At 70.2% G+C, this 50,837-nt stretch carries 66 protein-coding genes (1 of these 66 running past the window's edge); 44 read left to right on the forward strand and 22 right to left on the reverse strand.

Annotated features, from left to right (window positions below; all coding sequences use genetic code 11):
• Window positions 1-6 precede the first annotated feature (6 nt).
• The 10 genes from J2S42_RS42095 (at window position 7) to J2S42_RS41405 (ending at window position 10,814) form a co-directional block, all read left to right on the forward strand.
• On the forward strand, window positions 7-105 hold the full coding sequence (locus tag J2S42_RS42095) for a DUF6221 family protein (protein ID WP_370879473.1): 99 nt from the start codon (window positions 7-9) through the stop codon (window positions 103-105).
• Window positions 102-326: a hypothetical protein gene (locus J2S42_RS41365; protein ID WP_307248541.1), complete on the forward strand. Its 225-nt coding sequence runs from the start codon at window positions 102-104 to the stop codon at window positions 324-326. The genes J2S42_RS42095 and J2S42_RS41365 overlap by 4 nt, the downstream gene beginning before the upstream one ends.
• Window positions 327-442: 116 nt before the next feature.
• The gene (gene terL / locus J2S42_RS41370; protein WP_307248544.1) at window positions 443-1,993 is read left to right on the forward strand and encodes a phage terminase large subunit; all 1,551 of its coding nucleotides are present in this window, start codon (window positions 443-445) and stop codon (window positions 1,991-1,993) included.
• 8 nt (window positions 1,994-2,001) lie between these two features.
• Window positions 2,002-2,424 carry a hypothetical protein gene (locus J2S42_RS41375; protein WP_307248546.1) on the forward strand — a complete coding sequence of 141 codons (423 nt, stop codon included), beginning with the start codon at window positions 2,002-2,004 and terminating at the stop codon, window positions 2,422-2,424.
• Window positions 2,425-2,500: 76 nt separating this feature from the next.
• A complete protein-coding gene (locus tag J2S42_RS41380; protein ID WP_442320100.1) occupies window positions 2,501-4,654 on the forward strand; it encodes a phage portal protein family protein in 2,154 nt (717 codons plus the stop codon).
• A gap of 52 nt (window positions 4,655-4,706) precedes the next feature.
• On the forward strand, window positions 4,707-7,811 hold the full coding sequence (locus J2S42_RS41385) for a phage protease (RefSeq protein ID WP_307248552.1): 3,105 nt from the start codon (window positions 4,707-4,709) through the stop codon (window positions 7,809-7,811).
• Between the two features lie 2 nt (window positions 7,812-7,813).
• On the forward strand, window positions 7,814-8,185 hold the full coding sequence (locus tag J2S42_RS41390) for a capsid cement protein (protein ID WP_307248554.1): 372 nt from the start codon (window positions 7,814-7,816) through the stop codon (window positions 8,183-8,185).
• Window positions 8,186-8,283: 98 nt separating this feature from the next.
• A complete protein-coding gene (locus tag J2S42_RS41395; RefSeq protein ID WP_307248556.1) occupies window positions 8,284-9,219 on the forward strand; it encodes a phage major capsid protein in 936 nt (311 codons plus the stop codon).
• Window positions 9,219-9,713, forward strand: a complete 495-nt coding sequence (locus J2S42_RS41400) for a hypothetical protein (RefSeq protein WP_307248558.1) — start codon at window positions 9,219-9,221, stop codon at window positions 9,711-9,713. The genes J2S42_RS41395 and J2S42_RS41400 overlap by 1 nt, the downstream gene beginning before the upstream one ends.
• Before the next feature lie 63 nt (window positions 9,714-9,776).
• A complete protein-coding gene (locus tag J2S42_RS41405) occupies window positions 9,777-10,814 on the forward strand; it encodes a hypothetical protein (protein WP_307248559.1) in 1,038 nt (345 codons plus the stop codon).
• Here J2S42_RS41405 and J2S42_RS42215 read toward each other — a convergent pair.
• The gene (locus J2S42_RS42215; protein WP_488193139.1) at window positions 10,811-11,383 is read right to left on the reverse strand and encodes an HNH endonuclease; all 573 of its coding nucleotides are present in this window, start codon (window positions 11,381-11,383) and stop codon (window positions 10,811-10,813) included. The genes J2S42_RS41405 and J2S42_RS42215 overlap by 4 nt on opposite strands.
• A gap of 134 nt (window positions 11,384-11,517) precedes the next feature.
• On the opposite strand from J2S42_RS42215, the gene J2S42_RS41410 reads away from it, so the two are divergent.
• From J2S42_RS41410 to J2S42_RS41495, 18 genes are all read left to right on the forward strand, one after another.
• Window positions 11,518-11,697 carry a hypothetical protein gene (locus tag J2S42_RS41410; RefSeq protein WP_307248561.1) on the forward strand — a complete coding sequence of 60 codons (180 nt, stop codon included), beginning with the start codon at window positions 11,518-11,520 and terminating at the stop codon, window positions 11,695-11,697.
• A 3-nt stretch (window positions 11,698-11,700) separates the two neighbouring features.
• Entirely contained in the window at window positions 11,701-12,087 is a 387-nt protein-coding gene (locus J2S42_RS41415) for a phage tail fiber protein (RefSeq protein ID WP_307248563.1), read from the forward strand.
• A 25-nt stretch (window positions 12,088-12,112) separates the two neighbouring features.
• Complete coding sequence (locus J2S42_RS41420; RefSeq protein WP_307249366.1) at window positions 12,113-15,205, forward strand: hypothetical protein; 3,093 nt, start codon at window positions 12,113-12,115, stop codon at window positions 15,203-15,205.
• Window positions 15,202-15,930, forward strand: coding sequence for a hypothetical protein (locus tag J2S42_RS41425; protein ID WP_307249368.1), 729 nt, complete (start codon window positions 15,202-15,204; stop codon window positions 15,928-15,930). The genes J2S42_RS41420 and J2S42_RS41425 overlap by 4 nt, the downstream gene beginning before the upstream one ends.
• A gap of 13 nt (window positions 15,931-15,943) precedes the next feature.
• The gene (locus tag J2S42_RS41430; RefSeq protein ID WP_307249370.1) at window positions 15,944-16,327 is read left to right on the forward strand and encodes a hypothetical protein; all 384 of its coding nucleotides are present in this window, start codon (window positions 15,944-15,946) and stop codon (window positions 16,325-16,327) included.
• On the forward strand, window positions 16,324-16,731 hold the full coding sequence (locus J2S42_RS41435; protein WP_307249372.1) for a hypothetical protein: 408 nt from the start codon (window positions 16,324-16,326) through the stop codon (window positions 16,729-16,731). The genes J2S42_RS41430 and J2S42_RS41435 overlap by 4 nt, the downstream gene beginning before the upstream one ends.
• A gap of 65 nt (window positions 16,732-16,796) precedes the next feature.
• Entirely contained in the window at window positions 16,797-17,126 is a 330-nt protein-coding gene (locus tag J2S42_RS41440) for a hypothetical protein (protein ID WP_307249374.1), read from the forward strand.
• Window positions 17,127-17,192: 66 nt separating this feature from the next.
• Complete coding sequence (locus J2S42_RS41445; protein WP_307249376.1) at window positions 17,193-17,750, forward strand: phage tail tube protein; 558 nt, start codon at window positions 17,193-17,195, stop codon at window positions 17,748-17,750.
• An 86-nt stretch (window positions 17,751-17,836) separates the two neighbouring features.
• Window positions 17,837-18,241 (forward strand): hypothetical protein, encoded by a 405-nt coding sequence (locus J2S42_RS41450; RefSeq protein ID WP_307249378.1) that lies wholly within the window; start codon window positions 17,837-17,839, stop codon window positions 18,239-18,241.
• The gene (locus J2S42_RS41455; RefSeq protein ID WP_307249380.1) at window positions 18,234-18,674 is read left to right on the forward strand and encodes a hypothetical protein; all 441 of its coding nucleotides are present in this window, start codon (window positions 18,234-18,236) and stop codon (window positions 18,672-18,674) included. Before J2S42_RS41450 ends, J2S42_RS41455 begins: the two co-directional genes overlap by 8 nt.
• A 272-nt stretch (window positions 18,675-18,946) precedes the next feature.
• Window positions 18,947-22,186 carry a phage tail protein gene (locus J2S42_RS41460; RefSeq protein WP_307249382.1) on the forward strand — a complete coding sequence of 1,080 codons (3,240 nt, stop codon included), beginning with the start codon at window positions 18,947-18,949 and terminating at the stop codon, window positions 22,184-22,186.
• Between the two features lie 3 nt (window positions 22,187-22,189).
• Window positions 22,190-24,121 carry a hypothetical protein gene (locus J2S42_RS41465; protein ID WP_307249384.1) on the forward strand — a complete coding sequence of 644 codons (1,932 nt, stop codon included), beginning with the start codon at window positions 22,190-22,192 and terminating at the stop codon, window positions 24,119-24,121.
• Between the two features lie 13 nt (window positions 24,122-24,134).
• Window positions 24,135-27,014 carry a hypothetical protein gene (locus J2S42_RS41470; RefSeq protein ID WP_307249386.1) on the forward strand — a complete coding sequence of 960 codons (2,880 nt, stop codon included), beginning with the start codon at window positions 24,135-24,137 and terminating at the stop codon, window positions 27,012-27,014.
• A gap of 57 nt (window positions 27,015-27,071) precedes the next feature.
• Window positions 27,072-27,590 (forward strand): hypothetical protein, encoded by a 519-nt coding sequence (locus tag J2S42_RS41475; protein ID WP_307249388.1) that lies wholly within the window; start codon window positions 27,072-27,074, stop codon window positions 27,588-27,590.
• Window positions 27,587-27,856: a hypothetical protein gene (locus J2S42_RS41480; protein WP_307249389.1), complete on the forward strand. Its 270-nt coding sequence runs from the start codon at window positions 27,587-27,589 to the stop codon at window positions 27,854-27,856. The genes J2S42_RS41475 and J2S42_RS41480 overlap by 4 nt, the downstream gene beginning before the upstream one ends.
• The gene (locus tag J2S42_RS41485) at window positions 27,856-28,902 is read left to right on the forward strand and encodes a hypothetical protein (protein ID WP_307249391.1); all 1,047 of its coding nucleotides are present in this window, start codon (window positions 27,856-27,858) and stop codon (window positions 28,900-28,902) included. The genes J2S42_RS41480 and J2S42_RS41485 overlap by 1 nt, the downstream gene beginning before the upstream one ends.
• Window positions 28,899-29,357, forward strand: a complete 459-nt coding sequence (locus J2S42_RS41490; RefSeq protein ID WP_307249393.1) for a hypothetical protein — start codon at window positions 28,899-28,901, stop codon at window positions 29,355-29,357. Before J2S42_RS41485 ends, J2S42_RS41490 begins: the two co-directional genes overlap by 4 nt.
• Window positions 29,354-29,743 (forward strand): hypothetical protein, encoded by a 390-nt coding sequence (locus tag J2S42_RS41495; RefSeq protein ID WP_307249395.1) that lies wholly within the window; start codon window positions 29,354-29,356, stop codon window positions 29,741-29,743. The genes J2S42_RS41490 and J2S42_RS41495 overlap by 4 nt, the downstream gene beginning before the upstream one ends.
• A gap of 296 nt (window positions 29,744-30,039) precedes the next feature.
• On the opposite strand, the gene J2S42_RS41500 is transcribed toward J2S42_RS41495, so the two are convergent.
• From J2S42_RS41500 to J2S42_RS41510, 3 genes are all read right to left on the reverse strand, one after another.
• Window positions 30,040-30,954 (reverse strand): IS3 family transposase, encoded by a 915-nt coding sequence (locus tag J2S42_RS41500; RefSeq protein ID WP_307237321.1) that lies wholly within the window; start codon window positions 30,952-30,954, stop codon window positions 30,040-30,042.
• Window positions 30,951-31,253, reverse strand: coding sequence for a transposase (locus J2S42_RS41505; protein WP_307237324.1), 303 nt, complete (start codon window positions 31,251-31,253; stop codon window positions 30,951-30,953). The genes J2S42_RS41500 and J2S42_RS41505 overlap by 4 nt, the downstream gene beginning before the upstream one ends.
• A 251-nt stretch (window positions 31,254-31,504) precedes the next feature.
• A complete protein-coding gene (locus tag J2S42_RS41510; RefSeq protein WP_307249397.1) occupies window positions 31,505-31,870 on the reverse strand; it encodes a hypothetical protein in 366 nt (121 codons plus the stop codon).
• A 29-nt stretch (window positions 31,871-31,899) separates the two neighbouring features.
• Here J2S42_RS41510 and J2S42_RS41515 point away from each other — a divergent pair, with 29 nt between their 5' ends.
• Window positions 31,900-32,256 (forward strand): hypothetical protein, encoded by a 357-nt coding sequence (locus tag J2S42_RS41515; protein ID WP_307249399.1) that lies wholly within the window; start codon window positions 31,900-31,902, stop codon window positions 32,254-32,256.
• A 155-nt stretch (window positions 32,257-32,411) separates the two neighbouring features.
• Here J2S42_RS41515 and J2S42_RS41520 read toward each other — a convergent pair whose 3' ends face one another.
• From J2S42_RS41520 to J2S42_RS41560, 9 genes are all read right to left on the reverse strand, one after another.
• Complete coding sequence (locus tag J2S42_RS41520; protein ID WP_307249401.1) at window positions 32,412-32,558, reverse strand: hypothetical protein; 147 nt, start codon at window positions 32,556-32,558, stop codon at window positions 32,412-32,414.
• 404 nt (window positions 32,559-32,962) lie between these two features.
• Entirely contained in the window at window positions 32,963-33,205 is a 243-nt protein-coding gene (locus J2S42_RS41525; protein ID WP_307249403.1) for a hypothetical protein, read from the reverse strand.
• A gap of 67 nt (window positions 33,206-33,272) precedes the next feature.
• Window positions 33,273-33,911: a hypothetical protein gene (locus tag J2S42_RS41530; protein WP_307249405.1), complete on the reverse strand. Its 639-nt coding sequence runs from the start codon at window positions 33,909-33,911 to the stop codon at window positions 33,273-33,275.
• Window positions 33,908-35,956, reverse strand: a complete 2,049-nt coding sequence (locus J2S42_RS41535; RefSeq protein ID WP_307249406.1) for an ATP-binding protein — start codon at window positions 35,954-35,956, stop codon at window positions 33,908-33,910. Before J2S42_RS41535 ends, J2S42_RS41530 begins: the two co-directional genes overlap by 4 nt.
• 59 nt (window positions 35,957-36,015) lie before the next feature.
• A complete protein-coding gene (locus J2S42_RS41540; RefSeq protein ID WP_307249408.1) occupies window positions 36,016-37,314 on the reverse strand; it encodes a hypothetical protein in 1,299 nt (432 codons plus the stop codon).
• Window positions 37,311-37,829, reverse strand: coding sequence for a hypothetical protein (locus J2S42_RS41545; protein ID WP_307249410.1), 519 nt, complete (start codon window positions 37,827-37,829; stop codon window positions 37,311-37,313). Before J2S42_RS41545 ends, J2S42_RS41540 begins: the two co-directional genes overlap by 4 nt.
• Before the next feature lie 18 nt (window positions 37,830-37,847).
• Complete coding sequence (locus tag J2S42_RS41550; protein ID WP_307249412.1) at window positions 37,848-38,444, reverse strand: hypothetical protein; 597 nt, start codon at window positions 38,442-38,444, stop codon at window positions 37,848-37,850.
• A 43-nt stretch (window positions 38,445-38,487) separates the two neighbouring features.
• Window positions 38,488-38,838: a hypothetical protein gene (locus J2S42_RS41555; protein WP_307249414.1), complete on the reverse strand. Its 351-nt coding sequence runs from the start codon at window positions 38,836-38,838 to the stop codon at window positions 38,488-38,490.
• 91 nt (window positions 38,839-38,929) lie between these two features.
• Complete coding sequence (locus J2S42_RS41560; RefSeq protein ID WP_307249416.1) at window positions 38,930-40,366, reverse strand: hypothetical protein; 1,437 nt, start codon at window positions 40,364-40,366, stop codon at window positions 38,930-38,932.
• 154 nt (window positions 40,367-40,520) lie between these two features.
• Here J2S42_RS41560 and J2S42_RS41565 point away from each other — a divergent pair, with 154 nt between their 5' ends.
• Complete coding sequence (locus J2S42_RS41565; RefSeq protein ID WP_307249429.1) at window positions 40,521-41,249, forward strand: GntR family transcriptional regulator; 729 nt, start codon at window positions 40,521-40,523, stop codon at window positions 41,247-41,249.
• Window positions 41,250-41,311: 62 nt separating this feature from the next.
• Here J2S42_RS41565 and J2S42_RS41570 read toward each other — a convergent pair whose 3' ends face one another.
• From J2S42_RS41570 to J2S42_RS41610, 9 genes are all read right to left on the reverse strand, one after another.
• A complete protein-coding gene (locus tag J2S42_RS41570) occupies window positions 41,312-41,644 on the reverse strand; it encodes a hypothetical protein (RefSeq protein WP_307249418.1) in 333 nt (110 codons plus the stop codon).
• A complete protein-coding gene (locus tag J2S42_RS41575) occupies window positions 41,634-42,113 on the reverse strand; it encodes a Panacea domain-containing protein (protein WP_307249420.1) in 480 nt (159 codons plus the stop codon). Before J2S42_RS41575 ends, J2S42_RS41570 begins: the two co-directional genes overlap by 11 nt.
• Window positions 42,114-42,315: 202 nt before the next feature.
• Window positions 42,316-42,615 (reverse strand): type II toxin-antitoxin system PemK/MazF family toxin, encoded by a 300-nt coding sequence (locus J2S42_RS41580; RefSeq protein WP_307249422.1) that lies wholly within the window; start codon window positions 42,613-42,615, stop codon window positions 42,316-42,318.
• Window positions 42,612-42,890: a hypothetical protein gene (locus J2S42_RS41585; RefSeq protein ID WP_307249424.1), complete on the reverse strand. Its 279-nt coding sequence runs from the start codon at window positions 42,888-42,890 to the stop codon at window positions 42,612-42,614. The genes J2S42_RS41580 and J2S42_RS41585 overlap by 4 nt, the downstream gene beginning before the upstream one ends.
• A 99-nt stretch (window positions 42,891-42,989) precedes the next feature.
• Window positions 42,990-43,520 (reverse strand): DUF4352 domain-containing protein, encoded by a 531-nt coding sequence (locus tag J2S42_RS41590; RefSeq protein ID WP_307249426.1) that lies wholly within the window; start codon window positions 43,518-43,520, stop codon window positions 42,990-42,992.
• Between the two features lie 146 nt (window positions 43,521-43,666).
• Window positions 43,667-44,257, reverse strand: coding sequence for an HD domain-containing protein (locus J2S42_RS41595; protein WP_307233876.1), 591 nt, complete (start codon window positions 44,255-44,257; stop codon window positions 43,667-43,669).
• Complete coding sequence (locus J2S42_RS41600; RefSeq protein WP_307233878.1) at window positions 44,254-45,459, reverse strand: hypothetical protein; 1,206 nt, start codon at window positions 45,457-45,459, stop codon at window positions 44,254-44,256. The genes J2S42_RS41595 and J2S42_RS41600 overlap by 4 nt, the downstream gene beginning before the upstream one ends.
• 204 nt (window positions 45,460-45,663) lie before the next feature.
• Window positions 45,664-46,452: a GntR family transcriptional regulator gene (locus J2S42_RS41605; RefSeq protein ID WP_307233879.1), complete on the reverse strand. Its 789-nt coding sequence runs from the start codon at window positions 46,450-46,452 to the stop codon at window positions 45,664-45,666.
• A gap of 4 nt (window positions 46,453-46,456) precedes the next feature.
• Window positions 46,457-46,987 carry a GntR family transcriptional regulator gene (locus J2S42_RS41610; protein ID WP_307233881.1) on the reverse strand — a complete coding sequence of 177 codons (531 nt, stop codon included), beginning with the start codon at window positions 46,985-46,987 and terminating at the stop codon, window positions 46,457-46,459.
• 287 nt (window positions 46,988-47,274) lie between these two features.
• Here J2S42_RS41610 and J2S42_RS41615 point away from each other — a divergent pair, with 287 nt between their 5' ends.
• From J2S42_RS41615 to J2S42_RS41680, 14 genes are all read left to right on the forward strand, one after another.
• Entirely contained in the window at window positions 47,275-47,589 is a 315-nt protein-coding gene (locus J2S42_RS41615; protein ID WP_307233883.1) for a hypothetical protein, read from the forward strand.
• Window positions 47,590-47,659: 70 nt separating this feature from the next.
• Window positions 47,660-48,031 (forward strand): TroA family protein, encoded by a 372-nt coding sequence (locus tag J2S42_RS41620; RefSeq protein WP_307233885.1) that lies wholly within the window; start codon window positions 47,660-47,662, stop codon window positions 48,029-48,031.
• Window positions 48,028-48,279: a hypothetical protein gene (locus J2S42_RS41625; protein ID WP_307233887.1), complete on the forward strand. Its 252-nt coding sequence runs from the start codon at window positions 48,028-48,030 to the stop codon at window positions 48,277-48,279. Before J2S42_RS41620 ends, J2S42_RS41625 begins: the two co-directional genes overlap by 4 nt.
• Window positions 48,276-48,464, forward strand: coding sequence for a hypothetical protein (locus tag J2S42_RS41630; protein WP_307233889.1), 189 nt, complete (start codon window positions 48,276-48,278; stop codon window positions 48,462-48,464). The genes J2S42_RS41625 and J2S42_RS41630 overlap by 4 nt, the downstream gene beginning before the upstream one ends.
• Entirely contained in the window at window positions 48,461-48,730 is a 270-nt protein-coding gene (locus tag J2S42_RS41635; protein ID WP_307233891.1) for a hypothetical protein, read from the forward strand. The genes J2S42_RS41630 and J2S42_RS41635 overlap by 4 nt, the downstream gene beginning before the upstream one ends.
• Window positions 48,727-48,984 (forward strand): hypothetical protein, encoded by a 258-nt coding sequence (locus J2S42_RS41640; RefSeq protein WP_307233893.1) that lies wholly within the window; start codon window positions 48,727-48,729, stop codon window positions 48,982-48,984. Before J2S42_RS41635 ends, J2S42_RS41640 begins: the two co-directional genes overlap by 4 nt.
• Window positions 48,981-49,217, forward strand: coding sequence for a hypothetical protein (locus J2S42_RS41645; protein ID WP_307233895.1), 237 nt, complete (start codon window positions 48,981-48,983; stop codon window positions 49,215-49,217). The genes J2S42_RS41640 and J2S42_RS41645 overlap by 4 nt, the downstream gene beginning before the upstream one ends.
• A gap of 231 nt (window positions 49,218-49,448) precedes the next feature.
• On the forward strand, window positions 49,449-49,661 hold the full coding sequence (locus J2S42_RS41650) for a hypothetical protein (protein ID WP_307233897.1): 213 nt from the start codon (window positions 49,449-49,451) through the stop codon (window positions 49,659-49,661).
• A gap of 5 nt (window positions 49,662-49,666) precedes the next feature.
• Entirely contained in the window at window positions 49,667-49,972 is a 306-nt protein-coding gene (locus J2S42_RS41655; protein ID WP_307233899.1) for a hypothetical protein, read from the forward strand.
• Window positions 49,969-50,097 carry a hypothetical protein gene (locus J2S42_RS41660; protein ID WP_307233901.1) on the forward strand — a complete coding sequence of 43 codons (129 nt, stop codon included), beginning with the start codon at window positions 49,969-49,971 and terminating at the stop codon, window positions 50,095-50,097. Before J2S42_RS41655 ends, J2S42_RS41660 begins: the two co-directional genes overlap by 4 nt.
• On the forward strand, window positions 50,094-50,327 hold the full coding sequence (locus J2S42_RS41665) for a hypothetical protein (protein ID WP_307233903.1): 234 nt from the start codon (window positions 50,094-50,096) through the stop codon (window positions 50,325-50,327). The genes J2S42_RS41660 and J2S42_RS41665 overlap by 4 nt, the downstream gene beginning before the upstream one ends.
• A complete protein-coding gene (locus tag J2S42_RS41670) occupies window positions 50,324-50,557 on the forward strand; it encodes a hypothetical protein (protein WP_307233905.1) in 234 nt (77 codons plus the stop codon). Before J2S42_RS41665 ends, J2S42_RS41670 begins: the two co-directional genes overlap by 4 nt.
• On the forward strand, window positions 50,554-50,706 hold the full coding sequence (locus J2S42_RS41675) for a hypothetical protein (RefSeq protein WP_307233907.1): 153 nt from the start codon (window positions 50,554-50,556) through the stop codon (window positions 50,704-50,706). The genes J2S42_RS41670 and J2S42_RS41675 overlap by 4 nt, the downstream gene beginning before the upstream one ends.
• Window positions 50,703-50,837: the 5' portion of a Pycsar system effector family protein gene (locus tag J2S42_RS41680; protein WP_307233909.1), read on the forward strand. Its footprint extends 309 nt past the window's final position; the window shows 135 of its 444 coding nt (coding positions 1-135); it begins with the start codon at window positions 50,703-50,705; the stop codon falls past the right edge of the window. Before J2S42_RS41675 ends, J2S42_RS41680 begins: the two co-directional genes overlap by 4 nt.

A 50,837-nucleotide genomic window follows, 5' to 3' on the forward strand; every position in this document is an offset into this window, starting at 1 on the left:
CTGCACGTGGCCGCAACCGGCCGTGTCGACCCGTACGCCGCGCAGCTGCTCGCACTCCCGTACGCAGATCGTGACGGATACCGGGACGAGTGGCGGCCCGCGTGACCGCACAGTGGCTCGTTACCCTCGACCTGGCCGCGACGTACCTGGCCCAGTCGTTCGGGCAGGACGTCACCGAGGAGCGCATCCGCCAGTGGATCAGCCGCAGCAAGACGCCCGCGAACCCGGAGGGCGTCCCACGGCGAGGCTCCGAAGGCCGGCGCGCGCTCTACGACCTCCGAGACCTCATCACGCTCGCGGAGACACGACTTACCGGTACGGGATAACACAGCTTGACACCAGCCAGGACCAGGTGTCACAGTTCATTTCGATGTTGGCGGTTCATGCCCAAAGCGGCGTGGCCGCCATTTCTCGTATCTGACCCAGCACGGCGAGGTGAGCCGTGACCGCCGGGCTCCTCGACATGCGCGCCGCCTGGGCCGAAGCCCGCCAGCGCATGGTGCCCCGGCAGCGGCGGTGGGCGTCACCGCTCGACATGGCCGTCAGTCTCGACCCGGCCCGCATCAGCGACACCGGCGAACGCGTCGGCACGGTCCGGACGCCGGCACTGAACGTCGTCAACGACGCCCTGGTCCGGCTCGCAAACAAGCCCGGCCAAGGGCGGCTCGCAGTATTCCTCTCGCCGCAGGAGGGTAAGTCCACGACCTGCTCGTACTGGAACCCGCTGTGGTTGCTCGTCAACAACCCTGACCTGCGCATCATCGCCGTCTCGTACAACGCGGAAAAGTCCCGCGAGTGGGGCGCCGAGGTCAAGAACGCCATCGAGAACTTCAGCGGCGATGACGGCATGGAAGACCTCGGGCTGCGGCTGCGCACCGACACGCGCGCCGCCGGCCGGTGGAAGGTCGAGGGGCACCGCGGCGGGCTCTACTGTGCGGGGATCGAGTCCGGCATTACGGGCCGGCCGGGCGACTACATCATTGTCGACGACCCCACGAAAAATCTTCAGGAAGCGCAGTCGGCAACGAAACGCGGCAAGGTCACCTCGACCTACCGAGGCGCGATCATCCCCCGCATGGGCCCCACCACCAAACTGGTGTGGATCCAAACCCTCTGGCATGAGTCCGAGACCATCCAGGAGATCCTCGCCAACGAAGGCGACTCGTGGGAGATCGTCCGCATCCCCGCGCTCTGCGACTCCGAGGACGACCCGCTCGGCCGGGCCATCGGCGAACCCATGGAGTCCGCCCGCGGCAAGCGCGACTGGGCCAAGGTTCGTCGCGACGTAGGCGAGTACGTCTTCTCCGCGCTCTACCAGCAGCGGCCGTCGCCAGCCGAGGGCGGTCTGTTCAAGCGCATCCACTGGCGCTGGTTCACTCTCTACGGCGACCGCGTGCACCTTGGCGGCCGCGAATTCGATCTTCGGGATTCGTGGATTTTCATCACCGCCGATCTTGCCGCGTCGACCAAGACCAGCGCCGACTACACCGTCTTCGCCGCCTGGGCCCGCACCATCTCCGGCGACCTCATCCTCCTCGACCTCCTCCGGGCGAAGATCGGCGAACACGACCACTTCGCCCACGTCCACGCCATGTGCCAGCGGTGGAACGTCGACACCGTCTTCGTCGAGGCCAGCCAGTTCGGCACCACGCTCGTCCGCGAAGCCACCCAGCAGCAGATCCCGATCACCCCGCTCAAAGCAGAGCAGGACAAGTTCTCGCGGGCACTGCCAGCGAGCGCCTGGTCCAGTGGCGGACGCATCTGGCTCCGATCGGGAGCGGCATGGGCCGACGCCTTTGTAACTGAGACCGCGGCGTTCCCCAACGGGAAGAACGACGACCAGGTGGACTGCCTCGCCTACGCCGTCCGCGTCGCCGTCACCCAGGCCGCACCGATGCCGTCGAGCCGAACCATGCACCGCACGCCCGAACGCGTCGAGTTCCCCGAGCTCGGCGGTGGCGCACCGCTCGACCTGGCGACCGTACCGCTGTAGGAGGCCCCGTGCGCGCCTGGCTCCGCGACCTGCTCGGCACCGCCGAGATCCTCTCCGCTATCCAGCAGCACCGCCAACGACAGGAGATCACCATGGCATCGGTCATCGACGCACTCAGGGCGCTCGCCGAGCAGACCAACGACGTGTCCGCCGCGCAGGCCACCTCGTTCACCAACCTGCAGAACGCGGTCGCCCGCCTGGAGCAGGCCGTCCGCGACGGCGAGGTCAGCCCGGAGATCCAGGCCGCCGTCGACGAGCTGTCCGCGAGCCTGACCCGTCTCGGCGACGACGCCCGCCGCGCCGACGACGGCTTCGAGCCGCAGCCCGAGACGCCGGCCGACCCGGAGCAGCCGGCCGAGCCGCTCCCGGCCGACGGCGAGACCCCGGCCGACGTGACCGAGCCGACCGTTCCGCAGCGCACCCAGCGCTGACCCGCGAGCCGGGCGCGACTCGACGCAGCCACGGGCTCGGGCCGCGCCCGCAACACCTGACCGATGAGGGGGACGGATGAGCGCCCCCACCCGGCTCCGCGGGCACGTCTCCGACGCGCTCAGCGGGTACGCCGACATCCTCGACGACATCACGACCGAGTACATCCCTGACCTGACCTGGCCGCTCAGCGTCCAGACGTACGCGCAGATGCGCCACGAGAGCCGTCTGTCGTCCGTCCTCGACGGCTGGACGCTTCAGCTCCGGCGCGCGCAGTGGCAGGTCGACGGCCGCGGCTGCCGACCCGAAGTCGTCAAGCTCGTCGCGGACGGTCTGGGCCTACTCGTCGCCGGACAAGACCCCGCCGGCGCCGCTCGGCTGCAGGGTGTGTCGTGGAACGACTATCTGCGGACCTCGCTGCGAACCTCGGCGGCGTTCGGTCACGTCGGGCACGAGCTTCAGGCGGAGGTAGTCGACGGGACCGCCCACCTGGTCGCTCTCGCAGATCGGATGCCTTGGACCATCTCCCGGATCCACGTCGATCCGAAGCGCGGGACGCTGCTCGGCGTCACCCAGGACGGCGTTCACCGCGATGACCGGCCGCAGATCCCCGCCTCCCAGCTCGCCTGGCATGCGCGCGAGCGGGAGGGCATCGCCTGGCAAGGCCGTTCGCTGCTGCGGGCGAGCTACCCGGCGTGGCTGCTCAAGCGCGAGATGCTGCGCACGAACTCGATCGCTCACCGCCGCTGGGCCGCTGGCATCCCGGTCGCGCAGGCCCGGCCCGGCTCGAACCCGAGCCCCGGTCAGATGGCCGAGGCGCAGCGTATGGCGTCCGCCGCGCGTGCCGGTGACGTGGCCGGCGTGGCGATGCCGCAGGACTTTGAGCTGGTCATTCAGGGGATCGCTGGTCAACTGCCTGACACGCTCGGCTTCATCCGGTTTCTGAACCAGGAGATTGCCGGCGCGGCCCTGATGCCGCATCTCGACCTAGGCACCAGCCAGTCCGGGTCGCGCGCGCTCGGAGAGTCGTTTATCGATAGCTGGACGCTCGCGCTGGAGGCTTGGGCGACGGAAACCGCGGACGTGGCGACTCGCCAGATCGCGGCTCGGATCGTCGAGTGGAATTTCGGGTCAGACGAGCCGGTGCCTTCCGTCGTGGTGTCCGGGATCGGCTCCCGCCGCGAGGTCACCTCCGAGTCCCTTAACTCGCTGCTGTCGTCCGGCGCACTCTCGGCCGACCCGGCGCTCGAGGCGTGGATCCGCCGCGAATGGCGGCTCCCTGAGCGGGACCCGGACGCGCCGAAGCCGCTGAACGCGACCGGCGTGGACCTGGCCAAGCCAGACTCGACGGCAGACGGCGAGCAGGGTGACGACTGGGGGCTGCTCGACGACGAGGCCGCCGTGCCGGTTAAGGCTGCACAGCGGTCCCGCCGCCGCAGCAACCCCGACCAGATGAGCCTGTTCGGTGACGGCCACCCGGTGCAGGCCGCGGCCCGTCCGGAGACGCCTGAGCAGATCCAGGCCCAGTGGGAGGCGGCACGCGCTGAGCTGCTGGCCGCCTGGCCGAAGACCGCGGCACCGCTCGTGACGGAACTTGCCGCGCAGGCCGAGACGGCGGTCGCCGACGGTGACCTGCCCCGACTCGGGCAGCTCGCCGCGTCCGCCGGTGTCATCGCAGCTCAGGCCGCGATGCTCGGCAAGGGCGGCACGAAGCTCGCCCGGCAGGCCGCGGCCGGTGTGGTGGCTGAGGCCGCCGCGCATGACGTGATCGTGAGAGCTGGCGACGCGGGTGCGGCGAAGGTAAACGCGACAGCTGAGGCGGTCGCGCACATCATCGCCGCCGGGTATGCGTCCGGTGCTGGCCGGATCGCGCTGCAGCACGCGGGCGCCGACCCGGAGTCGGTCCGGGATGCCGTCGAGCGGCACCTGGATGCGCTGTCGACGGCGCAGCGCGGCATGGTCGCCGACCAGCTCGGTGCCCTGCTGTCCGCAGCCCAGCATGCTGGCCGCCTGTCGGTGCTCGAGCGAGCCCCGAAGGGGACGACGTTCCGGGCGTCGGAGTGGGCGGACGAGAAGCGCTGCGACGCCTGCGACGCCGTCCACGGCAAGACGTATCGGACGCTACGGGCCGCACTCATCGACTACCCGGCGAGCGGCTACCGCAACTGCGAGGGCGGGCCCGGACGCTGCCGCGGGCACATCGCCGCGGACTGGACCGCCAAGGCGCGTTGAGCACTCACACGCCTGATCTGCGCACCATCTGACCTGACGATCGGGGTGATCCATGACCGCCCCGACTGTCGACCTCGCGCGCCGTGAGGGCGTCGAACTCGTCCGGACCGGCCGGTGGGAAACCATGACCGGCTCGTGGACGCCGACCGCCGAGGACATCGCCGCGGCCGTTGACGCCCAGTCGTGCCCGGCGATCCGCAAGCCGGTCGTGAAACTGGGCCACACCGATGCCCGGTTCGCGGTCGGGGACGGCGAACCGGCGCTCGGCTGGTTCGAGAACCTCCGTGCGACCGACGGCGGCAGCACGCTCGTCGGCGACCAGGTGACGCTGCCGTGGCTGCACTCCGTCCAGGCCGCCGCGTACCCGTCGAGGTCGATCGAGGGCAACTACAACCACCGTTGCGGAGCCGGCCACGTCCACAAGTTCGTGCTGACCGCGGTCGCACTGCTCGGGGTGACGCCGCCGGCAGTGAAGACGATCCGGAACCTGAATGACCTGCCCGGGATGCTCGGCGTGGCCGCGTCCGATCCGGACGTGCCGGAGGGCGCCGAGCGCGTGCAGGTGACCATCATGGCCCGCCGGCGTGCCGAGGACTTCGACGAGGGCAGCACCAAGCGCGACGCTGGCGGCCGGTTCTCCCGCGTCGACACGAACGACGGACCGGAAGGTCGCGGGGCCTCATCCGGGGGCAGTCGGACTGCTGGCGGGTCCGGCAGCAGCGGCTCGTCCAGCGGCAGCGCGGGCGGAAGCTCGCCGAAGCCCGCCGCACCGCTGAAGGACTCACTGAAGATCGGCGACCGGATCCAGCTCCGCGACGGCGAGACCCTCGCCGGTGGTGCGCAGGTTGACGGCACTGAAGGTGTCGTGAAGGTCGCCGTGGTCGACAGTCCGACCGGCCGGCGCCTCCACATCGGCCTCAACCCGCCCGAGGTCGACGACGGCGACGATGACCTCGACAGCGATGCGGCTGAGAGTGACGACGACAGCGACGACGACGAGGTCTCCGAGCCCTGGTCCGGGAATCAGGACGAGTGGACCACCGTGCTCGACGAGACGGGAATCGGCGCGCTCCACGCGGCGCTGCCGCAGATGCTCGACATGGGCCGTCAGGGCGCCGAGCACCAGAAGTCGTTGGAGAAGCGCGGCTCTGACCTGGAGAAACGCGAACGGGCCTTGATCAACTCCCAGTATCCGGGTCTGAACGCGGCAGGTAAGAAAGAGCTCCAGAAGATCGACGTTCGGTCTGCTGACGTGTCGTCGCGCCTGAACCAGGAGCAGGAGCGTGCCCAGCGCCGCATCGAAGAGCTGCGGCCCGAGGACCGTCAGCGGGTCGCGCGGGCAGAACCCGGCGAGGCACGAGGGGCATACCGCGAGGCGTACCTGGCCGCACATCCGGGTGAGGAGAAGACCGCCACCACCTACTCGTTCCTGTACGCGCAAGGCCTGGAAAAGCAGGGGGCGCTGTCGGCGGAACGGCAGGCGCTCGAAGCCCGCCGCAGCGAACTGACGGGTGACCCGCAGCCGCTCACCCCCGAGGCGCAGGCCGAGCTCGCCGAAGTCCGGGATGCGATCCGCCGCAACGACGGCGAGATCGGCGACTTCCTCGACGAGAGCTACCTGACCGACGGGGTCGTGTCCGGTGAGTGGGGTGACCTGGTCTACCAGGCGGTCATGACGGACAGCGGGCCGCGGTATTCGCTGTCACTGCGTCCGCCCGGTGCGCCTGCCGACTGGGAGCCGGACGACGGAAGCGCCGCCGTCGACTTCAACAACACCGCCTTGAAGAAGCTCGGGGCACTGCTGGACAAGGTGGTCGGCTCGTCGAGTGTGCAGGCCGCCGCCGAGGTCCACACCGGCGCGATGGTCGCGCTCATCCCGACGCCTGAGGACGCGGCGCGGCTCGCGGTCGGCGGCGGCGAACCGGCCGAGCAACTGCATGTCACGCTGGCGTATCTCGGTGAGGCCGCGGACCTGGGGGTGGCCGGCCAGCAGGACGTCATCGACGCGGTGTCAGCGGCGGCGAACGGCCTGCCGGTCATCGAGGCCGAGGCGTTCGCTCCCGCCCTGTTCAACCCGGGCGACGCCAGCGACCGTGATCCGTGCGCGGTGTTGCTGCTGTCGGGGGAGTGGCTGGACATCGTCCACTCGCTCGTCGCCGGCGCGCTCTACGACGCGCCGATGCCGGACCAGCACCGGCCGTGGATCCCGCACCTGACCGCCCGGTACGCCGACGGCGTGGACGCGCTCGCCGCGCTGGCCGAGCGCGTCGGCCCGGTCCGGTTCGACCGGCTCCGGATCGCGTTCGCCGGCCAGACGCTCGACATTCCGCTCATCGGTAGCGCCGGCCCGGACGAGCCGCTCGACGAGGCCGAGGCGGTCGCCGCCGCGGCCGGGAGTGGGAAATCGCTGAAGTCGTGGTGGCTGCACGGGCCCGGGCTGAAGAAGTGGAAGTCCTGGACGGATCTCTACAAGCACCTACGGACCAAGGTCGATCCGGCGTTCGCGAAGCGGATCGCGTCGGAGTGGTTCCACGAGCGCTACGGCTACTGGCCTGGCGACAAACGCAACCGCAAGGTCGCCGCAGCGGCCGAGCCCACGATTCTGCCGGCCGCCGAGCCGGACCCATCCACACCCGAGGAGGACATGGTGTCCACCCTGCACGCAGACCTGCGCGCGCGGCTCGGCCTGGCCGACGACGCCGACGAGCAGGCGATGCTCACGGCGCTCGACGCGCTCAAGTCGAAGGCCGACTCGCCGCAGCCGACGCCTGAGATGGTCGCCGCGTCGGCCGCCGCAACCGACAAGGCGGAGAAGGCTGAGGCCGCGAACCAGGTCATGAAGGAGGAGCTCGCGAAGGTCCGCGACGAGCTCAACACCATCAAGGCCTCCGCGGCGCAGACCGTCAAGGCCAGCTTCTTCGACGGGCTGCTCGCAACCGGCCGGCTCAAGCCCGCCGACCGGGCCACATGGGAGGACCGCTACGACCGCGACTCGGAGATGGTCACCGACATCCTCGGCGGTCGTGGTGAGGGCTCCGAGGTGCCGGTCATGGCATCCGGCCACACCGGTCCGGCCGAGCCGGACGCAGACACCCTCGACAGCGAGTACGAGCAGCTCGTGTCCGCTGTCGACGCACCGACCCGGAAGGCGGCCTGAGCATGGGCGCGTACGAGCCGAAGTTCCTCTACCGCGACGTCATCACCGCAACCGCGTCGTCGACGATCACCGTCACGAACGGCGTCGGTGTGGTCCTCGCCGTGTCCGGCAGTGGCACCGTCGCGCCGGCCGGCGCGGACTCGAACGCCGTCGTCGGCACCGCCGCTCACGACGTCGTGAGCGGCGAGCGATTCGCCTACCACCCGCGCGGCAAGGTCCACATCTCGACCGCGGCCGGCGCCATCACCGCGGGCGACCGCATCAACGCCGCCGCTGCCGGCGCGGTGAAGACCGCCACGGCCGGCGTCGGGAACTTCGGCATCGCTCTCACCACGGCCGCCGACACGGCGCTCGTGGAGTGGATGGAGATCTGACCTCCCGCCCGCACTGACCTCTCGTCTTCCAAGCCCGGCACGTCATTCGTGCCGGGCTTTCGTGTGCCCGGCCTCCGGGCGATCCGAAAGGAGCCCCGATGCCGGGCGCTTACCCTCCGGCAGCGGCAACGCTGTCCGGCACCCTCCTGACCATCGACCGCCTGCTGCGGAACCCGACGTTCCTGGCCCGGCGCCTGCGCGGCATCCCGGATCTGCGGTTCGTCGCCGACCAGATCCTCACCCGGAAGATCAAGGCCAACGGCGGTGCCGCGATGGCCGAGACGGGCGAGCCGATCGTGAACTCCCGGCCGATCGAGTCGATCGCGCCCGGCGGCGAGTACCCGCGGGACAGCCCGGCGGACGGCACCGCGATGCTGGTCAAGGTCAGTAAGTGGGGTGAGGCGACCCCGCTGACCGACGAGAAGATCAAGCGGTCCGTGTACGGCGGTGACGAGGTCGACCGGTCGCTGCGCAAGGCCGCGAACACGATCATCACGAAGGTAGACCGGCTCGCCACGTCCGCGATGGGTTCGCTGGTCACCGCGACGAGTGCCGCCGCCGCGACGTGGGACAACGCGTCGGCGCTGCTGTTCCGGGACGTGGAGAAGGCCGCGGCGAAGGTCGTCGACCTCAACCAGGGTTTCCGGCCGAACACGCTGCTGATGTCGACGACGAAGTACGCGATGCTCGTCACCGACCCGGCGATCGCCGCGCTGCGCCGCCGCGAGGCGACCGACAACCCCATCTACGGCGGGGACATCGAGTACATCGGCAAGTACCGGATCATCTCGACGTCGGTCGGGAACCTGCCCCGGGACTCGGTGTGGGTGTTCGACGACAACGAGCTCGGCGGCATGGCCGACGAGACCGAGGTCGACCCGGGCTACGCGACGATGGACAACGGCCTCCAGTTCAAGGTCATCCGCGTGGACTCGCGGGACGCCTGGGACATCCAGGCCCGCCGGATCACCGCCCCGATGGTCACCGAGCCGGGCGCGGCCATCGAGATCACCGGCACGGGGAGCCTGGGCTGATGAGCGACGCCCGATTCCAGGTCATCGCCGAGTGCGCGTACGCGAAGATCGCCGACGCGGCCGGTGTCTCGTGGCGGCTGTTCGAGAAGGGTGCGCTGATCCCGGCGAACACCCCGAACCTCGACCACCTGCTCCGCAACCACTACGTCGCGAAGGTCGGCGAGAAAGCGACCGGCGGCCTCAACGCCGACGGTTTCCCGTCCGGGGCGGAGGACGTCGAGGTGCCCGAGGGGATCACGACGACACCCTCCGGCGGTCAGTCGGTCGGCGCGAACCCGAACGGCCCGGCCAGCGACGCCGAGAAGGCGGCGGCGGAGGTCGCCGAGCGCCGCGCTGCCGCGCGGGCGAAGCTCCCGGCCGACGGCGCCGCTCCGGACGGCCGCGCCGGCAAGGACGTCCACGTCGAGTACCTCGTCGGCAAGGGCTACGACTACGACGAGCTGGTCAAGCAGGACAAGGCCGACCTCGTCGAGATGGGCAAGCAGCAGTCCTGACCGGGGGAAGAAGTGCTGGGCCGTAGCGGGGCGGCCCAGCACCTACCTCACCGGGGGTGAGCCATGCCCCGATACGTTGTCGTTGCCGCCTGCGTTGGTTTGCATCGCTGGACTGGTGGCGGACCACAGCTGTTTTTCGCCTACGCGGGCGATCCGGTGCCGGCCGAGGCGGTGTCAGCGGATGTGGCCAGGCTGGCTGGCCTGGGAATGATCGCCGAGGTCGGCGACGTTCCCGCCGACCCGACACCGCCAGCCGGCGGCATGTCGGCTGAGCTGGCGGCGGTCAAGGCCACCGCCGACTCGGCGTCGTCGTTGGCGACGGCCGCGCAGTCCGAGGTCGCCGGTTTGCAGGTGACGGCGACGTCGTACCAGCAGGCGCTGGCCGCGTCGCTCGCCGACCGGCAGGCGCTGTGGCGGAACGCTGGCCTGCTCGCGGAGGGCCTCGATGCGCTCCGGGCCGAGGTCGCCGCGATCCAGCTCCAGCCGGGGCTGCCGCCGACACCGGAGCAGGTCGACAGCGCGGTTGCCTCGTGGCTGGCCGCGCATCCGCCCGCCGCCGGCCGGAATGCCGAACTGCGCCGGGGAGTATCGGGTATTGAGGGGCGGACCGCGGGGGACGCCTGGACGGTGCTCGCGTCGTGGTCGGAGCTGACCGGCCCGACCCCGACGCCGGATGCGATCGCCACGGCGGTCGCGAATTGGATGTCCGCGCACCAGGCCGTCGAACTCCGGTCGAACGGCACCGCGATTCAGTGGCGGCCCTACGGCGGCACCTGGACCGACCTCGTGCAACTCGCGGCCATCACTGGCCCGGCCGCTACGGCGAGGCTGGCCGCCCCCGAGGAGCCGGCCATGCTGCCGGCGCTCCAGGTCGGCGCGAACGAGGTCTCTCTGAGCTGGAAGACCGCGATGCCGACCGCCAGCTACCAGGTGTTCCCGTCGCTGTCCGGCAGCACCGCGATCCTCGGGAAGCTCGACGTTGTCGTGAAGCCCGGCTCGCAGACGACGACCGGCTGCAAGGTCACCGTCGTGAACACGAGCGTCCTCCCGATCGCCGTCGGCGCAGGCACCGTCAGCGCGCTCGCGTTCTCCCCGAACTAGGCGGCAACGTTCGCCGGACTCACCCTTCGGGCCTTCTTTGCCTTGCAAGCTATGCAGTATCGACGTCCGCCTACCCATAAGGCGTTTTCCTCGGTGTATTCGTGTCCGCTGCGGCAGTGAGTTTGCCGACGCGATCTACCGGCTGCCGTATGCGGGCTCCTTAATTGATTCTCGTGAGGCGTCACTGCCTCAATGTGGTCCGGGTTTACACATGCGCGATGTTTGCACTCTCGGCCTGGGCACGTTGGATCCGTGTTGTGGCAGACGTGATCCAGATGCATCCCTTCCGGAATTGAACCCTTCGCCTGCTCGTAGTAGAAGCGGTGGGCGTTGTTCCCGAAAAGCTGCCCGTATCCATGCGTGTTTAGTGGGCCGGGCCAAGTCCAGCACGCACTGGGGTCGGAGGTGTCCAGCAGGGACATCCAGACCTCGGCGGGCTGGTGGTCTAACTGGTGTCTGCCGAGTCGTCTCGCCCGATGGAGCCGGTTGTAGCAATTCCGGCATATGCCGCGCGCATGGATCGGCTTTTCGTCCCCGCATTCGCCGCAGGTAATCAGTCTTGCAGGCATTTGGAAATTGTATCAATGGAGGCTGGCTGAAGATGGCTACTAACCCTGTGCGGACCTGCCCCATTTGCATGACAAGCGATGATCACCCAAGGCATGTAATTGACCTTGGTGGCGACACGCAAGCCGCTTTTCATATGGATTGTTGCGCCATCGCCCGCAACTGCGAGGTGTGCCTCGCGCAGCTCGACGGGGTCGGTGGCGTCGAGGGCAACCCGCGCGGCGACGCGCTCCGCGAGCACCTGCTGACCACCGGGACTGGCCCGGACCAGGCGGGCTGGACCGCGCCGGCCGACATTGCATCCGTGGAGGGCTGACCTGTGCCGAATAATCTCGTTCTAACCGAAGCGAACCGGTACATCGACGCCGGGTTCGCCACCGCCGCGTATGTGGCGCCGACCTCCCCGATCCGTGTCGCCCTGCTGACCGCGAACGGCACGAACACCGCCGCGGGCACCGAGGTGACGGGTGGCTCGTACGCCCGGCAGACGATCACGATGGGGGCGGCGGCGTCCGGGTCGGCGTCGAACTCGAACACGATCAACTTCACGGGTCTTCCGGCGGCGACGGTCACGGGCATCGACATCTACGACAGCAACGGCACCCCGCGCCGGATCTGGACCGGCCCGCTCACCGCCTCGAAGACCGTGGGGGCAGGGGACACGCTGAGCTTCTCGGCGTCCTCGATCGTCGCGTCGCTCGCGTAGCTGATCTTCCGGTAGGGGGTCGGCGATGGCCACCAGGTTGTATCTGGGAAATGCTGCCGCCAGCTACACCCCGACGACGAAGCGTGGCGCCTGGGACAACTCCGCGGCGACGCTTGCCCGCCGCCTCAGCCCTGTCCCCGAGGGCGCGGCGGCGACCGCGGCGATCGCGGAGACGTCGGCGACGAACGCGTTCGACGTGCTGTGGGGCCGGTGGATCTCGGATCCGGCGATTACGGCCGGGACGCTGTCCGGGACCGTGCAGTGGATCGCGGGCGTCCTCGAGAGCAACACTGCGGCGAACGACTTCTTCCATGTCCACATCTTCGTCACGGCCGGTGATACGGACACGGTCCGCGGCACGCTGCTGACGAACAACATCGGCGCGACCGAGTTCACCACCACGGCGACCGGCCGCGGCGAGGGCGCGAAGACGGTCACGAACGTCGCCGTTCAGGTCGGGGACCGGATCGTCGTCGAGATCGGCTACGTCGCCAACAACACCGTCACGACCAGCTACACCGGCACCCTGCACTACGGCAACACCGGCACCGCCGACCTCGCTCAGGGCGGCACAACGGTTACCACGTCGCCCGGCTGGGTCGAGTTCTCCGGCGCTGACGGGCTGTTCTACCCCCGCACGCAGTCGCTCACCGACGCGTTCTCCGGGCTGATCTATGCGAACCCGCCGTGGGACGGGCCGTACGGCGGCGCCGACCTACTCGCCGGCCAGGCCCGCGTCCCGGTCGCCCACACCGCGGGCACCCCGGCGTACGCGGGTGTCTACTCCACGCCGGCCAACCAGGCGCAGCGCTGGCATTTCGCGGATTCCAGCATCTACTGCGAAGTCCCGGTCGTCCCGGCCGCAGGCGGCAGCACCGGCACCGTCTACGCCCAGCTCGCCGTCACCGCCACCATGTACACGCTCGGCAGCTACGCGGGCGTGTTCTACGACGCGGTCAGTAACGTCATCGTCTTCCAGAACTGTGTCGACTACTCCGACCCGACTGCCGCGTTCATCCCCTACGACCCGGTCGCGCACCGCTGGTGGCGGCTGCGGCACGCCGCGAACGTCCTGTACTGGGACACGTCACCGGACGGCACAACCTGGACCAACCAGCGCAGCCTAAGCCCGGCGCCGTCGTGGACGAACTACAACGGCCTCGGCATCCTCCTCGAAGGCGCCCGCGACTCCGGCACCAACGACTACGTCCACTTCGACAACGTCAACACCCCGGCGGCGGCCTCGCACGCCGGGTCCGCAACCCTGTCGGCCGCCTCCGGCCTGACCGCGGGCGGTGCCACCACCGCGGCCGGCACCGTTGCGCTGAGCGCGACGTCCGGGCTGACGGCGGCGGCAGACCGGGCCGTGCCCGCCACGGCCGGCCTGTCTGCGGCGTCCGGCCTCACGGTGTCGGCAACCCGCGGCACCACCGGCGCTGTATCGCTGTCCGCCGCGAGCGGGCTGACCGCGGGCGCCGTACGGCAGGTGCCGGCCGGCACAGCACTGTCGGCATCGTCCGGGCTCACCGCGGGCGGCGCGGCAACGGCGGCCGGTGCGGCCGCGCTGTCGGCGGCATCGTCACTGGCGGTGGCAGCAGTCCGGGTCACGCCAGGTGTCGCAGCACTGTCCGCAGCGTCAGGTCTTACCGCCGGGGCGACCGCAGCATCCGGCGGCACGGTCATGCTCGGCGCCGCATCGTCCCTCACCTCGGCCGCAGTACGCGCCCAAGCCGGTGCGGCGACTCTGTCCGCCGCCAGCGGCCTGTCCGCGGTGGCGGCAGCCGGTGCGGGCGCGGCGACCACCCTTTCGGCCACCTCGAACCTCACCGCCGCCGCTCTGCGCACCGCAGCCGGGGCCTCGACGCTCTCTGCCGCGTCCAGTCTCGCCGCAGGCGGGCAGCGGACGGCGGTCGCCGCCGTACTGCTCTCCAGCGGATCGTCGCTGACAGCGGCAGGCGACACGACAGCGATCGTCGGCGCCCTACTCTCCGCCGCCTCACACCTGACCGCAGCAGGAACCCGGGTAGCGTCCGGTGCCGTCACGCTGTCCGCGATGTCGGCTCTCACGGCCGGCGGCATGAGTACGGCATCGGCGGCAGCAGCACTGTCCGCGGCATCGACACTCGCCGCGTCTGCTACTCGCGTCACCGCCGCCGGTGCCATGCTCTCCGCCTCGTCAACGCTCACGGTGTCGGGCAGCAGCGGCGCGGACGTTGGCGCCATCCTGTCGGCTGCGAGCAGCCTCACCACCGCAGGTGTCGGTACTACGGTCGGCGCGGCCACGCTCTCCGCCACCTCGGCGCTGTCCGCTGCGGGCGTGCGCGGCACATCGGCCGCTGCGGCACTGGCCGCAGCCAGCAGCCTCGCCGCCGCCGGTATCCCGGCGCGCGCCGCAGCCGCACTCCTATCCGCGGCCAGCACGTTCTCCGCCAGCGGAATCAGCATCCGGCCCGGCGCGGCCCAGCTCTCGGCGGCATCAGCCCTGACCGCGGACACCGCCGGGTCCAGTTCGGCCACCGCGATCCTGTCTGCCACCTCCGTGCTGTCCGCGGCGGCCGGCCGAGCTGCGATCGCCGCAGCGACGCTCTCCGCCAGCAGCGGCCTGGTAGTCGCCGCCGTGGCCACCGGGCAGGGTGCAGTCGTGCTTGCGGCAGCCGCCGGGCTCACCGCCGAAACCGTTCCCGCCCGGTTCGCGAACGTCATGCTCGGCGCGGCCAGCAGCCTCGCCGCGGACGGGACGCGCGGGGCGAACGGCCTGGCCGTCATGTCCGCAGCGACCACGCTCTCTGCAGACGGGCACACCTCCGCCGGCAGCACGGTGCTCCTCACCGCGGCCAGCGCACTCGAAGCGACCGCCGGCCGGGGCCTCGTAGGCGCGATCACCCTCACCGCCGGCTCTCACCTCGGCGCGGGCGGCACCCTCGTCGGCGGGGCGGCAGCCCAGCTCTCCGCCGCGACCCTGCTTTTGGTGACCGCCGTTCCGGACGTGTTCCAGCCCGGCCGGCTCGTCGCCGTCCTCATCCGGCCCGGCCTGACCGCATCTACCGCCCGCGCCCGGCTCGTGGCGGACACCGGCCGGCGGCGCCTGCACGCCTACACCTCCGAGGGGGCCCCGTGACCGACATCGTGGTCGGCGACACCGACGTACCGCGCCTGACCGTGTCGCCGTTCGACGGCGGTACGGCGGCGGCGCTGACCGTGACCCGGCCGGACGGCACCACGCTCGCCGTGCCGGTCGCGGTGGAGCTGGCCGGCACCGATGGCCAGTTGTGGCAGGCAGAGCCGGTCACGTACGACGCGCCTGGTGGCTGGGTGCTGACGTGGACGGTGACCGGCACCGGGCAGGGTGTCGAAGCCCAGCAGGTGTACGTGCTCGCCTCGCCGACCGCGGGTGGGGCGGTCTGGCTGCCGGGCCGGTCCCGGGTCGCGAACTACATCCCGGGCCGGACGCTCAACGTCGACCCGGCCGTGCACTCGGCGGCGGGGGAGACGTACGACCCTGGCTGGGGCCCGAACACGCGCCCGACGGGTCAGCAGGTGGATCGGCTGATCCTCGACCAGGCGTCGCTGGTGTCGGTGCGGGTGCCGAGGCTGACCGAGACGCATCACGAGGCGGCGTCCACGGTCGTGGCGATGCTGGTCGCCGCCGCGATCGAGCGCGGGCAGCCGGACACCGACCCGACTTCGCTGCAGCGCGCCTTGGACCTGGAACGGCAGGCGCTGGCCCGTCTGGACGAGCTGGTCCGCGGCGTGGACGAGGAGACCGGGGAGACCGCGGCCGGGCCGGTCATGCCGGTGTGGTCCATGCCGGCACCGGTCCCGTGGGGCGACTCCTACTTCTGATCTTGGAGGTGTGATGGCCCGCGCCCGCTTCACCGCCAACCGCGCCGGGATCGCCGCCGTCGGCCGCGCCGAGTTCATATTCCGCGAGCTGGAGCACCGCGCCGACCGGATCCGGTTCGGTCTCGAAGCCGAAGCACCCGAGGACACCCGCGAGTACAAGCGGAAGATCGGCCGCGACCGCGTGCCGGCCAAGACGGCGACGGTGCGGGTCACCGCGCGCGCCCGGCACTCCGCCGTCCTGGAATTTGGCTCCCGTCCGCACGTCATCGAGCCCAAAACCAAGAAGGCGCTCGCCTGGCCCGGCGGCCGGCACCCCGTCCAGCGCGTCCGTCACCCCGGCACCCCGGCGCTGCACCTGCTGCGGAACGCGGCGATCAAGTACGGCGGTGGCCGATGACCACCCCGACCCACGCCGACGTGGAGACGCTCCTCGCCGAGTGGTTGGCCGTCCGCTTCGACGGCTGGCTGCGCACCAAAATGTGGACCGACCCGCGCCTGCCGGACAACTGGCAGTTCGCGGCGCCGCTCGTGCACATCCAGCGGACCGGCGACGGCGACACCAGGCTCACCCTCGACGCGGCGATCGTCGACATCGACGTGTACGCGCGCATCGCGGACAACGCCCGGCAGGTCGCCGAACGCGTCCGATCCGAGGTGCGGCTCCACCTGCCGCAGCACGTGGCGGGCGGCGTCGTCGTGCAGGCCACGCAGACGATCACCGCGCCCGCGTGGCGCCCGGACCCGACGGCGTTTCGGCGCGGCGCGACGTACCGGGTGTTCGTGCACGGCATGACCGCCTGACCTTCACCACCTGATCTAGCCGACCCGCCCCGGGTGCGGCCATCTCACCATGCCCGGAGGTAGCCATGGCGCGCGTCGCCGTACCCGTCACCGCCATCACGAAGGCCGGGGTCGCGCCGGCAACCGAGGTCAACGGTGATCCGGTGAACGGGCATTCCATCGCGAACGGTGGATCGACTTTTATCGTCGCGCGGAACAACGGGGCCACCCCTCGCACCGTCACGATCAACCTTCAAGGCTCCGTCGACGGGCAGCCCATCACCGCGCGCACCGTCCCCGTACCCGCGACCGCCTCGCGCTACATCGGCCCGTTCGACACCACCCGCTACGGGTCCTCGATCGAAGTCCAGGTCGACCACGCCGACCTGAAGCTGCTGGCCTTCCGCACCGCCTGACCTCCACACCACCCGTCCACCCGGCGCGACCGCCGGGCCTTCCTGCTGCCCTGAAGAGGAGAGACCATGGCGGTCGACATCGACCTGATCCGCGCCTACGTCAACGGCGCCGTGTACTGCACCGACGCGGGCGTCACCGCCACCGCCCCCACCGACGCATCCACGCCGCTCCACGTGAACTTCAAGGAACTCGGAGCGATCGGCGAGGACGGCATCACCGAAGCCACGTCCCAGGACGTCACCGATGTGTTCATCTGGCAGGGCGCCGCGCTCGCCCGCCGGATCCGCGGCCAATACACCAAGACGTGGCAGTTCGCCGCCGCAGAGACGAACCTTCAGGTAGCCGGCCTGTTCTGGTCAGGCTCGACGATCACGCAGACGGCAGAGGGCCTGTCGATCGCGGAGAAGCCGCCCGTCACCGACGTTCGCCAGTTCGTCCTCCACGGCATCGACGGCAACCGCGCCCAGCGCATCTACGTCCCCCGCGGCGAGGTCACCGAACGCGAGGACAGCACCTGGTCGTCGGGTGAGATCACCCTGTACGGCATGACCCTCAACGCGTACCCGGACGAGTTCGGCAACGTCGCCTACCGCTGGATCTTGGACGACGACCTCGCGCTCTGACCCCACATGCCGGTGCTGGCGGCTTCCGCGCGGGTCGCCGCCAGCACCTTCAACCTCAGGCCCGCGCACCGCAAGGAGACCCGCGCATGGCACGACTGCAGATCCTCATGCTCCCGCCCGCCGAGCCCGGCACCCAGCCGTGGGCGCTGCTCATCGACCAGACCGGACCGGGCTGGACCGGCGACGACACGGCGGAGTTCGCCGAACTGGCCCAACTGGCCGGCGCCGTCCACGTGCTCGCCACCGCGCACGTCATCGAAGTCGGCGGGTACGAGGACATCATTCCGTCTGCCGAGGCACCGCCTCCGGGCGAACTGGCCGAGGCCGTCCGCGAGTCCCTGACTGGGCAGGGCGTGACGACGAAGAAGGAGAAGCCGCAGACGACGTGGGGTGACCCGTCGGTGCCGGACCCCCGAGAGAAGATCCCCGGCTGGACGCCGTCCGGTGTCGTGGCCGACGCCGTCAAGAAGGCGGTGGGCGGCCGTGGCTGACGACGTGTTCGACCTCGACGCGGTCTACGCCGCGGAGCGCGCCACGCCGTTCGAGTTCCGGTGGGCGGGCCGCACCTGGGAACTGCCGCACATGGAGGACGCGGACATCGAAATCGTCCTGGAGATTCAGCAGAAGGACGAGTTCAGCATCGACGACATCCTGGCCTTGTTCCCGCGGATGCTGCCGGAGGGGCAGCGTGAGGCGTGGCAGCGAGTACAGAAGCCGTCCCGGGCACTGACCCGGCTGTTCTCGCAGTGGCTGGACCATTCGGGTGTGAGCGTGGGGGAATCGTCGGGCTCCGGGGACTCCTCCGAGAGCACGGAGCCGAAATCGGCGCAGACCTCCAACGCTTCTACGGAGTCCGGCTCCGCAAAGCCCTCGCATCCCCGCGCAAAAAAGACCGCTGGTCGGCGCGCGAACTCCTCGACCTGATCCGCGGGCTCCCGCATGAATCGGCGCTGCACCGCAAGCTGGCCGGCGAGCGCCATCCGTGGGGGCTCGGGGAGATCCTGCTGCGGAACATCCTGTTCACGCTGCAGGGCGCGAACTGGCAGCGCGGCGGCGGTAAACGCGGCAGCAAGCCGAAGCTGATCCCGATCCCTGACGGCAAGTCACGGAAGTCGCGCATTGATGCGCGCGCGGACCTGGAGCGCCGACTGAGGGCGCTGGGCCACATTAGGTAAGACGCGGGCGGGGGTGTCCCCGTGACGGCTCCGCTCAGCGTCGGGCAAGTCAGTGTCGAGGTCCAAGCGGACGTCTCCAAGCTCGCGAAGGACTTGAAGTCCAAGGTCGAGGCGGCGTTCAAGGATCTCGACTTCGACAAGCTGATTCGGTCCTCGCTTGGCAACAAGCCGCTCAAGGTGAAGGTCACGCCCGACTTCGACACCAGCGGCATCGGTGAGAAGGTTCGCTCGACGCGGGTGCCGAAGGTCCCGGTCGAGGTTGATCCGGTGCTGGAGCAGTTCCGGCGCGAGGTGTCGACGCAGGTCGGGGCGCTGGCCCGGACGGTCAACGCGAAGATCCCTGTCGGTGCGGACACCACGGGTGTCCGGCAGCAGCTCGGCGCGGAACTGGCGCTGATCAAGCAGACGTTGAAGGCGGAGGTCCCGACAGAGCCGGCTGGGCGCAGGGAGTACGAGGCACGCCTGCGGGCGATGGTCGCGGCGGCGTCCCGGAACGTGCAGGCGAAGATCCAGGTGCAGCCGCAGGCCGGCGGCGGTGGTGGCAGCCTGCTGTCAGGCCTGGCGTCTGCGCTGCAGGGGATTGCGTCGGGGGCGGCGAACGCGGCGCAGGGCCTGTCTGATGTGGGACAGCGCGGGCAGCTTGTCGGAGCTGCTGCTACGGCGGCGTCGATCGCTGCAGCGGCGGTGGCGGCGATCGGGTTCGCGGCGTCAGCGGCGGTGCCGCTGGTCTTTTCACTGGCGGGTGCGTTGGCGTCGCTGCCGGGCCTGGTGGCCGGCGCGGCAGCGGGTTTCGCGACGCTGAAGCTCGGGTTCAGCGGTATTGCCGACGCCTTCAAAAAGAAGCCCGGCGGTGGCGGCGGCGGTGGCGGTGGCGGTGGCGAGTCCGAGGCTGCTCGGGCGCGTCGTATCGCCGCGGCGGAGCGCGGTGTGGAGGCGGCTCGGCGGGGGATCGCGGCGGCGTCGCGGGGTTTGCAGGCGGCGCAGCGGGGCCTGGTAGAGGCGCAGGAGTCGTACACCGACGCGCTCGCGGCCGAGAAGCGGGCGCAGGAGGCAGTCGCCCGGGCGCGCAAGATCGCAGCGGAGCGGATCGATGACCTGGGCCGGTCGCTGCGCGGCGCGGTCCTGGACGAGAAGGAAGCGCAGGTTGAGCTGCGTGACGCGGCCCGTGATTTGGCCGCGGCACAGACGACGTTCAACCCGGAACTGATCGCGGACGCGGAGTTGCGGTACGAGCGGGCGAAGCTCGCCGTCGAGGAGGCAGCCGACCAGGTTGCGGACCTCGGCGAGGAGAACGCCGACGCGGCGAAGAAAGGCGTCGAAGGCTCCGACGAGGTCGTGCAGGCACTGCGTGACCAGAAGGACGCGCAGAAAGCTGTCCGGGACGCCGCGAACGGCATCGTTGACGCGCAGGACCGGCTGATCAGCGCAAACGACGCTGTCAAGGCGTCGTATGACTCGCTGGCGTCGGCGCAGGATTCGCTGGCGCAGGCGAAGGAGCGTGCCGCTGCGGCGGGTGGCGGCGGTGGGGGCGGCGTCCTGGACGACACGATCAAGTTGGCGCCTGAGGCGCAGAAGTTCGTCGACGCGATCAAGGCGCTGAAGCCGGCGTTCGAGGCCCTGCGGCTCGACGTGCAGAACAGGCTGTTCGCCGGGCTCGGCACGACGGTCACGCAGCTGGCGAACGCGTGGCTGCCACAGCTACGGACCACGCTCGGCAGCTTCGCGGACACGTTCAACCGGCTGGCGAAGAACCTCGCGAGGACGATCTCAGAGCCCGCATTCATCAAGAACATCGGGATGGCGGCGGAGACCGCCCGCGCGAACCTGGAGAAGATCGGCACGGTCATCACTGGGCCGCTGACCACGGCATTCGGGAACCTCGCCGCGGCCAGCAAGCCGTTCATCGACGCGGTCGGCGGGGCCATCGCATCTGGGCTGCAGCAGTTCGCCGACAAGGTGAATGCGATGGTGGCGGATGGCCGCCTGGATCAGTTCTTCGTGGACGCGGCCGGCTACTTCAACGACCTCAAGGACATTGCCGTAGACGTCGGCAGCATCCTCGGCTCGTTCTTCGCGATCCTGGCAGGCTCCGAGCAGACCGACAAGGACTCGCCGTTCAAGCAGTTCAAGGGCTTTCTCGATGAGTTGGCGACGTCGTTGAGGGACCCGCAGACGCGGTCGACGATCCGTGGATACATCGAGGATTTCAAGAACTTCGCGAACGCGGTCGGGAACGTGGTCAGCTTCGCGTTGAAGCTGTATGGCGCGCTGGCGCCGCTCGGCCCGATCTCTGCGTTGATCTTCGGTCCGATGAAGCCGTTCTACGACCTCATCAAGGGCCTGTTCGCCGTCGACTGGTCGTCGATCGGCGAGTCGGTCAAGTCCGGTGCGAATGAGGTCGGCGGCGCGATCTGGGACGGCCTCAAAGCAGGCTGGGAAGCGGTCGCGGACGTCGGGTCGTGGATCGCTTCGAAGCTGTGGCAAGGCCCGGACAGCCTGGTCGGCAAGGTCAAGTCCGGGCTGGGGATCGCGTCGCCGTCGCGGGTGTTCACGCAGATCGGCCGGGATGTCATCCAGGGCCTGCTCAACGGCCTGACCGCCATGTTCGGGTCGCTGGGTGCGACCGCCCGCACCATCCCGGGCCGGATCCGGGACGCGGTCGGTAACGCCGGAGCGGTGCTGGTGCAGAAGGGCCGGGACTTCGTCACCGGCCTGCGCAACGGCATCTCCGGCATGTCCGGATCGCTGTCGTCGACCGCGGCCGGCCTGCGGTCGAGGGTGACGTCCGGGCTCGGGCAGGTCGGGTCGCTGCTGTACGGCGCCGGTCAGGCGATCGTCTCCGGTCTGATCTCCGGTATCCGGTCGATGATCGGCAGCCTGGGCTCGTATCTGGGCAGCGTCGGCCAGTTCATCAAGGACAACAAGGGCCCGATTGAGAAGGACCGCCGGCTCCTCATCCCCGAGGGCGCGGCGATCATGGAAGGCCTCATCGCGGGTATCGCGTCCCGGCGCGGGCAGCTCGGGACGGAACTCGGGGGCGTCTCCGAGCAGATCTCGTCGTCGATCGTCGCTGACCCGTACGGCATCTACGCCCAGGCGGAGGCCGCGTTCTCGGCCGGGATGACCCTGTCCGCGCCCCCACCTCCGCTGCTGGCGTGGGCAGCCGACGCGACCGGCGACCAGGTGCTCGACGCATTCCGCGGCCTTATCCGGATCCGGTACGGCGGCAACACCCAGGCGGCGCTCGGAAGCGGGAGGTAGCCGGTGGCCCGGACTCTGTACGGCGGTGCCGCCGCGGACGTGGTCGTGACGGCGCAGGTCATCGGCCAGTACACGGTGCCCGTCCTCGCACCCGGCACGTCGCTGACGGCGTGGACGGCCCGGACCGGCGGCAGCCAGATCACCGACCTGCAGACCGTCGCGGGTGGTGCCGTGTCGGTGGTGACCGCGGACGCCGCCGGCCGGGTGCTGATCTTCGGCCCCGACGGCTACACCGCGGACCTGTGGCTGCAGGACCCGGTCACCGGCAGCCGCTACCGGCTGCCGGGCACGTCCGGTGGCGGTGGGGGCAGTGCCGGCATCCCCGAGTCGACGCTGACGACGAAGGGTGACCTGGTCGTCCGGACGTCGTCGGCGATCACCCGGCTTGGCGTCGGCAGCAATGGGCAGGTCCTGACTGCGGACTCGGCGGTCACCGCGGGCGTGAAGTGGGCAACCCCGGCCGCCGGCGGTGGTGGCTCGGCGGTACTACCGAACACGAAGGTCGTGGCCGCGTCCGGGTCCGGGATCACGGGCGACTACAACTGCGACGGGACCGCCGACAACGTCGAAATCCAGGCGGCGATCAACGCGGTCGGCCGTAACGGCCGGGTGCTGCTGACCGCGGGCACGTTCAACCTCGCTGCGACCGTGCTCCTGGAGGGCTCGGATGACGCGGACGTCGAGGGCGAGATTTACCTTCAGGGCGCGGGCCCGTCGAATACCACGCTCGCTGTCGGTGCCGGTGTGACCGCCGGCCTGGACTTGCGGAAGGCAGTCCGCTGCCACATCTCCGACCTGGGGCTGACCGTCACGGGCGCATCCGACGGGATCACCGCCACGCATTCGACGACCCCGGCCGCGGTGTACCGCAGCGCCTGGTTTTCGAGCATCGAGCGGGTGCAGGTGAAGGGCCCGTGGAACGGCACCCACACCGGCTGGGGCTTGGACCTCGATAACGTGTTCCGGTTCCGGTGCGCGAACGTTGAGGTGGGCGGGACCGGTAACGGCATCCGCATGGCAAACCTGACCGCAGAATTCAATGCGGGTGATGCCACGTTCGATCGGTGCTTCGTGGAGATCGTCGGGAACAACGGGACCGCGTACGCGTGCACGTCGACCGCCGGAAACATGAATCAGATTCTGTGGCAGACGTGTCATAGCATCGCCGACCCGGCGAACACCGGCACGGTCGCGTGGCGGTTCGACGGCGCAGGCAACACCTCCCACATGCGGCTCGCCAACTGCAATGTCGAGCAGTTCGCGACGTCACTGCTGGTCGGCCCGTCTGCGTACGACATCGACGTGGACTTCGTGCACGTCACCGTCCGGAACGGGGCGACGCTCGCCGACCTGGACGGCTACGACTGCCGGGTCCGCACCGGCCTCATCTACGTACCCGCGTCGGCGACGATCACCGCCGTTGACGACGACAACGGCTACAGCCGCAAACCGAACATCATCGGCCCGATGAGTATCTACGCCGACACCGGCACGACCGTCAACGCCGACGTCGACTCATTCGCCGTCGTCCGGGACATCGTCTACGACGGGCCCGGCACGGTCGCTGCCGTCCTCAAGGTCGGCCCTGGCGTGACCACCCAGTCGCCGGCCATCGGCCTGACCGACGCCGCCACCGTCGCCACGGACGCGTCGCTGGGATCGGTGTTCTCGGTGGCGCTGACCGCGAACCGCACGATCGGCGCACCGACGAACCCGACACCGGGCCAGGAAGCGACGTGGCGGCTGATCGCGTCCGGTGGGGCGCGCACGCCCACATTCGCGACCGGCGCGGGCGGGTTCGTCATCGCGACCGGCACGCCCGCGGTGACCGTGTCCGCGATCGCGTCCGGGTCAACGGCGGAGGTGGTCGCGGTCTACAACGCCACCGACAACCGGTGGCGGATCAAGAGCTACCAGATGTTCACGGCGACGTAGGGCGGTGAGCTGAATGCCGCTGTTCGTGACCCCGGCAACGTCCCGGTCCGGCACGCCGTTCCCGGATGCGCCGCTTGACGCGCAACTGGAGATGGCGTTCGGCGCGAACCTGACCGCGCAGCCGCACACCTGGACGTTCACCGACCTCACGCCGCGGCTGATGGCCACCCCGATCTCGATCACCCGTGGTGTGTCGCCGGGCGCGTCGGAGGCCGCGGCGCAGTCCGGGCAGGTCGAGCTGACCAACGCCGACGGCTGGCTGACGCCGCGGAATCCCGGCTCACCGTGGACGATCACCCGGGCCGTCCCGGCACGGCTCCGCGTCTACCCGCACACCGCCGATGTGGTCGACGACTTCGACCGGCCGGCCGCGGGCGCGTCCGCGTGGGGCACGGTCGAGCAGCCGTGGGCGTGGGTCGCGACCGTCCCCTACGACCTGGCCACGGATTTCGCGCTGACCGGCGCGCAGGGTGTGCACCGCGTCCAGGCCGCGAACCACTACCGGATCTCGTACCGGCAGATGGACGCCGACGACGTAGACCTGTACGGCACGGTGACCCTCGACGGGATGCCGACGGACGGCGCCTGCAACGTCGGGTTTGCCGCCAGGATCGCCGACGCCAACTCGTACCTGCAGTTACGCGCCCGCGTCATCGCCGCGTCCGGTGCCGTGTGGGTCGATCTGCTGCGCCGGGTCACCGGCGTGGAGACGACCCTTGCGTCGGTCGACTCCGGGCTGACGTACACGCCCGGCATGCCGTTGCACCTGCACGGCCGCGTCGACGGACCCGACCTGCACATCAAGGTGTGGGCCGGGGCCGGCGCGGAGCCGGCGGTGTGGACTGCGTCGGCGACGGACACCGTGTTCACGCAGGCTGGCCTGGGGCACGGCATCCGCTCCGGCATCACGAACACCGCCACCGCGCTGCCCGGCATGTTCTGGGACGACGTCGCTTTCGTGCCGTTCAGCACGCGGCTGGCCGGGTACGCCGACGACTGGCAGCCCACCATCCTGCCCGCCGCGGGCGGCACCACCTGGTCCCAGGTCCGCGTCCGGATTTCCGGTGTCTCCCGGCGCCTGCAGCGCGGCCAGCCGCCCGCACGGTCCCCGATCCGGGCCGCGGCCGAACAGTACCGCGCCGCCGGCAAACCGTTGGTCGGGTATTGGCCGCTCGAGGACGCCTCCGACTCAACCCGGGGTGCGTCCGCGCTCGACGACGCGCAGGCGATGACACCCGGGTCCCTGCCGGTCGGCTGGGCCGGGTACGACCCGCCGCCGCCCGTGCCGTCGACGCGCCGGTGGGGGACGGCGCCGATCGCGGATCTGTCGCAGGGCGGCCGGTTGACCGGCACCGCCCGGCGCGGCACGTCGTCGCCGGTGGAGTGGGCGGTCCGGATGCTGGCCGCGGTGTGGGCGCCGGGGTTCGGCGCGGACATTCCGATGATGGAGCTGCGGTTCACGCACGGCACCTGGACAAAATGGGTGCTGGTCAGCCTGAACTCCGGTTTTTCGGAGCTGCGGTTCTACACCGGCGAGGACGTGCTGGCCGGGGCGTTCCAGGGGTTCATCTCGACCACGCTCGCCCAATACCAGATCGACGCGATCCAGTCCGGCGGGAACGTGGACATCCGGCTGTGGCAGGGCGACTCGGCGACGTCCGGGTTCGTGTCGCAGACGATCGCGGGGACGCTGGGCCGCATCGACCGGGTCATCATCAACCCGAGCAGCGTGGTGAACAACGCCGCGTCCAACGACTTGGGCAAGCAGTGGGCGGCCGGGCATGTGCAGGTGTGGGACGGGCGCAACATCCCTATCACCGCCGACAGCTACCTCGACCCGGACACCGGGCAGCGTGCGCACGTGTGGCAGGCGTGGGCCGGTGAAGCAGCACACCGCCGGGTCGCGCGGCTGTGCGCCGAGGCGGGGGTGCCGGTCGTCGTCACGCCGGTGCTGGACGCGGGAACGGGCACGCCGATGGGCGCGCAAGCGGACGCGACGCTGCTGGAGCTGCTCGCGGACTGCGCGGCAACGGACGGCGGGATCCGCTACGAGAAGGGTTTCGCGCTCGCATACCTGCCGCGCGGCGCCCGCTACAACCTGACCCCGTCCATGGTCATCGACTTGGCGCAGTACCGGGTCGCGTCCGGCGGGCAGGCCGACGTCCTGAAACCGGTCTGGGACGACCAGGGGCTCGTCAACGACGCGACGGTGACCCGGGTCGGCGGGTCCGAGGGCCGTTACGAGGACGAGGCGCACATCGCCGCGAACGGCCGGTACGCCGACAGCCGGCAGTCCAACCTCGTCTACGACACCGACGCCGCCCTGCACGCCTCCTGGGACGTGCGGCTCGGCACCGTCGATGACGTTCGCTACCCGGAACTCCCGATCGACCTGGTCGCCAACCCAGGCCTGATCACGGCATGGCTGGGCCTGGACATCGGCGCCCGCATCGACCGCACCAACCCGCCGGCGTCCGTCACCGGAGCGGGCGTCATCTCGCAGATTTTGGACGGGTACACGGAGACGCTCGCGCCCACGACCTGGTCGGTGCGGGCCACGTGCTCGCCGTACGGGCCGTGGGATGTCGCCGAGCTGGACGGGGATCTGCGGCCCGCGACCGACGGGTGCGTGGTCGCCGGCGGCGGCCTGACCGTCGTGGGCCTGTCCATGGTGGTGACGAACGCGGGCGTGCCGTGGACGCAGGACCCGGCCGACTACCCGCTGACGCTGCAGGTCGGCGCCGAACAGGTCGTCGCGTCCGGCGCCAGCACCCCGGCCGGGGCCAGCCAAACGATCACCCTGACGGCGCGCGGCGCGAACGGCACGACCGCGTCCGCGCACCCGGCCGGCACGCCGGTGGACGTGGCCGAGCCCGCCTACCTGCCTCTCTGACCGCCTCTTCTTTCCCTGCCGCGCGGGGTTCCTTTCGCATCGTGAGGAGGTCCCGCCGTGCCCACGTTCCTTGCCGGCCAGAAACTCACACCGGCCCGCCTGAACCTGATCGCGGACAAGCCAGTCACGCGCCTCATTCTCGGCGCGAACCAGGTGCACAACGTGCCGTCCGGCACGGTCGTGGTGTCGTTCGGCGGCGCCACCCTCGAGGTGTTCGACACCCACAACTTTCACAGCAACACCGTCAACCCGTCCCGGATCACACCGTCCGTTCCGGGCGTGTACCTGGTGACGGCGAACCTGTGGTGGGGTGGGGTTGCCGGCGGTGACCGGCGGGTGCTGATCGCCCGGAACGGCACCGACCTGGCGGCATCGTCACGGATCGCGAACCTGTCCGCGATCTCGATCAGCCAGTCGGTGTCGCGGCTGGTGGAGTGCAACGGCTCCTTGGACTACATCGAAATGCGCGCCTACCAGTCGACGACGGGGAACGTCGACATCCTCGGCACCGGATCGGAGACGTCGACGTTCACGACGACGCTCGAGGTGTCCTGGTATCGGAGCCTGACGTCGTGACCGGCCGGGTGTTCGAGGCGATATGCGAGGGCGGGCCGCTGCACGGCCGCGTGCAGCTGTCCCGGTTCCCGGGCGGGTTCGTCCTCGGTGACAAACCCCGCCACATGGTGTGGATCTACCGGTGGGACGGACACGCCAGGGTGTGGCGGGTCGACCCGGGCGGGCACGCCGGCGACAACCGGTGGCTGTCCGAGGCGGCCGCGATCGCGGCGGCGGAGAGCGACCTGTTTGACGTGATCTGCCTGCCTGAGGCGGGCGAGGTCTGATGGCGGTCCCGAATCCGAACCGGCAGCGGATCACCGACCAGGTCTGGGAGATCTGGGTCCGGTTCGATGCGCTTGAGCCGACCGCTCTCCTGGGCGGGATCTACGCGGCGAAGCCCGGCTACCACAACTACCGGCTGGCCCTACCCGGCGGCGACTACTCCGTCGGGGATGTTGCGGCCGATCGGCAGGGGCCGCAGGACAAGGCTGCGGCGATCGACCTGACGATGTCCGCGGCGGCGATGCGCCTGTACACCGGCCGGCTGGATGTGGCGGCGCGGGCGAGGGATGAGCGGCTGTACATCGACGGGCATCCGATCATCCGGGAGTTCATCGGTACGAAGGACAACCGGTCGGTGTACTGCTACGTCCTGGTCGGTGGCCGCCCGCTCGGCGTGGGGGCGGACGCCGGACCGGACCCGGGCCGCGACGCGACGCACCTCTGGCATCTCCATATCTCGTTCATCCGCCGTTTCCTGGCTCATCCGCAGCTTGCGCCCCGCGTCATGTCGGTGCTGTCCGGCGAGTCTCTGGCGGCGTGGCGGGCCCGCACCACAACCACCAGCACAACCTCCGGGGGAGACATGCAGCAGACCGATCGGCTGGCCAACAGGACCGGCAACCCGAACCGGACGGTCGGGAACGTCCTCGCGGACGTGTCGAACCTCCGCGACTGGCTGATCAGCCGCGCCGGCACGGCGGGCATGGTGACACCGCCCGCGGCCGGGTCGCCGCTGCAGCTGCTGCTCGCGATGGCGCAGGACTGGGCGGCGGAGTCGAACCGGCAGCGCCTGCGGGACGAGGCGATCCTGGCCGCGGTGAAGGGCCTGACCCCGCAGGAGATCCTGGCCCGGGTCGACCTGCGCGCCGCGCAGCAGATCGAGGCGCTCCACGCGATGCGCACCCAGATCGCGCAGGAGCTGGCGCCGCTGCTCGTCACCGCGGTCGGCCAGCACCTCGCCGGTCAGGTCGCCCCGGAGATGCTCGCCGACGCGCAGGAGATGGCGATCCGCAGGGTCCTGGGTTCGCTCGACGGGCCGGCCGCGTGACGGGCCGCCCGGTGCAGGTCACCTCCGGCCGGCACCCGTTCGAGGCGGCGATCCTGGTCGCGACGGTGTTCGTCGGGGTGGTGCTGGCCGTGACGCGGGAGGTACCGCGGTCGGCGTCGCAGACGATGCCGCACGGCCTGATCACGGTGTGGATGGTGATGCTGGCCGCCGCAGGCCTGGTTGCCCTGCTGGGGGCGTGGTGGCGCGGGAGCGTGGAGACCGGGCTGCGGGTGGAGATGGCGGGGATACTGCTCCTCGCGGGCGGGGTGACCATGTACGTGATCGCGGTGTTCACTGTGTCCGGGATGGCGGCGCTGGTCGCCGGGGGTTTCACGGCGGCGATCGCGTGCGGGGCGTGGGCGCGCGCCGGGCAGATCGGTCTGGATCTGCGCAGGATCGACCGGGCCGGGCGGGTGGAGGCGGTGCCGCTGCTGGTCGAGGACGGTGACCGGTGACGGGCCCGACGGGGTGGGTGCTGATCCTGGTCGCGGCGATCGGCGGCCTGGGCGGTTTGGGGGCGCTGCTGAACGCAATGTTCTCCCGCCGGAAGTCGAAAGCGGACGCGGCGCAGGTGATCACCGGCACGGCGATGGAGTGGATCGCGAAGTTCGAGAAGGCTGCCGAGTCGGCGCAGGAACAGGCTGAGGCGGCGCAGGCGCAGGCGCGTGCCGCCCGCGAGCAGATGCAGGCGGCGCAGGTCCAGATCGAGCGGGTGACGGCGGAGGCGCGGGCGCTCGCGGCGGAGCTGCAGGCACTGCGGACGGCGATCCTGCGCCCGGACGCGTCCCTGGAGACCCTGCGTGGGCTGGTGCAACGGCAGTCCGCGAACGGGCGCGGCTGAACGCAGCCGTTTTCGCAGTCTTTGGCAGAGCTACGTGCCACATTGTCAGAGACTGTGGCACTTACGGACTCTTCTGGCCCTCGATCGGCGTCGGGGTCGACACCTGCGCCGATCGCATGCCGGGCGCCCGCCGGACCATAGTCAGGCATGGACGTGCCGGACGGGTTCTGGGCCACTGTTATCGACCTGACGTGCTGCTCTATGCCGGTCATTCTTGTCGTGCTGCTTATCGTGCTATTCGCCACAGTCAGGCAGGGGCAGCGCGATGAGTTCCCCCCGTTTCGACGGAGCGGTGGTTACCTGCTTCCGGTCGGGGCAGGGGTGAGGTTATCTGGCTCGGTGTGGGCGTGCCAGGCGGACTCGTATTCGTCCGGGCTGAGGTAGCCGAGTTCCTTCTGGATGCGGCGGGTGTTGTACCAGGTGTCGATATACTCGAAGATCGCGTTCTCGGCCTCATCGCGGGTCCGCCACGACGTTCGGTAGACCAGTTCGATCTTCAGCGTCGACCAGAAGTTCTCCATCAGCGCGTTGTCGAACGAGTCACCGACCGACCCCATCGACGGCCGGATTCCGTTGTCCTGCAAGCGCTGTGAGAAGCGGAAACTCGTGTAGTTCGATCCTCTGTCGCTGTGATGTATGAGCTGGCCGTCGCGGACGTCACGCGACCAGATGCCGTACTCGAGGGCGGCCAGGATCAGATCGGTATCGCACCGGTCGGAGGTCTTCCACCCGACGATGCGGCGGGAGAACACGTCGCGGACGGCGGCCAGCCAGAACACGCCCTCGCCGCACGGGATCCGGGTGGCATCAGCGACCCACAGACGGTTCGGGCCGGTCGCGGTGAACTGGCGGTTGACCAGATCCGGCGCCGGCGTGTGCGCGGGATTCTGCTTCGTTGAGCCGCCGCGCCAGCCGCGGCGCAGGAACGCCCCGTGCCAGCCCTGGCCGGCCATCAGTCGCTCGACACGCTTGCGGCCGACCCGGATGCCGTCACGACGCAGCTGCCGATGAATGCGGTCGGCGCCGTAGGTGAAGCCGGACGCTTCCCAGATCTCATAGATGTTGGAGAGCAGCCCGAGGTCGACCAGGTCCCGGTCACAGGGCTGTTTGGCCTGCCTGACCCACTGGTAGTAGGTCGACTCGGCGATGTTGAGAACCCGTAGCAGGAGCGCGACCGCGAAGCAGTCACGGTGTTCGTCGATGAACCTCATGACCGTCGCCGGGCCGGGCCGAGCTCCGATGCGAAATAACTGGACGCGGCACGCAGGATCTCATTCACCCGGCGCAGCTCAGCGACCTCTTCCCGCAGCCGGCGGCTCTCCTCCGCCATCTCCGTGGTCGGCCGGTCATGACGTTCGCCCGCGGCCTGCCGGATCCAGTTCCGCAAAGCCTCGTGATGCACGTTCAGTTGCTCGGCCAGCCGCCGGATCGTCGGCTTCGGCTCCGACTCGCGATACAAACGCACAGCACGCGCCCTCAGCTCATCGGGGTACTTCTTCGGTGCGGCCACAGAACTTCCTCCCCATGATCAGTCGATCATGCTTGAGAAGCTCCGCCAAACCGGGGGGAACTCACGATGCCGCATTGCGCGAGGAGGCGGCAACCGGGGTGTGCGCCGCTTGCGGTGGGAACCGGCAGGTGCAGGTCGAATGGGAGCGGTGGACGGAGTCGCTGGGCTACGTCGGCCGGAACCGTTGGGAGCCATGCCGCCGATGCAACGGTTGGGGGACGGTGGCGCGCTGGAACCAGGGCCCGCCCTACTCACCCCGTTGACCTCCACGCGTCGTTGTGGCCGGGCCCGAAGTAGGGCTTGTCGTCGACGATCGAGTGCGGCGGCCAGATCTGCACGTCGTCGCATTCAGCGCACTGCCACGACCTGTGCCCGCCGTTGGGGTTGCACAGGCACGCGGTCCAGCCGAGTAGCACCCGCCCGGGCCGGAGCGGGTGCTTTTCTATGCCCGCGCACCGTTCTGGCGCCGGTTCCCGGTAGACGAGTTTCGCGCCGTCGTTGACGGCTTGCAGGACCGCGATGCCGCAGGCCGGGCAGGCGGGGACGACACCACCGCGGTGCGGGGTGACCGCGCCGTGGGTGTTGCACCACCACTGACCTGCCCTCACCCCACTCATGATCACGACTTTACGCCTGGAGGCAACCCATGACCGACCTGCCCATCTACGGTTTCCGCCCCGACCTCGGCGGGCTCCTCGGCCTCGCCGTCACCGTCCTGCTGCCGCTCGCCGTCGGCCTCGTCACCACCCGCACCACCAGCGCGGGGATCAAGGCGGTGCTGCTGCTCGGCCTCGCCGCCGTCAAGTCCGTGCTCGAGGCGTGGCTGCAGGCCGTGAACACCGGCGTGAGCTTCGAAGCGGTCCCGGTCGTCTACGCCACCGCGGTCAGCTTCGGCATCGCCGTCGCCGCACACTTAGGGCTGTTCAAGCCGGCCGGGCTCGCCGCCGCGGCGCAGCAGGTCGGCGCCCGGGACCGACGCCCGCAGCCGGCTCCTCTGGACTAGGTCACGCGCCGGGCTCGTTGCCCATCCTGGGTTCGCCCCGCTCTTGCCCTTCGGGGTGGGGGCGGGGCGTTTCGTCGTGCCCGGGCGCGGTCGGCCGGACCGGTATCGCGTGCGGGGCGATCACCCACCATGCGAGCTCGTCACGGTCGGGGCGGTCAGGCACGGCCGGCCTCGACCAGGGCGCGGATTCCGTCGGCGAGCGTGGCACCGCCGTCGAGGTCGATGTGCGTGGAGATGCCGCCGGCGCCGCGGGGGCCGATGCCGAGGAACAGCATGGTGCGGGTGCCGTGCGCGGGCCTCACGAGCTGGGCGGATACTTGCGCGCCGCGGGGGCTGGTCACGGTGGTGACCGCGGACCGGTGCGCGGCCCACGACGCCGGCCGGTTGGGTATTCGTTTATGGGCGGTGCACTGGTTTGGGTCGCACCAGGCCGGTTCATCCAAGGCTGCCTCCCGTGGTGGGCGGGCGCGCGGCGGGGGGACCTGTCCCTGGTGGGGGAGGGAACGGGGTGCCGCGCACCCGGCGAGTTCACGGTACGAGATTGGGGTGTCCCAATTTCGATCCGACACGCGTACGACCGTCGATCGGCTGGGTCGATATCCGCCGATCATCTGACGGCCGGGCGGGAGTCAGGAGCCCGCACGAGACGGTGCGAGCCCGGCCGGAGGCGGTTCCGGGCCGGGCTCGCACGCGCAGCCGACACAGTCTAGGTAAACCGGTTGGCAACCTCGCGGATCGCGTTCTGCAGCCCAATGATCGAGGTCTGCGTGCTCTGATCCTCAATGCCGATCGCGACGCGCGTGACCTCGTCCCGTAGCGCATACACGGCGTCGGTCAGAGCGAGCGTCGCGAACACCTGCGCGCGGGCCAGCCGACGCTCAGTGGTGTCGTCCTGGATGCCCTTGCTGTTGGCGATGTTCCCGGCGACGTCGTAGTACGAGTTGGCCATACGCGCACAGTACCGTCGTCGATACGCTGCCGTCCGCCCCTGACCGAGGGACGGCGCCACAGCGCCATCAGCGCCTCCGGTGCCACCACGCCGGCACCACGAACCGCCCCCACATCGCGGACGCGACCGCGATCGCCAACCAGCCGGCCACGTTCTCCGGAATACCGGCCCACGAGGCTGCGCCCATCCCGGCGACGAACATCCCCACCCATGCCGCTGCGACCACACCCAGCGGGATCGGTCGCCGGACCGGCCGTCGGGTCATGCCAAGCTGGGCGGGCGTCGGGATCTCCTGGCGCTTCCCCGGCCGCGGCCTGTCCTTCGGTGGTGCAACCCAGCGCGGCCGGCCAGCCGCATCGTCGCGGAGGTGGCGAGCAGCAACGGCCTCCCACGGTGGGATCCGGTCCGGGTTCGCCTCATTCCCGGCGATGTTGAACAGTGGGCGGAGCCGCTGAATCGCCGCGACTTCCCGGCGATCCAGCTCACCGTCGGACCACACGCCCTCCTCGAGGACGAACGCCCCGCCGTCGATGATGTCGGCCCAAGACTGGTCGGTGCGGTGCTGGGCCTCGCGGGCCCGCAGTAGCTGCCGGGTCTGCCCGACATAGCCGAGGTAGACGATCCCGGTCTGCGGGTCGCGGACGTTGAACCCGTATACGATCCCGCGGCGCGGGCCGGTGCGCGGCCCAGTAGCGGCGTGGGTCACGCCGCAACCTGCCCGTCGTTGATCAGTAGGTAGGCGCCGCGGCCGTCCTTGCGGACCCGAACCATGTCGATCAGCTCGCGCAGCAGGTTGTACACCTGCCGCTCCCCGTAGCCGGTCGCGTCCTGTATCGCCTTCGGGGACTGGCAGCCGGCCCGCATGGCGTCGAGAACCTTCCGGTGCCCGTCGTGCAGTTCCTTCACCGGCTTGGCCGAGGGTGCCACCGCGAACTTCGCCGGGTCCGTCGGATCCCACACGGGGAACGTGAGGATGCCGAAGTCGGCAGCGGACGGGCCGTCGCCGCCCGCGGGAACAACCTTGCGCAGCTGCGTTCCCTGCGGGTTGGCCTGCCCTCGGCGTCGGGCCTCCACCCGCCGCCGCCGCTCCTCGATCGCCTGCGCGGCCAGCTCGTGTCGGCGCAGATACTCGTCGCCGTACGCGTTGGCGGCGCCAACGTCAAGCGACCGCCAGTTGATCTGGTGCGGCCAGGTGTCGCGCTGGGCGTCGGTAAGAAAGTAGCCGCGGAACGGCGCCGACCGTGCGCCTTCCTCCGGGTCGACGACCCACGCGTAGCCGGGCATCTTCGGGAACGTCTTCGGATTGATGTCGATGCCGAACACCTGCTTCGCGTTCGGGTCCTTCGACCGCAGGCAGATGCCGTTGCCGACGAGGAGGTTGGAGCGAATCCGCTCCGCGTTGGGGGTCTGCGCACCGCCGAACGCGTCCAGGGTCGTCTGCTGAGACGCCAGGATCAGCGCCACACCGACCTTGCCGCCCTCCGCGGCGATCGTCCCGGCCGCGTACTGGCACTGCTCCCAGTACAGGGGGTTCGCGAGCTTCGAGAAGATCTTCTGGCATTCGTCGAGGACGCCGAGCAGGCCTGGACGGTCCGGGGTCGGCTGGAACTCGTGCATGTCATCGACGACGTTCTCGTCTTGGCGCAGTTCGACGATGAGCAGCATGCCCATCAGTTGGGCGTGGATGTGCTCGAACGTGCCGGCGAAGTGGTCGGCGTGGTTCTTCAGCAGCGGCGAACTCGCACCGCCCTGGCCGTCGCCGAACCAGACGACGGTCGGGTGAGTCTCGGCGTTTGCCAGCGCCATCGCGACGCCCTCGATCATGCGGGACTTCCCGGCGTTCGTGCCTCCGCCGAGGAAGCCACCCATCAGCCGGGCGCCGGTGTACGCCTTCCACTGGGCGACGCCCTCGCCGTCGATGAACGGGCCGAGGGACACACAGCCGGTGGCCGGGTCGAAGGTCATGTCGAGGCCGGGGTGTTCGACGCTGTCCCGGACGGGGGAGCGGGTGACGATGGTGATCTGCAGGCAGGACGCGTCACGGTCGGGGTTTGGGTGTTCCTCGATGACGAGCTGGTCGTTCTTCTTCAGCCGCAGACCGGTGCGGAGGTTATCCATCTGCGCCTGCACGGTGCCCATGCTCATCTTGCCGGGCACGAGATGCAGGTCGTAGCGGGTGCCGGCGTCGATAGTGCGCATGTTGGCGAGGCGGGTGCCGGCGAGAACGCAGCCGGGCCCGCCGAGGTGCTCGGCCCACAGGCTTGCGTACTGGTCGGGGCGCGGCGCAGCTGGCGCTGCGGGCGCGGCGACGGCGGTGTTGGGGATGCGCTTCAGCCGCCACCAGTGGGCGGCGAGCGCGAATCCGACGAGGACGAGCGGGAGAACAGTGTCGGTGGTGACGCCGGTGGCGGTGACAAGCGGCAGCCAGCCGGCGATGACCGCGAACGCGGCGATGGCGCGGCGGCGCATCTTCTTGTCGGCCACACGGCGGCGGGTGAAGGTGGCGGCGACGATGGAGATGACGACGCAGGTGGCTGCGGTCCCGGCGAGGATCTCGGCGCGGTCGGGGGACGCGGACGCTGCGGCGTGCAGGGCGGTGCCGGCGAGGACGAGAACGCCGAGGGCGGCGTGCGGGGCGGCCTGGTCGCGGAGGGGGTGTCCGTGGACGGCGCGGCCGGCGGCGCGGGCCTGCTCGGCGCGGGCGCGAAGGATATCGGCTCGGCTGGCCGGGGCAGTTTTGGTGTCGGTCACGGCTACCTCCTTCGGGGGTGGTGCCCGGCCGGTGGTGGACCGGCCGGGCAGGGGATGGGTTACTCGCCGGTGGCGAACTGCTTGTTGCCGGCCTGGCCGCCGGAGCTGCGGTATGCCTCGGCGACGGCCGCGTTTGTGCTGGCGATGGCGTCGGCGGCACCGGTCCACGCTGCGGCGGCGTTCTGGGATGCCTCCTGAGCGAGGGCGACCTTGGCGATGACGTCCTCGCCGACCTCGAATGAGCGCAGGGAGCCGATGTACTGCTCGCCGCCGCCGTGGGTGGCGTGTGCTTGGGCGACCTGCGTGGCGTAGTTGACGGCCGAGACGAGGCCGGTGATTTCCGAGGTGGGCTGGCTGGCGGTGTCGGTCATGGTTCCTCCGGTGGTTGCGGTGTTGACGCCCGGCTGGGCGTCGCTCTTGTCGCGGTTGATCGGAATGACGTTGCTGGCCGGGGTCGGTGGGCTTTGCCGCTCGGGGTGGCGGGGACCCGCATCGGTTGCGATTGCTACGCCGCCGGTGGTGCCGTTCTCGCAGGCCAGGTTGCGGGCTTCGGCGTCGCGGACGTGCTTGGGGCGGTCGTCGACGTGGGCGGACATCCAGCCGCACCGGTTGCACAGCCGGTCCGCGTCGGGGCTGCCGCCGTCGACGTTCGGCCACGGCCGGGAGCCGATGATCTGCCCGGTGCTGCAGCGGGGGCACAGTTCCCGCTGGCCGCGGGTGGTGCTGTTCGCCGCGCCGGGCGCGGCGGGCTCCGGCCGGCGTGTCTCAGCGCAGGTGCGGCAGACGCGCAGGTATCGGCTGTTTTCGTAGGCGAGGATCAGGCTGCCGGCCTCGGGGTCGGTGTTCGTGCCGCACCGTTCGCATGGCGGTAGTTCGAGGACCTGCTCTGCGGGGTTACGTGGAGCGCCGGGGCCGGCCGGCTGGGGGGCGCTGAGGTCTGGCTGCGACGTGCCGGTCGGTGTTTTCGCTCGGCTGCCGTCCACTGGAGTGCCTGGTCCTGTGGCCGGGTCTGGAACAACGCCGGGTGTTGTGCTGTCGGGTGCAGGCGGGGTCGGTTCGACGGTGCCGTCCATGCGGATCGGCGGGAGCCCGTCGTTCGCGCGCCGCTTGTTGAGCTTGCGGCGCGCGGCGTCCTGGATGGCGCCGCCGGTGGTTTGGGCGGTGGCACGCAGGGAGTCGTCGAGGAGGTCGTTGAAGAAGCCGCTCCAGCCGTAGGTGGGCTTCGCGATCCCAGCTTTGATCTCGGCCATGCGGACTTCATGCCGGGGCGGTGTTTTCCCGCGGACGGCGTACGCGCCCTCCTGGATCAGGAACTTCGCCGCGAACCAGGAGGCGATGAGGATGACGGCGAGGGTCATCGGCGGGCCCCTACCATGCCGGTCGCGACGCCGGTGGTGCGCTGGCGGGCGAGGACCGCGAGGGACAGCAGGATCGCGAGGGTGAAGCAGGCGAGGGCGATGGCGGTCGCGCCGAGTTCGGGGCCGATCCAGTCGGCGATGTTCCCGCCGATGTTCTCTTTGAGCCAGGCGTAGAAGTCGTTGACGTGGTTGTAGAGCTTCCCGCCGACGATGTTCGCGGCGCCCTTGGTGATGGAGGGGACGGCGATGGCAAGCAGGACCATGGGATGGTTCGGGACGCCGTCCTTGATCAGGTCGAGGATGATGATGCCGATGCCGGCGACGGCGGTGAGTACGTAAACGTAGGTGTCCCAGGGGGTGATGCCGAGGATCCAGCGGAGGGTGTCGCCGATCCAGGTGTCGGCCGCGAGGGCGCCGCCGGTCGCGCCGACGAAGACGCTGATCCAGCCGAGCAGGGCAACGCCGTGCTGGCGGACTTCGGTGATGCGTGCCTTGCCGGTGTCGATGAACTTCATGCGGGCCTCCTTGGTGGCCTAGAGCAGAACCCAGGCGAGGCCGTGGGCGATGGGGACGACGATGTGGTGCATGAACCAGCTGCCGGGGGTGGTGTGGGCTCCGAGGATGAGGAGTCCGGATGCGGTGGCGGCGCGGGCGGGGCGCTGGAAGAGCCAGGCGGTGGAGTAGGACCAGGCGGTGTAGGGGCGGGCGATGAGCCGCCCGTACCAGATGCCGGTCACGCGGGCGGGGCCGTGCTGACGGGTCCAGGGGGCGTTCTTCGCGTATGCGGCGAGTTCGGGCAGGCTGGGCTGGGGTTGGGTGAGGAACGCGGGCGGGGTCCAGTAGTTCTTGGACCGCTCGTACAGCGCCCAAAATCGGTCACCGAGAGTGATTGCAGGAATTGCAGGATCTTGGGGTTCGGGGGCGGTTTCGCGCTCAAGACCCACACCCTCGGGATCCTGCATTGCAGATTGCAGGTCACTCTGCGTAGAAGTTGGATCGATCGTCTCGGACTGTCCGTGGCGGTCTTGAACCGGCGCCGCCGGCTGCGGTGCGGCGGGCTTCGCCGCGGTCGGCGCGGCCGGGCTGAACCGGGGCCGCGGGGACGGCCTGCGCGGGGTTTCGGTGGTCACGATGCCTCCTCAACGGCCTCGGGAAAGTGACTGAACGTGCAGGTCAGCGGGTGTTCGCGGCGATCGCCGTGCCGGCCGAGCCAACCGCGGCGAACAGGGTGAGGGCGATGAGCGCCCAGCGCAGGTCGGAGCCGCTGCCGGTCGCGCCGACGACTCCGCCGCCGGCGATGGTCATGACCGCGAACAGGCCGAACGCGGTGGTCCGCAGGCCCTTGGCCGGCGGCTTGGGCAGTGGCGGCGGCCCACCGGGCGGGTTCGTGCCGAACGCGACCAGGTCGCGGGTGACGGTGACGGGCGGGGTGACGGTCCACTGGCCGTGGCGGCGGGGCGCCACCTCCCGGCGTGTGGTGGCGCCATTGGTGACGGCGGGGCGGGTGACGGGCGTGACGGTCATGGGCGCTCCAGGGGTGACGGTGCGGGGTGACGGTGACGCCTTCCCGCAGGTGACGGTGGTGACGGCAGGGGCGGTGGTGGTGCGGGTGGCGTCACTCATCGCCGTCACCCGCCCGTTCCGCCGCGATCCGCTCCAGGGCTGAGGTGAGGACGTGCTCGGCCTCGCCGATCGCGAGGTCGTCGTTCCACTTCTTCGCGAGAGTGCGGCCCTTCGACTCGGCGCCGGAGACGGCCTTGGCCATGCGGGTGCCCTTCGGCTCAATGCCGAGGGCGACGCAGGTCAGCCAGTACTCACGCATCCCGTCGACCTTGGTTCCGTCTTCGGCGAGGACGGCCTGGGCGCGCTGCTCCGCGTACTGCTCGACCTGCTCGTCGGTCATGCCGGCGCGGGCCTGCTCAACGAGGTCGCGGGACAAGGCGCGGGCCTGGTCGGCGGTGACGGTGACGGACGACTGCGCGGTGACGGTTTTGGCGGCGGCGGCGGGACGGGGGCGGGGTGACGGGGTGCGGCGCGGGGTGGGGGACGGTGCCGGTGACGGCGTCGCCTCCGCCGGGGTGGCGGTAGCGGTGACGGCCGGGGTGACGGCGTCACCGGGAGCGTCCGTGACGGTGGCAGGTGACGCGTCACTCTCGATCGCGGGGGTGACGGTGACGGCGTCACCCCCGATCGCATCCGTCACCACAGGGGCGGTGACGACAGGCGGCGGGGTGACGGTCGCCGTGACGGTGACGGGGGACGGCGGGGTGCGCATCACCCCGAGCTGAAGGTCGGCGAGCCGCGGTGCGCCCTTCCACGGGTCCGCCGCGGAAACGTACGACTCGATCAGGCCGATGAGGAACACGGTCAGCGCGGCGAAGATCGCGCCGATCGAGTGCGTGAACATCTCCCCGACGGCGGACAGCGCGAACGTGCCGGCGCCGAACGCGGACAGCAGCACGGACGCGCCGAGCGCGGCACCTTCGGCGGCGCTCGCCTTCCAGTCGGTGTGTCCGCCGGAGGAGTGCAGGACGGCCTTGACGATGATCAGGCCCGCGACGAGCGTTGCCAGGCCGGGCTCGACGAACCAGGCGGCCCACCACATCGCGCTGCCGCTCTCCGCGTGAAGCAGGTGGGCGACGCCGGCGTGGACGTTGACGGTGGACCAGCCGGCGAACACGGCGAAGACGGGGATGAGGATCAGCAGCGACCAGGCCCGGACGCGGTTGATGCGCAGGGCGCGCATCTCGGCGCTGCCGTGGATGGCGGAGCGGATGCGGGCGTATTCGCCGTCGCGTTCGGCGTGCCGGTAGAGGTCGGCGAGGCCGGCGCGGGCGGCAGCTTCGCGGGCCCGCTGGATCCGGGCGTGGCGGGCGGCGGCGCGCTGCTCGTCGAGGGACGCGGAGGCGATCTCGTGGCGGGTGGCGTCGACGGCACGGGCGTGCTCGTCCTGGCGCTGGATGGCGGTGAGCTCGCGCTGGAGGGCGAGGGCGTTGCGGATCGCGGCGGGGTCGCCGCTGGGGCGCTGCCTGCGGGGGAGGCGGAAGCTCACGGGCACTCCTCGTCGGATCGGTGGGGTGGGGTGGGGTGGGGATGCTCAGACAGTACATCATGACTTGAGCCGTGTCATCATAATGATTCTACGCTAGAGTGACGCCACGAAGTCATCTACGTAGCGAGGGAGGTGGGACGGTACGGTGATCGCCATGCCCAGACGGCGAGGCCAGGAAGCCGCGTACCAGCAAGTCGCGCAAGGACTGCGCGCCCAGATCGACGCGGGACAACTCCTGCCCGGAATGCCGCTCCCCACCGAACCGCAGCTTGAGCAGCAGTTCGGCGTCTCACGGATTACCGTGCGCCGCGCGGTGCAGATCCTCCGCGACGAAGGCCGGGTCGAAACCCGCCACGGATCAGGGTCGTATGTGACCCCGCCGCGGTCTCGGCGCAGGCTGTCCATGCAGCGCTACGCCGACCCCCGGCCGCCTGAGGCCGGCGCGACGATCGACCGCGAGTTCGACGAGGTCGACGCTGAGGGTGATGTCGCTGCAGCCCTGCAGGTCCAGGACGGGACGCTGCTGCTGCGCCGCCGCATGGTGCAGCGCCTCAACCACTCCCCGCAGAAGATCTCCACGTCGTACCTGCTCGCCGACATGGTCGCCGGCACCCCGCTCGCTGACCCGGCCTACGAGCCGTGGGAGGCGTGGACGATTGCGCAGCTCGCCGACCTCGGGGTGAAGGTGACCGCAGTCGAGGAGTCGGTGCTGGGCCGGCGGCCGACCGCTGAGGAGATGCAGACCCTGACGTTGCAGGGCTCCGACCCGGTACAGTCGATCACCCGGCGGATGCTGGCCGGTGACCGGCCGGTCGAGGCCGCTGTCGACATTGTGGTCCCCGCGGACCGGTTCTTCCTCGATTACCGCATCGATCTGCCGTAGCTTGCCGCCTCAACGGCGAACGCCCGGACCATCGCGGTCCGGGCGTTCGCCGTTGGTGTGTTCTAGCCGCGCCGGTACTCGAGCAGATATTTGCACGTGGTGGTGTCGTTGTACAGGTCGACGTCGTAGCCGACCTTCAACGGAATCCATGTCGGCAGACCTGGAATGAAGCCGTTGAAGCAGTTCTCGAATCGACCTGTGTCGTTCGGGTCTTCCGGGTCTCGCATGTACGTTTGGCCCGGCATCGGCGGCAGGATCCCCGCCGGCCGTGGGTTGCTTGCGAGCCCGTCTAGCCACTTGCGGACGAACTGCTTCGTGGCGTCGTCGGCTTCGGTGCGCTGTGACCAATGGTCGAAGGCGCTGTCGAAACCGACGAGCCTCCAGCTACTCGGCATTGCCGGCGGCTGCCTGGTGCTCCTTCAGGTGCTGGCGTAGGCCTCGGCGGAACTCGGGATCGGTGTGGCGGGGGTCGTCGAGTTCGACGGGGGCGCCGTCGGTGCTGAAGAAGCGGGACATCGCTTCGTGGGTGATCTCCGAACCGTGGGGGGTGTCGGCCCACGGCGCTTCGGCGCGCGTGAGTCTGGATAGGTCCCGGACGTCTAGGTTTCCGTAGCGGCTGACGACGTACACGACGGTGTTGGTGTATATCCGGTCGATGCGCTGTGTGGTTGGCGGCGTCTGGTCGTATCCGTCGATGCGGGGGCCGTCGGTGTCCGCGGTGATCCGATTGGTGAACATGGGCTGGCCGGCGAGGGCCAGGGAGTGCCCTTGGCAGTAGTAGAGGAGTTTGTGCATCTTGTTCGGCGGTGGGTCGGGTAGCAGGCGGTGGATGGCCGCTGCTACGTCGTTGGCGGTCGGGGTCATCGGCCGAACGTAGTCAGGGGGTGTCGATGATCGGGAGGGGCTGTCCGGGCCGGAATTCTCATGCACCCGTTCGGGTTGACGGCTGACGGCGATGACCATGGCGTTGCCTCCGTGGGGATCGACCAGCATCAACCACCCACGGTAATGATCCGATTACACGATCAGCAGTGCCCGATTTTGCAGCTACCGCCGACCGGCCACGTCACAGATCCATTGCGGTCCGCAGCGCCATGTCGACGTGCTCCATCACCTCGGCCGACAGTCGGCCCACGAACTCACCCAGCCGGTCGCCGGCAAGCCAGTTCACCCGCCACGTCAGTACCGCGCCCGCCAGCGGCTCGTCCGGGCCGAGCGCGACCGCGAGCATGCCCTGCATCCCGGACGGGACCTCGTCGTGGATCTCGGCGACGATGACCGCGCCGACCTCGTTGAGGCGGGCGGTGGACACGACGACGAAGTGGCGGCCGAGGCGGTGGCGGTAGACGTCACCGCGGCGGATCACGCGGCCCAGCGCTCCCGCTCCCACGCCTCGTCGGCGTGGGTGGTCTCGAACTCGGCGACCGCGGCGGCTTCCTGCTTGAGGAGCGCGTCCTTGGCGATGGCCTCGAACCAGGCGGACGGGTTGGTGCCGGCCGCGGCGTGGATGCGCGCGGCGAGCTCGTCGGGCACGTCGAAGCTCACGCGGGTCATGTCCTCAGGGTAGCGCCGCCGGTGCGACGTGAGGATGGTCGAACGGGCCAGGTTTCGCTGGCCGGGGTGGTCGAGCAGGCGGGTCATGTGCTGCTCCTTGGGGCGCTGGGCGAGACAGACGCAACCTAATCGACTACGTGGCTGGTGTCTGCCCCGCCGTCACCCGTCCGAACGACTTGCTGCCGGTCAGAGCGTCCAGTAGCCGTGCGCGGACTCCCCGAACAACTGCTGGATCTTCAGTTGAATCCGGCCGGACTCCGCAGCCTCCTCCGACACGTCGAACACCACCCAGCCGTCCGCGTTTTGCCCGGCGGCGAGGTTCGCAACCTGGTAGTCCGGGCGGCCGGCGAAGGATCCGTAGCCGGTCTGAAAGACCTTGTTGCCGGCGTCGACGATCGACAGGTCACAGCCGCACGTGTACGTCTCACCCTTGGTGACCTTCACCGCGAGGTGCGCAAGGACGAACTTGCCCTGCTGCGGGGTGCCGCCGTACTGGTCGGCGTCCTTGACCTCGACCTTCGTGACGGTCCACGTGGCCTGCACGGCGCCGGTGTCGACGGTGAGCGCCTGGCCCACCTTCACGGACTGCGGGGCCGCGGTCGTCGCGGCCGGCGCGGGCGCGGCGCCGGTGTCATCTGCGGTGATGTCGGCGGCTGACCCGCAGCCGAGCACGGCGAAGGCGACTGAGGCGAGCAGGGCGGCGGTGGTCTTCCGCATGACGGGTACTCCCGGGGTGGACTGCTACCGGACTGCAGCAGCCCCGCCGGGCAGTCCGGAGCCGGCGGGGCGCGCAGGAGGGAGTCCGGTAGCGGTACGGAGTTACGCGTGTCTGACCGACCGGCGGTAACCGGTGACCGAGTCGGCTAATCCGTTCCGGGTCGGCCGTAGGAGGCGACGATCTTGTGCCACCACGCGTCCACCGGCTGCGATGCGGCAGCCTCAGCCAGCCGCCGGCCGGTCTCGGTCTTGACGGCGGCGAGCATGGTGTCGATCCACGGCTGCACGAGCGTGTTCCCGGCCGCCTGGTAGGCACGGGCCTGGAGCAGGCACTCCAGCTTGTCGGCGTCCTTCGCGCACACCGCCTCGATGGTTTCCTTCGCCTCGAACTCGGCGACCAGGCCGCGGATGCGCGCGGCGAGGCCAGGCGGCAGCCCTGCCGTCTGGACGGCGGCGACGTCGTTGGGGTCCTGGAGTGTGACGTGCTGCTTCCCGACCGACGGCACATCCCCGGTGCGGGCCTCTGGCACGTCGTGGAACAGGCCCAGCGTGGCCGCCCGGTCCGCGTTCGCTCCCTCCAGCGTCGCGATGACGTAGGCGATGATCCCGACCCGGTAGGAGTGCTCGGCGACGGACTCCGGCTGCCGGATCCCGGCTAGCAGCCAGCCGGCCCGCGGCAGGTTCTTCAGGTGCCCGGCCTCGGCCAGGAACGCCACGGTGGCGTCGTCGGCGCTCATGCGACTTCCTCCCCTTCGATGATGTTCGGGTCGTCCAGGGCGTACAGCCGTCGAGCTGGCGATTCCCGGCGTGCCAGCCGTCGCTCAAAGAGCTGCTCGATCGTGGGCATTACTCCGCCGTTCGCGTCGACCTCGGCCTGAAGCTCGGCAGCAGCGTCGCGGGCTCCTTGGGCGCGCTTTGTGCCGGTTGACATCGGCCGTTCGGGTTCGGTTGCGGCCTTTGCCTGTTTGGTGGCCTGCCGGCAGAGGAAGCAGGGCTGCCAGCCGTCCCCAGGCATGGGTAGGTTCCCGCCGGGCTCGCCGTGCTCGCAGCGCGGCTGGGTTTCGCAGTGGGCGTTGTGGGCGGCGATGCGCTCCTCGCGGCTGGCCGGCCGGGTCTGCTCCTCGGCCTGCGCCCACCACGGGCCGTCGTGCGGGAACCGGCCGGGGCTCATCGTCGCGGTGTCGGCTGCGCAAAGGGGGAAGGCGGCGACGATGAGGGGCCAGGGCCGTCCCTCATCGGTAGCGCTTTTGATCGCGTCGAGGATCTTCCGCATGGTCCAGGCGGGCCGGATGCCGCGGATGGTCTTCGCTAGTTCTTGCTCCTTCGAAGATTCGATCTCCTCCTCCCACTCCCCGGGTTTGGGCGCGACGGTCGGCGTTGCCGCCGCCGGGCCTGAGGGGGTAGGGGGAGGTGAGGTAGTTCTTTGAGGAGATCTTTGAGGAAAAACCTGAGGGTTAGGGCCTACCAAATTGGTAGGCCTGTCCTTGCCGTTTTGGTAGGCCTGAGGCCCCCCATTTTGGTAGGCCTCAGGGGGGCCATTTTGGTAGGCCTGATCGACGGCAGGCCCCCCATTTTGGTAGGCCTCAGTAGCCGGTGCACCACGGAACGCGGCCAGGACGTCGCGAGCCGGGAACCGGAAGCGGGTCCGGACCCCGGTGCGCGAGAAGTACGGCCTACCGTCCTTACCGACACCGAGCGGCACCCGCAACTCGATCCACTTGCTGGCAATCCGGGCCAAGGTCACCCCGATCTTGTCCTCGCGGATGTCGGTTTTCTCGGCGAGCCAGTCGAAGCCGGGCCAGCCTTCACGGGCGGGGCCGTTGTCGTCGCTGTCGTCGCGGCAGTTGTCGGCCAGCTCCAGGACGAGGAGCCGCTCGTTTGCGGTCAGCACGCCGGGCGGGAGGAGGTCGCGCACCTCGCGGCGAAGCTTGAAGCCCACGGTCAGACCTCCCCGGTCGTGGAAATCCGGGGGAGCGTTACCGGTGCGCTGCCGCTACCCTTGGAGGAGCAGACGTAAGGGGCAGGCTTAGCCTGCTTCATGGTCACTCGCTTTCTGATCCTGGTTGCAAGCTCGGACTGCTGGTGAGTGGCAAGGCCCCGGACTGGTGTTGGCGCACCGGCCGGGGCCGACTTGTTTCTGCTGCTAGGCGCTCGTTTCCGGCTTCCACCGATAGCGCAGTTGCCACCGATTGCCCGGCTTAACGATCACCTCGGCGCTGATGACGGCGCCGTCGCTGTCGTGAACGACCCGGAACGTCCGGAGCATCGGTACGGCCTTCGACAGGCCGAACACCTCGAGTTCCTTCATCGTCGCTCCGCGGGTGGCGAGCAGGTCGTCGAATGCTGCTGGTGCTCGGCCCATCTCCGCAAGTACGGCCGGCGCCCCGCCCTTGATCCTCCGGGCCTCGGCGAGGCGAGTGCCGCGGCCGAGGTCGACGGGGAAGTAGATGTGGTCGTATTCGACGGGCGCACCGTCGAGGAGAAAGACCTGCTCGCGGCAGATGACCGGGTCGCCGAGCTGGATGCCGAACGCCGCCGCAACCTGGCCGGGCGCGGGCACCTCTCCGACACTGCGCAGGTCGATCGAGCGGGGGCGGCCTTCGGTGGCTGGCCGGGTGATCCACGGGTATGCCTCGCCGGCAAGCGGGACGCGTCCGTAGTCGGCCGGCTCGATGGTCTCGTGCGGGGTGGTGCGGACGAAGGTGCCGCTGCCACGGCGCCCTTCGAGGTAGCCCTCCTCTTTGAGGAGGTCGTAGGCGTTCTGGGCCGTCGACCGGCCAGTGTCGTACTGCTCGGCGATGGTCGGGATGGATGGTGCTTGCGAGCCGGGCGGCAGGTTGCCGTCCATGATCTGTGCACGGATCTCGGCGGCGATCTGTGCGCTGCGCTCGCGGTCGACTTTGGGCTTGGGCGGTGGAGTGGGGCTGTTCACCGGGTCACGCGGCCTGCATCTGGTAGCGCAGGTGCTGACCGTCAGACATGGTCATGGCCGCGTACTCGAAGGGTGTGCCGTCGGCGGTGAGGCTGAGCCGGGTCAGGACGAGGACGGGTGCGGTGGGCGTTAGGTGCAGGATGGCGGTCTCCTCTGCGGTGGGGTGACGTGCGGTGACGTCTTCGTGGATCTCGGCGGCGTGGTAGCCGAGCTGGTCGAGCAGGGTGACGGCGCCGCCAGGGATCTTGCCGGGTGTAGCGAGGGCGGTACCGTCGGCGATCGCGGTGGGGTAGTAGGAGTCGGCGATCTCGACGGGTCGTTCGTCGGCGAGGATGAGCCGCCGCCGGAGGACGACGGACGTGCCGGGTTCGACGCCAAGGGCGGCGGCGACGTCGGCGCGTGCAGGAACCGGTCCGGCGTGCAGGATGCGTTGGGTGCCGGTGCGGGACGTGGCCTGCGCCTGTTTGGCCCAGGCGTCTCCCTGTCCGGGTGTGAGGTAGATGGTGGAGTCGCTGGTCCACTTTTCGCTGGTCATGTCCCACCTCCTAGTGCTTGATCGCGGGTCGATCTAGCTGTTCGGAACATTACCGCCGACTCGGTCAGGTTTCTTCGGTGTCATCTGCCCGAGAGTGCTTGTGACTTTACCGTCACGGCGGTAACGTCCTCAGCATAGGTAAAGGAAAGCCCCACGTCGATCACAGTCCTGGCAGACCTCGACGCGGGGCACCCGCAACCCCCACGAAAGGGGCTACGCGTGCACGCTACCAAGCCGCGTACCGCACTCACCGTCACCGGCCGGACGTTCGCCCGTGAGGTGACCGCATGACCCGGCCCATCTACCCGCTGTCCGAGCTCGGCGAGCCGCACCCCGGCTGGTGCCACATCCGCCACAACGGCGAGGTCCCGCACCGCTCGCACCCGCGGGACGTCGACACCGAGCAGGGCCCGCTGTCCGTGTGGGTGTCCCTGCACGACGGCGACCCGGCCCCGACCGTGCACCTGCTGCCCCCGGGCAGCACGAAGCCGATCAACCTGACCGGCGCCGACGCCGTCCGGCTGGTCTCGTCGCTGACGTACCTGACGGACTCCCGCGCTGTCGACCCGCTGCCGGTCCGCCGCGCGCACGCCAACTCCTGACCCACGTCTCTCGCAGCCCATGTCGGCCGAGAGCCGCGGGCTGATTCCGCCGGAATCAAGGAGCTTCAGCATGTCCAACACCGTCACTGCGGGCCGCCCGGTCCCGCCGCCGTTCACCCCGCCGGCCTCCCCGTTCGCCGACGAGCTGCACCCCGACTGGTGCACCGCGACCGACGCCCGCGGCTGCGGTGTCTGCGGCGCCGCCCACGTCGAGATCGGCTCCACGTTCGACGACTACTCCAAGTCCGCGCAGATCGCCCCCGTCATGGACTCCGAGACCGGGAAGCCGGGCGTGGACATTACGCTCACCTCGGCTGTCGGCGAGACCAGCATCTACTTCACCCCGGACGAGGCCGAGAAGGTCGCCGCCGAGATCCTCGCCGCGGCCCGTACCGCCCGGCGCCCGGTGGCCCGTGCGACCCGGCCGGCGGTCACCCGATGAGCGCCCCGGCCGTTCTCGCCCAGACCGAGGCGCTGACCCCCGGCGACTACTCGTTCGCCGCCGCCTACGCCCTGACCGGTCACGCCCTGCCCGAGAACTTCGCGGGCGTCACCACGGTCGCCGCCGGCCAGTCCGGTGACGACGTCCGGGACGCGCTCACCGCCCGGTTCGCGGACGCGATGGGTGTCGACCCGGCCGACGTGACCCCGCTGGCCCTGCGGCTGCGGCGTACGGCGGTGACCCGATGAAGATCGTCGCCACGGTCACGCTGCAGGTCGGGGAGCGCGTCGAGACGTTCACCGCCGTCACGGACGCGCCGACCGGCCCGGACTTCTGGATCGACGCCCGCGTCACCCTGGACGCCGCGCACCTGCAGGCCACGAACTGGACGCACGACGAGCACCTCGCCGCGCACAAGGCGGCCCGCCGATGACCGCCCCCGCCCTGACCGCGCTCGCGACCGGCGACCACCAGCCGTGGTGCGTCGAGCACCACGGCACCACCTGCTACTCCGCGCCCGACCTCATCCCGAACGTGGACGGCGGGCACTTCGGGCAGCTGATCGTCGAGGCGCACGACGACGGGACGCTCCTCGCGTCCCTGGACGTCGGCATGGTCGCTCTCGACGAGACGGGTCTGCTGGACCTGGCCGCGAAGGCGACCGCTGCGGCGGCCCGGATCGCGCAGGCACGTCGATGAGCACCTGGAAGCCGATCGACCTGGAACTCGCCCACGCCCACAACCTGGAAGAGATCCTGAATTACGCCGCGACCCACGACATCGTCCTCACCCCGACCGGCGACGAGTTCGGCGGGATCGACGACCAGGGTTGGATCAACCTGGAGCACGTCCAGGACCTCGGCGACCTGCTGGAGAAGACCGGCCCGTGGTCGTGGCGGATCTCGGAGGCAGGCCGCCGCCGACTGGCCGTCGCGAACGGGTGGCGACCGTGAACGCCGCCGAACTGGCCGCCGCCGCAGAGGCTGACGTTCTGGCCGCGCTCGCCACGGCCGGTGACGTGCCGGTCCTGGTCGAGGCCGGGCACGTCTGGCACGGTGGCCGGCTGGTCGCGGACGAGGACGCGGCCCTGAACCTGATCGCCCGCGGCCAGGTCCGTGAGGTCGGTACCCAGCTGCAGCTGACCGCGGCCGGCCACAACGCCTACGCCTCCGGTGGTGTCGCGTGACCGGCGAGCAGCAGCCTGCCCCCGAGGCGGACCCGGGTATCGCCCGGCTCCGTGCGGAGCAGCGCGACCCGGCCCGGGTTGCCCGCCGGACCCCCGTGAACGAGCACCCGCGTGAGGAGCGGTCCCGGCGCTGACCGGCGGCTCTGGCCCTCTAACCCGCGTGCACGACGGCACGGGTGGAGGGCTGGGGCGGCCGGGCCAGACCGGGCCCGCCGAGACAAGGAGAACAGCATGGACGCGATCGTCACGATCACCGTCGAGGTCGACGGGAACAGCAAGACGTTCACCGCCAGCACCGCCACGGACGGCAGCCCGCACCGTGCCGCTGACAGCCTCCTGTCCGCCCTCCGCGGCGACGCGGGCGAGTGGGTGCGGGAGCGGAGCGAGGCCGCCCGCGGTCGGCCGGACCGGCTCGTCACCGCCCCGTTCCTGACCGGCCGGTGACCGGCATGGAGACACGCACCTTCGCTGACCTGACCGAGGCGGCGACGATCACCGTCCAGCCCGGAATCTACGACGCGTCGATGAACCTCGCCATCTTCCGGCGCGACGACGCCGTGGCACCCGACATGAGCTGGCTGAACAAGACCGTCCTCGTCGACACAACCCGGACTCTCGACCTACTGATCGCCGACCTGGGCAAGGACATGCTTGTCGAGTCTGGCTGCCCGAACCCGTACTCGTGGTCGGTGCACAGCGCGGCCGTGACGGGCCTGTTCGGTGGCGTGCTGACGCGGATGGAGCTGGCGGCATGACCCCGACCCGCCTGTCCGACGGCTTCACCCGCCGCGCCCCGCTCGCCGGCCGCCGCCGCAACATCGTCCCCGTGCCGTTCGGTCGGCGCCGGATCCGGCGCCGGCGCGTGGAGGTGGCCCGGTGAGCGCCGTAGACGCAGGCTCCGTCGAAGCCCTGCTGCTGGAGGCCGTCGGCCGGGGCGAGTTCACCGTCGACGCTGACAGCCCGACCTGGTTCCGGCGCAACGGCACCCAGGTCGAGTACGACCTGTACGCAAAGTTGAACAACCTGGGCTGCGACGGGTTCCTCGACTACGACGACGCCGACGGCGCCCCGGTCGAACTGACCGAGGCGGGCCGGGAGGTGCTCCGATGAGCCTGGTGTGGACGGCCTGGTTCTCGGGCGTGCTGACCGTGATGGTCGCGACCGGCCCGACGTCCCGCCGCGTGTACGAGTGCCACGACGGCACGTGGGTGCGGGTCACCGACGACCTGCACCCGACCCAGTCGAACACCTGGGAGGAGCACCGGATCGACCCGGTGCCGGCCGCGTCCGCCGTCGAGGTGACCCTGACCGCGCTGGCCGCTGAGGAGATGGCTCGGTGACCGCCGCCCTGACCCCGGAGGAAACCCAGCGGGCCGTCGCCGCCCGGGCGACCGAACTCGCCGCCGCCCGCGGCCAGTCGACGCGGGCGGCTCAGCTCGCGGAGGCATCCCGTCAGGCCGCCGCCCGGAACGAGCGGAACGGCCGATGACCGCCGCCGTCGACCTGACCGGCCCGGTCGAGGCCGCGCACGCCCGGGTCGAGCAGCAGCTGGCGAAGGCGGACACCAAGGCGGGGATCGTGTCCACGTCCGCGGTTGCCGCCGTCGCGGTGTTCGCCGCA

Origin of the sequence: Catenuloplanes indicus (assembly GCF_030813715.1) — a bacterium.
GTDB classification, from domain to species: domain Bacteria; phylum Actinomycetota; class Actinomycetes; order Mycobacteriales; family Micromonosporaceae; genus Catenuloplanes; species Catenuloplanes indicus.

What these genes read in the sequence shown, in the direction of transcription:
- J2S42_RS41380 (WP_442320100.1), top strand. Translation starts at nt 2,501, where the DNA reads ATGAGCGCCCCCACCCGGCTCCGCGGGCACGTCTCCGACGCGCTCAGC.
- J2S42_RS41385 (WP_307248552.1), top strand. Translation starts at nt 4,707, where the DNA reads ATGACCGCCCCGACTGTCGACCTCGCGCGCCGTGAGGGCGTCGAACTC.
- J2S42_RS41390 (WP_307248554.1), top strand. Translation starts at nt 7,814, where the DNA reads ATGGGCGCGTACGAGCCGAAGTTCCTCTACCGCGACGTCATCACCGCA.
- J2S42_RS41395 (WP_307248556.1), top strand. Translation starts at nt 8,284, where the DNA reads ATGCCGGGCGCTTACCCTCCGGCAGCGGCAACGCTGTCCGGCACCCTC.
- J2S42_RS41400 (WP_307248558.1), top strand. Translation starts at nt 9,219, where the DNA reads ATGAGCGACGCCCGATTCCAGGTCATCGCCGAGTGCGCGTACGCGAAG.
- J2S42_RS41405 (WP_307248559.1), top strand. Translation starts at nt 9,777, where the DNA reads ATGCCCCGATACGTTGTCGTTGCCGCCTGCGTTGGTTTGCATCGCTGG.
- J2S42_RS42215 (WP_488193139.1), bottom strand. Translation starts at nt 11,383, where the DNA reads ATGCCTGCAAGACTGATTACCTGCGGCGAATGCGGGGACGAAAAGCCG.
- J2S42_RS41410 (WP_307248561.1), top strand. Translation starts at nt 11,518, where the DNA reads ATGGATTGTTGCGCCATCGCCCGCAACTGCGAGGTGTGCCTCGCGCAG.
- J2S42_RS41420 (WP_307249366.1), top strand. Translation starts at nt 12,113, where the DNA reads ATGGCCACCAGGTTGTATCTGGGAAATGCTGCCGCCAGCTACACCCCG.
- J2S42_RS41430 (WP_307249370.1), top strand. Translation starts at nt 15,944, where the DNA reads ATGGCCCGCGCCCGCTTCACCGCCAACCGCGCCGGGATCGCCGCCGTC.
- J2S42_RS41435 (WP_307249372.1), top strand. Translation starts at nt 16,324, where the DNA reads ATGACCACCCCGACCCACGCCGACGTGGAGACGCTCCTCGCCGAGTGG.
- J2S42_RS41440 (WP_307249374.1), top strand. Translation starts at nt 16,797, where the DNA reads ATGGCGCGCGTCGCCGTACCCGTCACCGCCATCACGAAGGCCGGGGTC.
- J2S42_RS41445 (WP_307249376.1), top strand. Translation starts at nt 17,193, where the DNA reads ATGGCGGTCGACATCGACCTGATCCGCGCCTACGTCAACGGCGCCGTG.
- J2S42_RS41450 (WP_307249378.1), top strand. Translation starts at nt 17,837, where the DNA reads ATGGCACGACTGCAGATCCTCATGCTCCCGCCCGCCGAGCCCGGCACC.
- J2S42_RS41470 (WP_307249386.1), top strand. Translation starts at nt 24,135, where the DNA reads ATGCCGCTGTTCGTGACCCCGGCAACGTCCCGGTCCGGCACGCCGTTC.
- J2S42_RS41485 (WP_307249391.1), top strand. Translation starts at nt 27,856, where the DNA reads ATGGCGGTCCCGAATCCGAACCGGCAGCGGATCACCGACCAGGTCTGG.
- J2S42_RS41500 (WP_307237321.1), bottom strand. Translation starts at nt 30,954, where the DNA reads ATGAGGTTCATCGACGAACACCGTGACTGCTTCGCGGTCGCGCTCCTG.
- J2S42_RS41510 (WP_307249397.1), bottom strand. Translation starts at nt 31,870, where the DNA reads ATGAGTGGGGTGAGGGCAGGTCAGTGGTGGTGCAACACCCACGGCGCG.
- J2S42_RS41515 (WP_307249399.1), top strand. Translation starts at nt 31,900, where the DNA reads ATGACCGACCTGCCCATCTACGGTTTCCGCCCCGACCTCGGCGGGCTC.
- J2S42_RS41525 (WP_307249403.1), bottom strand. Translation starts at nt 33,205, where the DNA reads ATGGCCAACTCGTACTACGACGTCGCCGGGAACATCGCCAACAGCAAG.
- J2S42_RS41540 (WP_307249408.1), bottom strand. Translation starts at nt 37,314, where the DNA reads ATGACCCTCGCCGTCATCCTCATCGCCTCCTGGTTCGCGGCGAAGTTC.
- J2S42_RS41545 (WP_307249410.1), bottom strand. Translation starts at nt 37,829, where the DNA reads ATGAAGTTCATCGACACCGGCAAGGCACGCATCACCGAAGTCCGCCAG.
- J2S42_RS41555 (WP_307249414.1), bottom strand. Translation starts at nt 38,838, where the DNA reads ATGACCGTCACGCCCGTCACCCGCCCCGCCGTCACCAATGGCGCCACC.
- J2S42_RS41565 (WP_307249429.1), top strand. Translation starts at nt 40,521, where the DNA reads ATGCCCAGACGGCGAGGCCAGGAAGCCGCGTACCAGCAAGTCGCGCAA.
- J2S42_RS41570 (WP_307249418.1), bottom strand. Translation starts at nt 41,644, where the DNA reads ATGCCGAGTAGCTGGAGGCTCGTCGGTTTCGACAGCGCCTTCGACCAT.
- J2S42_RS41575 (WP_307249420.1), bottom strand. Translation starts at nt 42,113, where the DNA reads ATGACCCCGACCGCCAACGACGTAGCAGCGGCCATCCACCGCCTGCTA.
- J2S42_RS41585 (WP_307249424.1), bottom strand. Translation starts at nt 42,890, where the DNA reads ATGACCCGCCTGCTCGACCACCCCGGCCAGCGAAACCTGGCCCGTTCG.
- J2S42_RS41590 (WP_307249426.1), bottom strand. Translation starts at nt 43,520, where the DNA reads ATGCGGAAGACCACCGCCGCCCTGCTCGCCTCAGTCGCCTTCGCCGTG.
- J2S42_RS41595 (WP_307233876.1), bottom strand. Translation starts at nt 44,257, where the DNA reads ATGAGCGCCGACGACGCCACCGTGGCGTTCCTGGCCGAGGCCGGGCAC.
- J2S42_RS41610 (WP_307233881.1), bottom strand. Translation starts at nt 46,987, where the DNA reads ATGACCAGCGAAAAGTGGACCAGCGACTCCACCATCTACCTCACACCC.
- J2S42_RS41615 (WP_307233883.1), top strand. Translation starts at nt 47,275, where the DNA reads ATGACCCGGCCCATCTACCCGCTGTCCGAGCTCGGCGAGCCGCACCCC.
- J2S42_RS41620 (WP_307233885.1), top strand. Translation starts at nt 47,660, where the DNA reads ATGTCCAACACCGTCACTGCGGGCCGCCCGGTCCCGCCGCCGTTCACC.
- J2S42_RS41625 (WP_307233887.1), top strand. Translation starts at nt 48,028, where the DNA reads ATGAGCGCCCCGGCCGTTCTCGCCCAGACCGAGGCGCTGACCCCCGGC.
- J2S42_RS41630 (WP_307233889.1), top strand. Translation starts at nt 48,276, where the DNA reads ATGAAGATCGTCGCCACGGTCACGCTGCAGGTCGGGGAGCGCGTCGAG.
- J2S42_RS41635 (WP_307233891.1), top strand. Translation starts at nt 48,461, where the DNA reads ATGACCGCCCCCGCCCTGACCGCGCTCGCGACCGGCGACCACCAGCCG.
- J2S42_RS41640 (WP_307233893.1), top strand. Translation starts at nt 48,727, where the DNA reads ATGAGCACCTGGAAGCCGATCGACCTGGAACTCGCCCACGCCCACAAC.
- J2S42_RS41650 (WP_307233897.1), top strand. Translation starts at nt 49,449, where the DNA reads ATGGACGCGATCGTCACGATCACCGTCGAGGTCGACGGGAACAGCAAG.
- J2S42_RS41655 (WP_307233899.1), top strand. Translation starts at nt 49,667, where the DNA reads ATGGAGACACGCACCTTCGCTGACCTGACCGAGGCGGCGACGATCACC.
- J2S42_RS41660 (WP_307233901.1), top strand. Translation starts at nt 49,969, where the DNA reads ATGACCCCGACCCGCCTGTCCGACGGCTTCACCCGCCGCGCCCCGCTC.
- J2S42_RS41670 (WP_307233905.1), top strand. Translation starts at nt 50,324, where the DNA reads ATGAGCCTGGTGTGGACGGCCTGGTTCTCGGGCGTGCTGACCGTGATG.